This is a genomic window from Streptomyces sp. NPDC006512 (assembly GCF_040611935.1).
Taxonomy (GTDB): Bacteria; Actinomycetota; Actinomycetes; order Streptomycetales; family Streptomycetaceae; genus Streptomyces.
The window spans coordinates 1-51,634 of record NZ_JBEXPG010000068.1; the positions used below are offsets into that span (position 1 = coordinate 1).

32 protein-coding genes and 2 riboswitches are annotated in these 51,634 nt (G+C 74.9%); of the genes, 8 read left to right on the forward strand and 24 right to left on the reverse strand.

The annotated features are described in order from the left end of the window. Positions 1-389 precede the first annotated feature (389 nt). The 3 genes from ABZZ17_RS33520 (at position 390) to ABZZ17_RS33530 (ending at position 4,548) form a co-directional block, all read left to right on the forward strand. Complete coding sequence (locus ABZZ17_RS33520) at positions 390-1,853, forward strand: NCS2 family permease (RefSeq protein WP_356881890.1); 1,464 nt, start codon at positions 390-392, stop codon at positions 1,851-1,853. 77 nt (positions 1,854-1,930) lie between these two features. Beyond that, positions 1,931-3,094 (forward strand): XdhC/CoxI family protein, encoded by a 1,164-nt coding sequence (locus ABZZ17_RS33525; RefSeq protein ID WP_356881892.1) that lies wholly within the window; start codon positions 1,931-1,933, stop codon positions 3,092-3,094. Positions 3,095-3,312: 218 nt separating this feature from the next. Beyond that, entirely contained in the window at positions 3,313-4,548 is a 1,236-nt protein-coding gene (locus ABZZ17_RS33530; RefSeq protein ID WP_356881894.1) for a GNAT family N-acetyltransferase, read from the forward strand. Between the two features lie 60 nt (positions 4,549-4,608). Here ABZZ17_RS33530 and ABZZ17_RS33535 read toward each other — a convergent pair whose 3' ends face one another. Both ABZZ17_RS33535 and cobN read right to left on the reverse strand, forming a co-directional pair. After that, positions 4,609-6,825: a germacradienol/geosmin synthase gene (locus ABZZ17_RS33535; RefSeq protein WP_356881896.1), complete on the reverse strand. Its 2,217-nt coding sequence runs from the start codon at positions 6,823-6,825 to the stop codon at positions 4,609-4,611. 291 nt (positions 6,826-7,116) lie between these two features. Next, positions 7,117-10,734 carry a cobaltochelatase subunit CobN gene (gene cobN / locus ABZZ17_RS33540; protein ID WP_356881898.1) on the reverse strand — a complete coding sequence of 1,206 codons (3,618 nt, stop codon included), beginning with the start codon at positions 10,732-10,734 and terminating at the stop codon, positions 7,117-7,119. A gap of 53 nt (positions 10,735-10,787) precedes the next feature. Then, positions 10,788-10,866, reverse strand: a riboswitch (cobalamin riboswitch). 533 nt (positions 10,867-11,399) lie between these two features. Between cobN and ABZZ17_RS33545 the strand changes: the two genes are divergently transcribed. Genes ABZZ17_RS33545 through ABZZ17_RS33555 form a run of 3 tightly spaced genes read left to right on the forward strand, consistent with a single transcriptional unit; the run spans position 11,400 to position 15,305 of the window. Next, positions 11,400-13,157 (forward strand): nitrite reductase, encoded by a 1,758-nt coding sequence (locus tag ABZZ17_RS33545; RefSeq protein WP_356881900.1) that lies wholly within the window; start codon positions 11,400-11,402, stop codon positions 13,155-13,157. 16 nt (positions 13,158-13,173) lie between these two features. After that, entirely contained in the window at positions 13,174-13,821 is a 648-nt protein-coding gene (locus tag ABZZ17_RS33550) for a precorrin-8X methylmutase (RefSeq protein WP_356881902.1), read from the forward strand. Next, positions 13,818-15,305, forward strand: a complete 1,488-nt coding sequence (locus tag ABZZ17_RS33555) for a precorrin-2 C(20)-methyltransferase (protein WP_356881904.1) — start codon at positions 13,818-13,820, stop codon at positions 15,303-15,305. Before ABZZ17_RS33550 ends, ABZZ17_RS33555 begins: the two co-directional genes overlap by 4 nt. A gap of 82 nt (positions 15,306-15,387) precedes the next feature. On the opposite strand, the gene ABZZ17_RS33560 is transcribed toward ABZZ17_RS33555, so the two are convergent. From ABZZ17_RS33560 to ABZZ17_RS33580, 5 genes are all read right to left on the reverse strand, one after another. Further along, positions 15,388-15,888: a hypothetical protein gene (locus tag ABZZ17_RS33560; RefSeq protein WP_356881906.1), complete on the reverse strand. Its 501-nt coding sequence runs from the start codon at positions 15,886-15,888 to the stop codon at positions 15,388-15,390. 88 nt (positions 15,889-15,976) lie between these two features. After that, positions 15,977-16,807 carry a cobalt-precorrin-6A reductase gene (locus ABZZ17_RS33565; protein WP_356881908.1) on the reverse strand — a complete coding sequence of 277 codons (831 nt, stop codon included), beginning with the start codon at positions 16,805-16,807 and terminating at the stop codon, positions 15,977-15,979. Next, positions 16,797-17,546: a precorrin-4 C(11)-methyltransferase gene (gene cobM / locus ABZZ17_RS33570; RefSeq protein WP_356881910.1), complete on the reverse strand. Its 750-nt coding sequence runs from the start codon at positions 17,544-17,546 to the stop codon at positions 16,797-16,799. Before cobM ends, ABZZ17_RS33565 begins: the two co-directional genes overlap by 11 nt. Then, entirely contained in the window at positions 17,543-18,835 is a 1,293-nt protein-coding gene (cbiE, locus tag ABZZ17_RS33575) for a precorrin-6y C5,15-methyltransferase (decarboxylating) subunit CbiE (RefSeq protein ID WP_356881912.1), read from the reverse strand. Before cbiE ends, cobM begins: the two co-directional genes overlap by 4 nt. Further along, positions 18,832-20,049: an MFS transporter gene (locus tag ABZZ17_RS33580; RefSeq protein ID WP_356881914.1), complete on the reverse strand. Its 1,218-nt coding sequence runs from the start codon at positions 20,047-20,049 to the stop codon at positions 18,832-18,834. Before ABZZ17_RS33580 ends, cbiE begins: the two co-directional genes overlap by 4 nt. Positions 20,050-20,194: 145 nt before the next feature. Here ABZZ17_RS33580 and ABZZ17_RS33585 point away from each other — a divergent pair, with 145 nt between their 5' ends. Together ABZZ17_RS33585 and ABZZ17_RS33590 are read left to right on the forward strand one after the other, a co-directional pair. Next, on the forward strand, positions 20,195-21,157 hold the full coding sequence (locus tag ABZZ17_RS33585) for a transcriptional regulator (protein WP_356881916.1): 963 nt from the start codon (positions 20,195-20,197) through the stop codon (positions 21,155-21,157). Positions 21,158-21,307: 150 nt separating this feature from the next. Continuing rightward, positions 21,308-22,711 (forward strand): hypothetical protein, encoded by a 1,404-nt coding sequence (locus tag ABZZ17_RS33590; protein ID WP_356881917.1) that lies wholly within the window; start codon positions 21,308-21,310, stop codon positions 22,709-22,711. A 6-nt stretch (positions 22,712-22,717) separates the two neighbouring features. Here the strand turns inward: ABZZ17_RS33590 and ABZZ17_RS33595 are convergent, their stop codons facing one another. From ABZZ17_RS33595 to ABZZ17_RS33675, 17 genes are all read right to left on the reverse strand, one after another. After that, positions 22,718-23,650 (reverse strand): trypsin-like peptidase domain-containing protein, encoded by a 933-nt coding sequence (locus ABZZ17_RS33595; protein ID WP_356881919.1) that lies wholly within the window; start codon positions 23,648-23,650, stop codon positions 22,718-22,720. Between the two features lie 132 nt (positions 23,651-23,782). Continuing rightward, entirely contained in the window at positions 23,783-24,274 is a 492-nt protein-coding gene (locus ABZZ17_RS33600; RefSeq protein ID WP_356881921.1) for a DUF4430 domain-containing protein, read from the reverse strand. 62 nt (positions 24,275-24,336) lie between these two features. After that, positions 24,337-24,427: riboswitch (cobalamin riboswitch) on the reverse strand. Positions 24,428-24,481: 54 nt separating this feature from the next. Continuing rightward, the gene (locus tag ABZZ17_RS33605) at positions 24,482-26,818 is read right to left on the reverse strand and encodes an immune inhibitor A domain-containing protein (RefSeq protein WP_356881923.1); all 2,337 of its coding nucleotides are present in this window, start codon (positions 26,816-26,818) and stop codon (positions 24,482-24,484) included. Positions 26,819-26,959: 141 nt separating this feature from the next. Further along, a complete protein-coding gene (locus ABZZ17_RS33610) occupies positions 26,960-27,670 on the reverse strand; it encodes a 4'-phosphopantetheinyl transferase superfamily protein (protein ID WP_356881925.1) in 711 nt (236 codons plus the stop codon). 10 nt (positions 27,671-27,680) lie between these two features. Further along, complete coding sequence (locus tag ABZZ17_RS33615; RefSeq protein WP_356881927.1) at positions 27,681-28,952, reverse strand: MFS transporter; 1,272 nt, start codon at positions 28,950-28,952, stop codon at positions 27,681-27,683. 55 nt (positions 28,953-29,007) lie between these two features. Next, positions 29,008-29,301 carry a hypothetical protein gene (locus ABZZ17_RS33620; RefSeq protein ID WP_356881930.1) on the reverse strand — a complete coding sequence of 98 codons (294 nt, stop codon included), beginning with the start codon at positions 29,299-29,301 and terminating at the stop codon, positions 29,008-29,010. Further along, positions 29,298-30,593 (reverse strand): glutamate synthase-related protein, encoded by a 1,296-nt coding sequence (locus ABZZ17_RS33625; protein ID WP_356881932.1) that lies wholly within the window; start codon positions 30,591-30,593, stop codon positions 29,298-29,300. Before ABZZ17_RS33625 ends, ABZZ17_RS33620 begins: the two co-directional genes overlap by 4 nt. Continuing rightward, on the reverse strand, positions 30,590-31,573 hold the full coding sequence (locus ABZZ17_RS33630) for an asparagine synthetase A (protein ID WP_356881934.1): 984 nt from the start codon (positions 31,571-31,573) through the stop codon (positions 30,590-30,592). The genes ABZZ17_RS33625 and ABZZ17_RS33630 overlap by 4 nt, the downstream gene beginning before the upstream one ends. 104 nt (positions 31,574-31,677) lie before the next feature. Next, positions 31,678-33,063 carry a methylaspartate mutase gene (locus ABZZ17_RS33635; protein WP_356881937.1) on the reverse strand — a complete coding sequence of 462 codons (1,386 nt, stop codon included), beginning with the start codon at positions 33,061-33,063 and terminating at the stop codon, positions 31,678-31,680. Then, the gene (locus tag ABZZ17_RS33640; protein ID WP_356881952.1) at positions 33,060-33,488 is read right to left on the reverse strand and encodes a cobalamin-dependent protein; all 429 of its coding nucleotides are present in this window, start codon (positions 33,486-33,488) and stop codon (positions 33,060-33,062) included. The genes ABZZ17_RS33635 and ABZZ17_RS33640 overlap by 4 nt, the downstream gene beginning before the upstream one ends. A 190-nt stretch (positions 33,489-33,678) precedes the next feature. Next, complete coding sequence (locus ABZZ17_RS33645) at positions 33,679-33,885, reverse strand: MbtH family protein (RefSeq protein WP_356881938.1); 207 nt, start codon at positions 33,883-33,885, stop codon at positions 33,679-33,681. Further along, complete coding sequence (locus ABZZ17_RS33650; RefSeq protein WP_356881940.1) at positions 33,882-41,048, reverse strand: amino acid adenylation domain-containing protein; 7,167 nt, start codon at positions 41,046-41,048, stop codon at positions 33,882-33,884. Before ABZZ17_RS33650 ends, ABZZ17_RS33645 begins: the two co-directional genes overlap by 4 nt. Positions 41,049-41,334: 286 nt before the next feature. Then, positions 41,335-46,626 (reverse strand): condensation domain-containing protein, encoded by a 5,292-nt coding sequence (locus ABZZ17_RS33655; protein WP_356881942.1) that lies wholly within the window; start codon positions 46,624-46,626, stop codon positions 41,335-41,337. A gap of 13 nt (positions 46,627-46,639) precedes the next feature. After that, positions 46,640-48,463 carry a non-ribosomal peptide synthetase gene (locus ABZZ17_RS33660; protein WP_356881944.1) on the reverse strand — a complete coding sequence of 608 codons (1,824 nt, stop codon included), beginning with the start codon at positions 48,461-48,463 and terminating at the stop codon, positions 46,640-46,642. Between the two features lie 5 nt (positions 48,464-48,468). Continuing rightward, on the reverse strand, positions 48,469-49,518 hold the full coding sequence (locus ABZZ17_RS33665) for a TauD/TfdA family dioxygenase (protein ID WP_356881946.1): 1,050 nt from the start codon (positions 49,516-49,518) through the stop codon (positions 48,469-48,471). 53 nt (positions 49,519-49,571) lie between these two features. Continuing rightward, entirely contained in the window at positions 49,572-50,387 is an 816-nt protein-coding gene (locus tag ABZZ17_RS33670; RefSeq protein WP_356881948.1) for an alpha/beta fold hydrolase, read from the reverse strand. Beyond that, a partial coding sequence (locus ABZZ17_RS33675; protein WP_356881950.1) for an AMP-binding protein occupies positions 50,384-51,634 on the reverse strand: 1,251 nt, incomplete at its 5' end. The genes ABZZ17_RS33670 and ABZZ17_RS33675, both read right to left, overlap by 4 nt.

Genomic DNA, 51,634 nt, shown 5'->3' on the forward strand with positions numbered 1-51,634 from the left:
CCTCTTTCACTACACCCCTCTCTTCAGATCTCTTCCGGTCCGTAAGCCCTCACCTGAACCATCTCGGCGGGCGTGGTCGGGGGGCCGCGCGCCCCCCGGACCCCACTTCCCCCGATTTCCGGGCGGTGCGACAGGGAACGTCACACTTTCGGTCGCACCGCCCGGAGCACGAAGTACCGCACCGCTCGCGGTCCTCGCACCTGGCAGTACCCCTGCAGAAACCCCCACGTAGTACCAGCGGTCACCCCCGCACTACCCGCAGTACACGCAGTGAACATTCGCGTCGCCTCGGGCCGTCACCCCGGGTCGTGCAGCCAAACGCAGTTTCCCAAATCCCGTGTCTCCAATCTTTATGCGGGTGCCCCTTTGAACCTTGGGAGTTAGGCACCATGACCCAGTCATCAGTGGAGCCCAAGACCAGTGCGGAGGAGGCCGGCGACGGCTCTCTGAACCCCGCCGGGCGTTCTTGGCTCGACCGGTATTTCCACATAACGCACAGAGGATCCAACGTCGGCAACGAAGTTCGTGGCGGTATCACGACCTTCATGGCCATGGCGTACATCCTGCTGCTCAACCCCCTGATCCTCTCCGGCAAGGACGTCGCCGGAAACACCATGGCCCCCGCGGCCCTGATCACGGCCACCGCCTTCGCGGCGGCCCTGACCACGCTGCTCATGGGCTTCGTCGGCAAGGTGCCGCTCGCGCTCGCCGCCGGTCTCTCCGTGTCCGGCGTGCTGGCCTCGCAGGTGGCACCGCAGATGACGTGGCCGCAGGCCATGGGCATGTGCGTGATGTACGGCGTCGTGATCTGTCTCCTGGTCGTCACCGGCCTCCGAGAGATGATCATGAACGCGATCCCCCTCGCGCTCAAGCACGCGATCACCATGGGCATCGGCCTCTTCGTGGCCCTCATCGGCCTCGTGAAGGCCGGCTTCGTGGGCCGCGGTCCCGAGTTCGGCCCCCCGGTCCAGCTCGGCGCGGTCGGTGAGCTCGCCGGCTGGCCCGTCCTGCTCTTCTGCGTCACCCTGCTCGCCATCTTCATGCTGCAGGCCCGCAAGGTCCCCGGCGCGATCCTGATCGGCATCGTCGGCGGCACCGTCCTCGCCGCGATCCTGAACGCGATCGTCGACATCGACCCGAAGGCCTGGAAGAACGGCCCGCCGGAGCTCGCGGGCTCCGCGGTCTCCATGCCGGACTTCTCGCTCTTCGGCAAGGTCGAGTTCGGCGGCTGGGGCGACGTCGGCGTCATGACGATCGGCATGATCGTCTTCACCCTGGTGCTCGCCGGCTTCTTCGACGCGATGGCCACCATCATCGGCGTCGGCACCGAGGCCAAGCTCGCCGACGACAAGGGCCGCATGCCGGGCCTGTCCAAGGCCCTGTTCATCGACGGCGCCGGTGGCGCCATCGGTGGTGTCGCGGGCGGCTCCGGCCAGACCGTGTTCGTCGAGTCCGCCACCGGCGTCGGCGAGGGCGCCCGCACGGGCCTCGCCTCCGTCGTCACCGGCCTCTTCTTCGCGGCGTGCCTCTTCTTCACCCCGATCACGCAGGTCGTCCCCGGCGAGGTCGCCTCCGCCGCCCTGGTCGTCATCGGCGCGATGATGATGCAGAACGCCCGCCACGTGGACTGGTCCGACAGCGCGACCGCGATCCCGGTCTTCCTGACCGTCGTGATCATGCCGTTCACGTACCAGATCACCGCCGGTGTCGCCGCGGGTGTCATCTCCTACGTGGCCATCAAGGTCGCGCAGGGCAAGGCCCGCGAGATCGGTGCCTTCATGTGGGCGCTGACCGGCATCTTCCTGGTGTTCTTCGCCCTCAACCCGATCGAGGGCTGGCTCGGGGTCCACTGACCCGACCCGGAACGAACGACAACCGTTCCCTCCACGTATCAGATACTGGAAACCGAACCCCTCCGAGGAGGCCGCACATGCTGGACATCGCCGAAGAACTGAACCGGTGGGTCGAGCAGGGACGTGACTTCGCCGTCGCCACGGTCGTGGCGGTCGGCGGGAGCGCGCCCCGGCAGCCCGGAGCCGCGCTCGCCGTCGACGGCGAGGGCACGGCGATCGGCTCGGTTTCCGGTGGGTGCGTGGAGGGCGCGGTGTACGAGCTGTGCCAGCAGGCGCTCGAAGACGGCGAGACCGTCCAGGAGCGCTTCGGGTACAGCGACGACGATGCCTTCGCCGTGGGCCTGACCTGCGGCGGCATCATCGACATCCTGGTCACCCCGGTACCCGTCGGCTCCCCCCTGCGCCAGGTGCTGGCGACCGCGCTGGCCGCCGCCGCCCGCGGCGAGGCGGCCGCGGTGGCCCGGATCGCCGAAGGCCCCGCCGAGCTGATGGGCCGCGCCGTCACCGTCCGCGCCGACGGCTCCTACGAGGGCGGCTTCGGGGGACACCCCGAACTGGACCGCACCCTCGCCGAGGAGGCCCGCGCCATGCTGGACGCCGGCCGGACCGGCGTGCTGGAGATCGGCGCGGACGGACGGCTCTGCGGGGAGCCGCTCAAGGTGCTCGTCGAGTCCAGCGTCCCGCCCCCGCGGATGGTCGTCTTCGGCGCCATCGACTTCGCCTCCGCCCTGGTGCGGATCGGCAAGTTCCTCGGCTACCACGTGACCCTCTGCGACGCCCGGCCCGTGTTCGCCACGAAGAACCGTTTCCCCGAAGCGGACACGATCGTCGTCGACTGGCCGCACCGCTACCTGGAGGCCCAGGCCGAAGCGGGCTCCCTCGACGGCCGCACCGTCCTGTGCGTCCTCACCCACGACGCCAAGTTCGACGTCCCGCTCCTCGAACTGGCCCTCAAGCTCCCCGTCGCCTACGTCGGCGCCATGGGCTCCCGCCGCACCCACGAGGACCGCAACAAGCGGCTCCGCGAGGTCGGCGTGACCGAGCTCGAACTGGCCCGGCTGCGCTCCCCGATCGGCCTGGACCTCGGCGCCCGCTCCCCGGAGGAGACCGCGCTGTCCATCGCCGCCGAGATCGTCGCGAACCGCCGCGGCGGCACCGGGGCGGCCCTCACCGGCGCGCACATCCCGATCCACCGCGACACCTCGAACTCCGTGATCGGCAGGATCGGTTCCGTCGCCTGAAGCGAGACCTGAAGCGGACCTGGAGCGGGACCTGACAGCGAGACCCGGAGCGCCGGCCGGTCCGGCGCCGGGTCCCAGGGCACGACCCCCGCGGGTCGTGCCCTTCCGCCGTTCCCACCGGCTCCCGGGACGGGCCGGATGCGCCGAAAACCGGTCACATCCACAGATCCGGCCATTAAGGGGTGACCGGTCCGCGATGACCGATTAGTCTCCGGATCATGGTGGACATCCGCGAGGTACCCGAGGCCGACATCGACCGCGCCCAGGAGCTCGCCTACCTGGTCTTCCACGACCGCCCGGAGTCCGAAGGACGCGCACGGCACCGCGCCCTCCTCGGCCGCTGCTCGCGCATCGGCGCCTACGACGGTGACGCGCTGGTCGGTTTCATGGCCGCGCACCACTTCCGGCTCTCGGTCCCCGGCGGCGACCTCGGCTGTCCCGGCCTCACCTTCGTGTCCGTCGCGCCCACCCACCGCCGCCGGGGCGTCCTGACCGCCCTCATGGACGAACAGCTGCGCCGCGCCGCAGCGGCCCGCAGCCCCCTCGCCGCGCTCTGGGCCTCCGAGGCCGCCATCTACGGCCGCTTCGGCTACGGCGCCGCCACCCAGGGCGTCACCATCGAGATCGACTCCAGCAGGCCCCTGGCCCTGCGCATCACACCCGACCCCCGCCCCCTGCGCCTCGTGGACCCGGCCGACGCCCTCGCCGTGATCGGCCCCCGCCACGAGGCCGCCCGCGCGGTCCGGGCCGGCCGGCCGAGCCGCAGCCCGGAACGCTGGGCCGAGGAGTGGCTCTGCGAACAGGACGAGGAGGACGAGGAGTTGGGCCCGCCCCGGATCATCGTCCTCGGCGATCCGGGCGAACCCGTCGCCGGCTACGTCCTGTTCCGCACCAAACCGGAGGACGACACTGCCGGCCCCGGCCGCAGCCCGGGCCTGGTGCGCGTCGACGAACTGGAGGCCGACACCCCGGCCGTGGCCGCCGCCCTGTGGGACTGCGTCAGCTCCCTCGACCTGACCGGCCGCGTCCGCGCCTGGGGCCGGCCGGCCGACGACCCGCTCCTGCACTTCGCCGCCGACCGGGACCAGGTCAAGGTCACCGCCCAGTTCCCGGCGCTCTGGCTGCGCCTGGTCGACGTACGGGCGGCGCTGACCGCGCGGGACTGGGCCGCACCCGTGGAACTCGTGCTGGACCTGGCCGACGTGCGCAGGCCCGCGAACGCGGGGCGGTTCCGGCTCAAGGCCGGCCCGGACGGGGCGACGTACGAGCCGGCCCGGGCGGACCCGGACCTGGTCCTCGACGTACGGGAGCTGGCCGCCTGCTACCTCGGCGGGACCCGGACGACCGAGCTGGTGGCCGCCGGACTGGTCGACGAGCGGACGCCCGGCGCGGCGGCCGCCCTGGACGCGGCCCTGCGCACCGAGCCGCTGCCGCACACGGCCGACGAGTTCTGAGCCCCGGGCGGCGGGGGCGGGCGAGCGGTCCGTCCCCGCCGCCCGGGACCCGTACCGCGGTCAGGCGGGCAGCGAGATCCTGGCCGCCGACATGCCGAACCCGGGGCTCAAGACGCCCGTGGACAGCCCGTCGCCCAGCCGGTGCAGGTCCTCCGCGCGGTAACGGCGGCACTTCTCGTGCCAGTTGAGGATCCCGGCCAGCCAGTCCTGGAGCTCTCCGACGTACGCGTCGAGACCGGCCCGGGCGCCGGCGTCCAGTTTCCAGTCGTCGTACAGCAGCGGCAGCTGCGTCGCCACGATGTGCTCGAACTCCTCCGTGCGCTGCGTCATCAGCGCGTGGCAGATCCGCAGCGCCTCCGGATAGCCGATGTCGAAGAAGTTCCGGGTGACGAGGATGTAGTTGTGGACCTCGCCCTCGACCTCCACCTCCTTCTGGTAGGAGAAGACGTCGTTGATCAAGCAGGCGGCGTCGGCCGCCGCGTTCTCCAGCGATCTGATGGTCCCGGAGGCGTAGATCTCGTCGGGGATGCCCCGGCCCGCCTGCCCCAGCCGGCACAGGTACATCGTGAGGTGCGAGCCGAAGGTGTGGCGGCGCATCTCCGCGTAGTCCACCGGGTCCGGGACCCGGTTGCGGATCAGGTTCTCCATCTCCCACACCCAGCTCTCCAGCATGCTCACCAGGGTCGCGCGGAACTCGGCGCGGACCGCCGGTGCCATTCCCTCACTGGTGCGCACCCACAGGTCGGCGAGGGATCGTTCCATCGCGGTGGCCGGCACGGGCTGTTCGGCGTGGTCGACCGGGATCATCGACACGAGGCGGGCGGTGGTCGCCTGCGCCGCCGGGAGGTTCTTGGACTGGGCGAACACCACCGGGTAGTAGTCGTCCCCGTACGTCCCCCAGGTGAGCCAGCACGCGTTCAGCAGCAGCGCCTCGGGGGTGGCGTCGGGGTCGATGCCGGCGGAGCAGAGCGCGAAGTCGTAACCGCGGAGCTTGTCCTCGTTCCAGATCGCGGAGCCGGGATCGCCGGGCTGGGGGTCCAGCAGGCCCATGGCGCGGGCCCAGGCCACCGAACCCTCGCGGGCGTGGTCGAGGTGGGGGCTCAGGGAGAGCCGGAACGGCATGTAGACGTCCGGGATCACGGACGGGCCGGTGGGCTCGAAGGGGACGTGGGTGAAGGAGCGCCCGCGCAGCTCCATCGAGCGGCGGGTGAACAGCGCTCCCAGGTCGAGGGCGGTGGTGCCGAGGCCCGAGGGGAGGAAGGGCAGGGTGAGCGGGGTGGTGCGCCGGGCCTCCTTGTTCATGTAGCGGCTGGAGACCATGTGCCACTCGTGGCCGCCCGACTGCCAGTCCTGGAGCCCCTTGGTGTAGGCGAGGACGGCGGCGATCTCGGCCGGGCCCATCGCATGGTCGGCGAAGAGCTGGGGGAGCTCGGCGAGGGCGGTCTGCTCGAACTGCTGGAGGCGGGAGGTGAGCAGGTCGTTGGAGGCCTCGGCGGCCTCCTGGGTGGTGCAGCCGAGGAAGGTCTCCAACACCAGGATGGCGTTGGAGAGTTCGCCCTCGTCGGCGACCTCGCGCTGGTAGGAGAAGATGTCGTTCCTGATGTGCACGGCGTCGGAGAAGGCGTCGCGCAGCACGCCCAGCGGCCGCGAGTGCGCGACGCGGGCCGGCACCTCGGCGGAGACGTACTCGACCAGGCCGGCCGACCAGGGGGCGCCGCCCACCTTGCGCCGCATCTCGATGTATTCGAGGGGGTTCGCCACCCGGCCGATGTCGATGTTGGCCAGTTCCCACATCGACTCGTCGAGGAGGTTCTTCGTCGACAAGGAGAACCGTTCCCGCCAGTCCATCGACATGGCCGGGACGGTACGGGCCCACAGGTCGGCGAGCCCCGCCTCGACGGGGTTGGTCGCCTCGGGGAAGCCGTCGGCCAGGTCCATCGGCATGAAGGCGGCGAGCCGGTCCAGGTAGGCCTTGGCGCCGACGCGGTCCTGGGAGCGCTTGTACATCTCCAGGAAGTGGTCGTCGAAGAAGAAGACCCACACGTACCAGTCGGTGACCAGCGCCAGCGCCTCGCCGTCGCAGTCGGGGTGGGTGTAGGAGCAGAGCAGGGCGTAGTCGTGCGAGTCGAGGTCCTTCTCCTCCCAGACGCCGGAGCCCTCCAGCATCCCGAAGTCGCGCGCCCAGCGCTTGGTGTGGACCCTGGCGTCCTCCAGGTGGGGGTTCAGTCGCGCCGGATAAGGCACATAGAAATCCGGCAGTTGAAACGGCTGCGTCACGACGGGGTCGGCCTTTCGTCCATGGCTGGGGGGACGGCGGACCCGGCCCCCCGCACGAGATCAGCACTGCCCTACCCCTGGTGCCCGTGGGATAAGGGGGAGTTCACCGCTTCAGGTGACGCACGGCTCTTTCCGCGGCGGCGCGGCCCGAAGGGGGATACGAGGGGCGGCCCGCGGGGCGCGCCTTCGTCCCGCCTCCGGGAGGCGGGACGCGAAGAGGCCGTCCCCCCGCCCGGTCATCGGGCGGGGGGACGGCCTCCGTCGTGGAAACCGGGCCCCGGGCGTGCGGCGCTACTCCGCCTCACCCTCCAGGTTGCCCTCCGTGTCCAGGTAGACCTGGCGCAGGGATTCGAGGATCTGCGGGTCCGGCTTCTCCCACATGCCGCGGGACTCCGCTTCGAGGAGGCGTTCCGCGATGCCGTGCAGGGCCCACGGGTTGGCCTCCTCCAGGAAGGCGCGGTTCTCCGGGTCCAGGACGTACGTCTCCGTCAGCTTGTCGTACATCCAGTCGGCGACGACCCCGGTCGTGGCGTCGTAGCCGAACAGGTAGTCGACCGTCGCCGCGAGCTCGAAGGCGCCCTTGTAGCCGTGGCGGCGCATCGCCTCGATCCACCTCGGGTTTACCACGCGGGCACGGAAGACGCGGCTGGTCTCCTCGACCAGGGTCCGGGTCTTCACGGTCTCCGGGCGGGTGGAGTCGCCGATGTACGCCTCCGGGGCCGTGCCGCGCAGCGCGCGGACGGTGGCCACCATGCCGCCGTGGTACTGGAAGTAGTCGTCCGAGTCCGCGATGTCGTGCTCGCGGGTGTCCGTGTTCTTCGCCGCGACCGTGATCCGCTTGTAGGCGGTCTCCATTTCGGTGCGGGCCGGACGGCCCTCCAGGCCGCGGCCGTACGCGTAGCCGCCCCACACCGTGTAGACCTCCGCGAGGTCGGCGTCCGTACGCCAGTCGCGGGAGTCGATCAGCTGCAGGATGCCGGCCCCGTACGTGCCCGGGCGCGAGCCGAAGATGCGGGTCGTCGCGCGCCGCTCGTCACCGTGCTCGGCCAGGTCCGCCTGGGCGTGGGCGCGCACGAAGTTCGACTCCGCGGGCTCGTCCAGGGAGGCCGCGAGACGCACCGCGTCGTCCAGGAGGCCGATCACGTGCGGGAACGCGTCACGGAAGAACCCCGAGATGCGCAGCGTCACGTCGATGCGGGGACGGCCCAGCTCGGCGAGCGGCACCGCCTCGATGCCGGTGACCCGGCGCGAGGCCTCGTCCCACACCGGGCGGACGCCCAGCAGGGACAGCGCCTCGGCGATGTCGTCGCCCGCCGTCCGCATCGCGCTCGTGCCCCACAGCGACAGGCCGACCGACGCCGGCCATTCACCGTTGTCGGTGCGGTAGCGGTTCAGCAGCGACTCGGCCAGCGCCTGGCCCGTCTCCCACGCGAGGCGCGACGGTACGGCCTTCGGGTCCACCGAGTAGAAGTTCCGGCCGGTCGGCAGCACGTTGACCAGACCGCGCAGCGGCGAGCCCGACGGGCCGGCCGGGACGAAGGCGCCGTCCAGCGCGGCCACCACGTGCGCGATCTCGTCCGTCGTGCCCGCCAGGCGCGGGACGACCTCGCGCGCCGCGAACGACAGGACGTCGGCGACGGCCTGCGCGTGGCCCGCCGCGACCGCGGCCACCGCGTCGAGGGACCAGTGCGCGTCCTCCATCGCCTGGACCAGCGCGCGGGCCTGCTCCTCGACGGCGTCCGCCGAGGTGCGCGTCGCCGCCGACTCGTCCAGGCCCAGCGCCTCGCGCAGGCCGGGCAGGGCCGTCGTACCGCCCCAGATCTGCCGGGCGCGCAGGATCGCGAGGACCAGGTTGACGCGGGCCTCACCGGTGGGCGCGCCGCCGAGGACGTGCAGGCCGTCGCGGATCTGGGCGTCCTTGACCTCGCACAGCCAGCCGTCGACGTGGAGCAGGAAGTCGTCGAAGCCGTCGTCGTCCGGGCGCTCTTCGAGGCCGAGGTCGTGGTCGAGCTTCGCGGCCTGGATCAGGGTCCAGATCTGGGCGCGGATCGCCGGGAGCTTGGAGGGGTCCATCGCCGAGATCTGCGCGTACTCGTCGAGGTGCTGCTCCAGGCGCGCGATGTCGCCGTACGACTCCGCGCGGGCCATCGGCGGCACCAGGTGGTCGACCAGCGTGGCGTGCACGCGCCGCTTGGCCTGCGTGCCCTCGCCCGGGTCGTTGACCAGGAACGGGTAGATGAGCGGGAGGTCACCGAGCGCGGCGTCGGGGGCGCAGGACGCGGACAGGCCGGCGTTCTTGCCCGGCAGCCATTCGAGGTTGCCGTGCTTGCCCAGGTGGATCATCGCGTCGGCGCCGAAGCCGCCGTCCTGCGCACGCGCCTGGATCCAGCGGTACGCCGCCAGGTAGTGGTGCGAGGGCGGCAGGTCCGGGTCGTGGTAGATCGCGATCGGGTTCTCGCCGAAGCCGCGCGGCGGCTGGATGAGGACGAGGAGGTTCCCGCGGCGCAGGGCGGCGAGGACGATGTCGCCCTCCGGGTTCGCGGAACGGTCCACGAACATGTTGCCGGGGGCCTCGCCCCAGTGCTGCTCCACGCTCTCGCGCAGCTCGGCGGGGAGCTCGGCGAACCAGCGCCGGTAGTCGGCGGCCGGGATGCGGACCGGGTTGCGGGCCAGCTGCTCCTCCGTCAGCCAGTCCTGGTCGTGGCCGCCGGCCTCGATCAGCGCGCGGATCAACTCGTCGCCGTCACCCGAGACCAGCCCCGGGATCTCGTCGGCGGGGCCGAAGTCGTAGCCGCCCGCGATCAGGGTGCGCAGCAGCTCGACGGCGCTGGCCGGGGTGTCCAGGCCGACCGCGTTGCCGATGCGGGAGTGCTTCGTCGGGTACGCGGACAGCACGAGCGCGATCTTCTTGTCGCGGCGGTCGATGTGCCGCAGCCGGGCGTGACGCACGGCGATCCCGGCCACGCGGGCGGCCCGCTCGGGGTCCGCGACGTAGGCGGGCAGGCCGTCCTCGTCGATCTCCTTGAAGGAGAACGGGACGGTGATCAGACGGCCGTCGAACTCGGGGACGGCGACCTGCGTCGCGGCGTCGAGGGGGGACAGGCCCTCGTCGTTCTCCTCCCACGTGCCGCGGGAGCCGGTCAGGCACAGGGCCTGGAGGATCGGCACGCCGAGCGAGGCGAGCGCGCCCGCGTCCCAGGACTCGTCGTCGCCGCCCGCGGAGGCGGTGGCCGGGCGGGTGCCGCCCGCCGCGAGGACGGTCGTGACCACCGCGTCGGCGGCGGACAGCGCGGCGATCAGCTCCGGCTCGGGGGTGCGCAGGGAGGAGACGTACAGGGGCAGCACCTGCGCGTCGTGGGCCTCGACGGCCTCGCACAGGGCGTGCACGAACGCGGTGTTGCCGCTCATCTGGTGGGCGCGGTAGTACAGCACCGCGACGAGCGGGCCGGCGGTCCGCCCCGGCGTGCGCTCCAGGGGGCCCCAGGTCGGGGAGGCGGCGGGCGGCTCGAAGCCGTGGCCGGTCAGCAGGACCGTGTCGGAGAGGAACCGGGCCAGCTGGTCGAGGTTGGCGGGGCCGCCGTGCGCGAGGTAGCCGTGGGCTTCGGCGGCGATGCCGATGGGGACGGTCGAGGCCTCCATCAGCTGCGCGTCGGGGGCCTGTTCGCCGGTCAGGACGACCACCGGGCGGGTCTGGCCGGGGGCCAGCAGCAGGTCGAGGCCCTCCTGCCAGGCGCGGAGGCCGCCGAGGAGGCGCACGACGACCAGGTCGACGCCGTCGAGGAGGCCGGGGAGGTCGTCGAGGGGAAGGCGGGAGGGGTTCGCGAACCGGTACGGGACGGGGCCGTCCGCCGTGTTCGACGCGCGGGCGCTGAGCAGATCGGTGTCGGACGTCGACAGCAGCAGGATCATGCGGCGGCAGGCCTTCCTCGGGGTTTCCGCGCCCCGGGCAGTGAGGACAGCGGGAGTTCCTGACTCACCCCACGGGTTGCTCCGCGGGGTTCACAGTGGCGGGACCGCGCCGGAATCGCACCGGGCTTCCTCCCATGTCGCCGTCCTCGGCGACGACGGGCCGAACGGTCCGTCGGAAGGTCATCCTAGGCGGCGGGGTCCCCGGGCGGGAGCGGGGGTGACGTGTCGCTCCGCGGGGGGTGCGGGGGTGGGGGCTGCGGGGGTGTGCGGGGTGTGCGGGTGCGGCGCCGTTGCCGGGGCGCTGCCCCGGACCCCGCGCCTCAAACGCCGGCGGGGCTGGATTTGGCGGGTCGGGGTGGGCGAGGAGTGTGCAGGCGCCGCGATTTCGGGCTGCCGGGGGCCGGCTGGCGGGCGCTGGGTGCTGGCTGCCGGCTGCTGGGTGCTGCCCCGGACTCCGCGCCTCGTACGCAGGCGCGGCTGGGACGTGGCCGACCGGGCCGGACGTGGGGGTGGTGGGAGTGGGCTGCCGGGTGTCCGGGGGCTGTTCCGGGCACGCTTCGCGGGGGACGGGCGGGTCGGGGGTGGGCGGGATGTGGCTGGTCCGGGGCGTGGGGGTGGTGACGGACACAGGTCGGGGCGGGGAGATCGTGGGTATGCTCGCGGCCATGCCCCAGCCCCCTTCCGCCGCATCGTGGGACGAGCCCGTCATACGGGACCGCGGTGACGCATGCCCCGGCGCGCTGCGCCTGCACGCGGCGGACGACGGCCGGCTGGCGCGGGTCCGGATCCCCGGCGGGCTCCTCACCGCCCGGCAGGCCTCGGTGCTGGCGCTCGCCGCCGACCGGTTCGGGGACGGCCACCTGGAACTCACCTCGCGCGGCAACGTCCAGCTCCGCGGCCTCACCGACGACTGCGGAGCCGGGCTGGCGAAGCTGCTGGAGGCGGCCGGACTGCTGCCCGCGCCGAGCCACGAGCGGGTGCGGAACATCGTCGCCACCCCGCTGTCCGGGATCTCAGGGATCCCGGCCCTCTCGGTCGACCCCGGCACGTACGCGACCTGCGGAGACCCCGGCGCGCCCTCGGGCCCCGGCGTCTCCGCCCCCTTGACGACTCACGATGCTCCGGGCGTTTCCGGTGTCCCTGGGACCGCTGGTGGTCTGGGCGTTTCCGGTGTCCCCGGGACCTCTGATGCTCCCAGCGTCTCCGGTGCCCCCAGGACCCCCGGGCGTTCTGAGACCTCCGGGACCTCCGGGCGCTCTGCGACCCCCGGGCTCTCCGGGACCCCCGGGAGTGCTGAGTCTTCCGGGCCTCACGGGCTCTCTGGGACCCCCGGGTCTTCCCTGACCCCTGCGCCTTCCGGTACCACTGAGCCTTCCGAGACCACCGTGCCCTCCGGGACCCCCAACACCCCCAGTGCTTCCGGCAGGTCGGGTGGGGGTGGTGGGGTGCGGGCCGATGTGGTGCCGTGGGTTCGGGAGCTGGATCGGTTGTTGTGCGGGAGCAGCCGGGTGGTGGGGCTGTCCGGGCGGTTCCTGTTCGCTCTTGACGACGGGCGGGGGGACGTCGCCGCGCTCGATCCCGACGTGACCGTCCTCGCGCTGCCCGCGGGCCGGGCTCTGGTCCGGTTCGGGGCGGCCGCCGATGCCGTCGAGGTCGCCGCGCCGGACGCGCCCCGCGCCGCGTTGCTCGCCGCCGAACACTTCCTGGACGCCGTCGACTCCGCCGGCACCCGCGCCTGGCGGGTGGCCGAGCTGCCCGCCGAACACCGGCCGGCCGCCGCCGCGTTCGCCGTCCGCCTGCGAGCCGCCGGGCTCCCGGCGGCGCACGTGCCCGCGGTGGACTGGCCGTACGCCCCGCCGCCCCGTCCCTGGGGCTCCGGCACGGGCGACCAGACACCCCTGTGCGTGCTGCCGCCGCTGGGCCGGCTGAGCTCCGAGCAGTGGCGGGTCCTCGTCGAGGTCGCCGACCGGGGCGACGGACAGCTGCGGATCACCCCCTGGCGGACCGTCGTCCTGCCCCGGGCGAGCACCCGCAGGCCCGTCAACGGCGCCGCCCGCATCGAGGCCGCCGGACTGGTCCTCGGCCCCGGCGGCCCCTGGGAGTCCGTCACCGCCTGTACGGGGCGGCCCGGTTGCGCCAAGTCGCTGGCCGACGTACGCGCCGACGCGCGCGCCGTCGCGACCGCGTCGGCCGGCGCCCTCCCCGTCCACTGGTCCGGCTGCGAACGCCGGTGCGGGCACCCCCGCGGCGCCCTCTGGGTGGACCTCGTCGCCACCGGACCCGACCGGTACGAGCTCTCCGCGCCGGGGCGGCCCCCCGCCCCCGTCCCCCTCTCCGATCTGGCGTCCGCCCTCAAGACCGCACGAACCGCACGCGGCGTCCACCGCACCGGTACCAGCACTTCCCCCTCAGAACCGCAGTGATGAAGACAGTGAAGAAATGAGCGAGTACACCGTGTTCGAGTACGAGAAGGACGGCGCGGCCATCTACCGCCAGTCCTTTGCCACGATCCGCGCCGAGGCGGACCTCTCCGGGCTGCCCGCCTCGGTCGCCCAGGTCGCGGTGCGCATGATTCACGCCTGCGGCATGACCGACCTCCCCCAGGACCTCGGCTACACCCCCGAGGTGGTCCTGCGGGCCCGCGCCGCCCTGGAGGCCGGCGCGCCGATCCTGTGCGACGTGCAGATGGTCGCCAGCGGCGTCACCCGCAAGCGGCTGCCCGCCGACAACGAGGTGATCTGCACCCTCTCCGACCCGGCCGTGCCGGAACTCGCCGCGAAGATGGGCACCACCCGCAGCGCCGCCGCGCTCGAAGTCTGGCGCGACCGGGGCCTGTTGGAGGGCTCGGTGATCGCCGTCGGCAACGCGCCGACCGCCCTGTTCCGGCTGCTGGAGATGATCGAGGAGGGGGCTCCGCGCCCCGCCGCCGTCATCGGCGTGCCCGTCGGTTTCATCGGCGCCGCCGAGTCCAAGGACGCGCTCGCCGCGCACCCCTCGGGCCTCGACCACCTGATCGTGCGGGGCCGGCGGGGCGGCAGCGCCATCGCGGCCGCCGCCGTCAACGCGATCGCGAGCGTGGCCGAATGAGCGCCGGACGTCTGTACGGCGTCGGGCTCGGCCCCGGCGACCCCTCCCTGATGACCCTGCGGGCCGTCGAGGTGATCGCCGAGGCCGACGTGATCGCCTACCACAGCGCCCGCCACGGCCGTTCCATCGCCCGCTCGATCGCCGCGAAGCACCTGCGCGACGACCACGTCGAGGAGCCGCTGGTCTACCCGGTCACCACCGAGACCACCGACCACCCCGGCGGCTACCAGGGCGCGATGGAGGAGTTCTACGAGGTCTCCGCCGCCCGCCTCGCCGCGCACCTCGACGCCGGCCGCACCGTCGCCGTGCTCGCGGAGGGCGACCCGCTCTTCTACGGCTCCTACATGCACATGCACAAGCGGCTCGCGCACCGGTACGAGGCCGAGGTGATCCCCGGCGTCACCTCGGTGAGCGCCGCCGCCGCACGGCTCGGCACCCCGCTCGTCGAGGGCGAGGAGGTGCTGACCATCCTGCCCGGCACCCTGCCCGAGGAGGAGCTGACGGCCCGTCTCGCCGCCACCGACTCGGCGGTCGTGATGAAGCTCGGCCGGACCTTCCCCGCCGTCCGGCGGGCCATGGAGAACAGCGGCCGCCTCGCCGAGGCCCGCTACGTGGAGCGCGCCACGATGGAGGGCGAGCGCACCGGGGTCCTCGCGGACACCGACCCGGACAGCGTGCCGTACTTCGCCGTCGCCGTCGTGCCCAGCCGGATCGGCAACCCCGGCAGCGTGCCGTCCGGCCCCGGCGAGGTCGCCGTCGTCGGCACCGGCCCGGCCGGCCCGCTGTGGCTCACCGCCGAGACCCGGCGGGCGCTGGCCGACGCCGAGGTGCTCGTCGGCTACACGACCTACCTGGACCGGGTCCCCGCCAAGCCGGGGCAGGTCCGGCACGGCTCCGACAACAAGGTGGAGTCCGAGCGAGCCGAGTTCGCCCTCGACCTGGCCCGGCGCGGCAAGCGGGTGGCCGTCGTCTCCGGCGGCGACCCCGGGGTCTTCGCGATGGCCACCGCGGTCCTGGAGGTCGCCGGACAGCCCGAGTACGCGGACGTTCCCGTACGGGTCCTGCCGGGGGTGACCGCCGCGAACGCGGCGGCCGCCGCGGCCGGCGCCCCCCTCGGCCACGACTACGCGACCATCTCGCTGTCCGACCGGCTCAAGCCGTGGGAGGTCATCGCGGAGCGGCTGCGCGCCGCGGCCGCCGCCGACCTGGTGCTCGCCCTGTACAACCCGGGCTCCCGCACCCGCACCTGGCAGGTGGCCCAGGCCCGGGAGCTGCTGCTGGAACTGCGCCCGCCGCAGACCCCGGTGGTCGTCGCGCGGGACGTGGGCGGCCCGGAACAGTCGGTGCGGATCGTGACGCTGGACGCGCTGGAGCCGGCCGAGGTCGACATGCGGACGATCCTGCTGATCGGCTCCTCGCAGACCCGGGTCACCGAGCGGCCCGACGGGTCGCGCGTCACGTGGACCCCGCGCCGCTACCCGTGAGCCGGACCGGCGGTTGACGGTGCGGTGCGGGCGTTCCCGTACCGCACCCGCGGGCCGGGCCCGCCGTACCGTACCGGCCGGTTCAGCCCGCGCAGCCCGACAGGTCGTCGGCGCAGCCCTCGACGCTTTTGGGGTCGAGGGTCAGCAGCTGCCAGGAGATGACCCCGGCCGGCGGCGAGTCCTCCTTCGGCGCGGGCTCGATGTGCGCCGTCAGCGCGTTGCCCGCCGGGAAGTTGAGCCGGGTGACCTCACCGGCGGTGCAGGGCACGTCGAACGAGCGGTCACCGGAGCCGCCGTCCCGGGACACGACGAGACTGACCCGGGGGACCTCCTCGCTGTCGCAGGCGATGTCGAAGCGGTACGGGCGTTCCCCGCCGGTCTCCAGGTCCTTGTTCAGCCCGGCGGCGAGGAATCCGGTGCCGCGCATCGTCACCCGGCCCTCGCCGGCATTCTTCTCCAGGGTCTCGTCGGCCCGCTGGAGGGCGTCGTCGGGCTCCCACCCTTGGGGCGTCGCTTTCTCGCCGCATCCGGTGACGAGTGTCGCGGCGGCGAGGATCAGGACGAGGGAGTGACGTATCCGCATGGCCTCAGACTAGAGGGTACGGAGCGCGGTTGGGGGCTGGTGGGTGCCGGTATCGCGGCCGGTGGGAGCGGGCTGCGCGCCGTTTCGGTCAGGACTTGGCGGTGTGCGCGGAATGTTCGCTTCCCGCACCCGGGCCGGCGGCGCCGGCCACGGCGGTACCGAGCCACCTCAAGGCGTCCTCGACCGATCCGGCCTCGACGACCCCCGCGGGGACCGCGGGGCGGCGTACGACGAGGACGGGGATCCCGGCCTCGCGGGCGGCCGTCAGTTTCGGGGCGGTCGCCGAACCCCCGCTGTCCTTGGTCACCAGTACGTCGATCCGGTGCCGGGCGAGGAGTTCCCGTTCCTCCTCCAGGCCGAACGGGCCGCGCGCCAGCAGCACTTCCAGCCGCGGCGGCACCGGCCCGGCCGGGGGATCCACCGAACGCACCAGGAACCAGGTGCCGGTGAGCTCCGCGAACACGTGCAGGCCCGTGCGCCCGGTGGTCAGGAACGCCCGTCCGCCGAGCCGGGGCAGGAGCGCGGCCGCCCCGGCGAGGGAGTCCGCGAACGTCCAGTCGTCGCCGGGCCCCGGCGTCCAGCCCGGGCGGCGCAGCGCGAGCAGCGGCACCCCCGACAGGGCCGCCGCCCCGGCCGCGTTGAAGCTCATGCGCTCCGCGAACGGGTGCGTGGCGTCGATCAGGTGGGTGACGCCGTGCGCGGCGGTCCAGGCCGCCAGTCCGGCGGCCCCGCCGAACCCGCCGATCCGGGTCCCGCCCGGCGGCAGCACGGGGGCGGCGACCCGGCCCGCCAGCGAGGTCGTCACCCGGTACGCGTCCTGCCGCGCCAGTGCCTCCGCGAGGCGGCGGGCCTCCGTCGTACCGCCCAGGATCAGGACGTGCCCGAGCGGGCCCCGCTCCCGGCCCGGTTCAGCAGGCATGCCGGTCGCGCTCGGCGGAGTAGAGGTGGCTGTCGCGGAACTGCTCGGCGCCCAGCGTGCGGCCCACCAGGATCACCGCGGTGCGCACCAGGCCCGCCTCCTTCACCTGTCCGGCGATGTCGGCGAGGGTGCCGCGCAGCACCAGTTCGTCGGGTCGGCTGGCCATGGCGACCACCGCGGCCGGGCAGTCGGCCCCGTAGTGCGGCAGCAGTTCCTCGACGACGCGGTCCGCGTACCGGGTGGCCAGGTGCAGGACCAGCAGCGCACCGCTGCGGCCGAGCGTGGCCAGGTCCTCGCCGGGCGGCATCGGCGTGGCCTGCTGGGCGATCCGGGTCAGGATCACGGTCTGGCCGACGGTGGGCACGGTCAGCTCCCGCTTCAGCGCGGCCGCCGCCGCGGCGAAGGCCGGTACGCCCGGGACGACCTCGTACGGGATGCCGGCCGCGTCCAGGCGGCGCATCTGCTCGGCCACCGCGCTGAACACCGACGGGTCACCGGAGTGCAGCCGGGCCACGTCCTGGCCGGCCGCGTGGGCCCGTACGAACTCGGCGGTGATCTCGTCCAGGTTCAGCCGCGAGGTGTCCACCAGGCGGGCGCCGGCCGGGCATTCGGCGAGCAGCTCGCGCGGGACGAGACTGCCCGCGTACAGGCAGACGGGCGCGGCGGCCAGGGTCCTGGCGCCGCGCACGGTGATCAGGTCGGCCGCTCCGGGGCCCGCCCCGATGAAGTACACGGTCATGTCCGGTCCGCCTCTGCCTCGTCTGCGTTGTCCGTCTCGTCCGCCGGGGTTCCGGCGGGCTTCGTCACCGACCACTGGGTGACGGCCATGGCCTGCCGCCAGCCCGTGAAACCGCCGACCGGCACGGCGTGCGCGACGGCCAGCTTCACCAGGTCACCGCCGTGGCGGCGGTAGCGGTCGGTGAGGACCGCCTCCGACTCCAGGGTGACCGTGTTGACGACGAGCCGTCCGCCGGGGGCCAGCGCCGTCCAGGCCGCGTCGAGCAGGCCCGGGGCGGTCAGTCCGCCGCCGATGAACACCGCGTCGGGAGCGGGCAGCCCGGCCAGGGCGGCGGGCGCCGCGCCGGTGACCACGCGCAGGCCGGGGACGCCGAGGGCGGCCGCGTTGCGGGCGATGCGGGCGGCCCGCTCCGGGACGCGCTCCACCGCCACCGCCCGGCAGGACGGGTGCGTACGCATCCACTCGATGCCGATCGAACCGGAGCCGCCGCCGATGTCCCACAGCAGCTCGCCGGGGGCCGGGGCCAGCGCGCACAGGGTCGCGGCGCGCACGTGCCGCTTGGTGAGCTGTCCGTCGTGCTCGTACGCGGCGTCCGGCAGGCCGGGGGTCGCGCCCAGCCGCGGGGCCGGGTGCGCGGGATCGCGCCGGCAGTCCACGGCGACCACGTTGAGCGCGTCGCCGGGCGGGTGCGCCCACCGCCGCGCGGTGCCCCCGTACGTGTCCTCGCGTTCGGAACCGAGCTGTTCCAGCACCCACATCCGGCTCGGGCCGAAGCCGCGCTCCCGCAGCAGCGCGGCGATCTCGGCGGGGGAGCCGGGGCCCGCGCTCAGCACCAGCACCCGCCGCCCCTCGAACAGGGCGGCCGCCAGCCGGGCCACCGGCCGGCCGACCACGGTGACGACCTCGGTGTCCTCCACCGGCCAGCCCAGGCGGGCGCACGCGTAGGAAACGGAAGAGGGGTGCGGGTGGACCAGCAGCCGCTCCGGGCCCAGCTCCTCGCTGAGCGCGCGGCCGATCCCGTAGAACATGGGGTCCCCGCTGGCCAGTACGGCGATCCGGCGGCCCGCGTGCTCGGCCGTCAGCTTCGGTACCGCGGGGCGCAGCGGGCTGGGCCAGGCGACGCGCAGGCCCGGGCACGTGCCGGCGGGCAGCAGGTCCAGCTGGCGGGGCCCGCCGATCAGTACCTCGGCGCGGGACAGCGCGGACCGCGCGGCGGCGGTGAGCCCGGCCCAGCCGTCGGCGCCGAGGCCGACGACCGTGACGGGGTGGGAGGGTGCTGCGGAGCTCACTGCGCGGTACCTCGGGGAACGGGAGAAGGAGCGTGCGGGGGATGGACCCGCAGCTTACTGGGGTGCAGCCCCGGCTCCAGTGCCAGGGTGACCGCCACCGAGGCGGCGGCCAGCGCGGTGATCGCGACAGCCGGCGAGGTGTACTGGGCGAGGGTTCCGGCGAGCGCGGCGCAGACGCCCTGCATCGTCAGCATCCCGGCCGAGTGCAGCCCGAGGGCCTGGCCCTGGGTTCCCTCGGGGAGCAGGGGGACGAGGCGCTCCTGCATGAGCAGCCCGGCCGAGTAGCCGACGGAGGCGACGGTCACCGCGGCCGCCGCGACGGCCGGGCCGGGCTCCAGCGGGAACACCAGGTAGGGCACGGCGAGCAGCAGCCGCAGCGGGGCCGCCAGCCGGATCCGCAGGCGGGCGGGCAGCCAGCGCCCGGCGACGGTGTCCCCGACGAGCATGCCGGCGGCGGCGCAGCCGAAGAGGAGCCCGGCGTGCGCGGGGTCGTAGGGGACGAACAGGGACTCGCAGCCGACGATCAGGCCGTTGGGCACCCACAGGGCCAGGTAGAGGTGCCGTCGTGCCGGGTCGGAGAGCAGCAGGACGTTGACCCGCCAGGTCCGGCCCGCGGAGGGCCGCCCGCCCGCCCGGGCGGGCCGGTGGCGCAGCCCGAACCGGACGGTGAGCGCGGCGGCCAGTCCCAGCGCGGCGGCGGCCAGCAGGGCCCCGCGCGGGGAGAGGGCGGCGAGCAGCACCCCGCCGAGGGCGAAGCCGGCGATCTGCGTGACGCCGCCGCAGACGGCGAGCAGGGACCGGCCGGCGAGGTAGTCGCCGGGCGGCAGGATCTCGGTGAGCAGCCCGTACCGGACCCCGCCGGCGAGGGAGTCGGCGAGGCCCTGCCCGAGGAGCACGGCGAACACCGCCCACCAGGGCAGTCCGGGCACGGCGAGCACGGCGGTGCCCGTCGCGGCGAGGGCCGCGAGGGCGCCGAGGGCGGCCCGCGGGGGCAGCCGGTCGGCGGCGGACAGCAGCAGGGTCGCGCCGAGCACCTGGGCGAGGCAGGGTCCGAACATGGCGAGGGCGGCGAGGAGCGGGCTGCGGGTGCGGTCGTAGACGAGCACGCCGAGGGCGAGCCCGCCGACGGTGGAGGCGCCGGTACGGAGCGCGGCGGCGGCGAAGAACGGCGTGAACTCGGGGACGCGCGCGAGCGAGCGGTAGGTGCGGGGCATGCGGGGAGTCTCGGTCCGGCCCCCGGAGCCGCCTAATGTTTCGCGTACCGGCGAAACCTCCGCCCTCCCGGCACCGGGCCGCGGGGGCAGGGGTACGCGGCGGGCGCGTGCGCGGGCGCGCGGCCGGCAGGGGGAGGCGGGGCGCATGGGCTGGTGGCGGATCGACACGGACGCGCTGGCGGGGAGCCGGTTCGTGGTGTCGGCGCTCGCGGAGACCACGGCGGCGCTGATGGCGCTGCACTGGCGGACCGCGACGCATCCGGCCGAGCGGGCGTGGCTGGCGGACCGGCTCCCGCACTACCGCGCCCACCTGGCCGCCGAACCCCTGACCGGGGAACTGGTACGGGCCGCCTTCGGCCGGCTGTGGGTCGCGGGCTACCTCACCCCGCCGCCCGACGGGCGCACCTTCGAGGAGGAGCTCGCCGTGGTCCGCGCCACCCCGGACGCGGTGGTGCGTACCGACCTCCGTGCCGCCTCCGGGCTCCCCGAGGGCCTCGCCCGCGCCCGGGGGCTGGGTCCGAGGACGGCCGACCTGCTGGAGTGGGTGTGGGCGGAGGCCGTGCGCCCGGACTGGGAGCGCCGCCGCCGGGTCGCCGAGGCCGACGTCCTCGTGCGGACCCGGCACCTCGGCCAGGGCGGCTTCGCCGACGCCCTGTCCGGGATGCGGCCGGGGATGGCCTGGCTGGGCGGGGGCAGGCTGCGGATCAACCTCCAGCAGCGGCGGCCGCGGGAACTGTCGGGGGAGGCCGGGCTGGTCTTCGTCCCCGTCACCCCGGGACACGGGTGGGTCGCCTGGACCGGGACCCGCCGGCACGCGCTGGTCTACCCCTGTTCGGGGCAGCTCACCCAAGGGGCCGCGGCGGCCGCCCCGCAGGCACTGGTCCGGCTGCTGGGGCCGGTCCGGGCGAGGGTGCTGGTGCTGCTGGAGAGTCCGAAGTCCACGACGCAGCTGGTGGCGTTGACCGGGTACAGCCTCGGCGCGGTCGCGGGCCAGCTGAAGGTGCTCCTCGCCGCCGGCCTGGTCCTGCGCCGCCGTACGGGCCGCACGGTGCTCTACAGCCGCGTCGCGGCCGGCGACGTCCTCGTCGCGGCGGCCACCCCCGGCTGACTCCGCCGGGAGCGGAGGGCGCCGGTTCCACCGCACGCGCGTCGGGGCCCCGCGGACCCGTCCGAGCGCCCCTGGGCGCCCCCCGGACGCCTCCGGGCGCCCCGGGGCGGGGCCTGACCGCGCCGCCGGGACCGCCCGACAATCGGGAGCATGGACGACACTCCGGACAACCACCCAGAAGCCCGGGACGACCACGCGGTGGTCCTGGGGGCCGGTCTCGCCGGGCTGCTGGCGGCGCGGGTGCTCGCGGAGCGGTTCCCCCGGGTCACCGTGGTCGAACGGGACGAACTCCCCAAGGAGGGGCCGCGGTTCCGCCCCGGGCTGCCGCAGTCCCGGCACGCGCACGTGCTCTGGTCGCGGGGCGTCGACGTGATGGAGCGGCTGCTGCCCGGCCTCACCGCCGAACTGACGGCGGGCGGCGCCGCCCTGCTGGAATCGCCCCGGGACTTCCTGTGGCTGAGCCCGGCCGACTGGTTCCGTCCCGTACCCGGCGCCCCCGTCCTGCTGGGCAGCCGCGAGCTCATCGACTGGTGCGTGCGGCGGGCCGTACTGCGCGACGTGCGGATCAGGGTCCTGGACGGCCGTGCGGCCAGCGGTCTGCTCGCCGGGGAGGACGGCCGCTCGGTGGCCGGGGTGACCCTGCGCGGCGGCGAACCGCTGGCCGCCCGGCTCGTCGTCGACGCCACCGGCCGCACCTCCAAGGCCCCCGCCTGGCTGGCCGCCCTCGGCTACCCCTGCCCGGCCGTCACCCGCTACGACTCGCACCTCGGCTACTCCAGCCGCCTCTACGCCGCCCCGCCTGACCCGGCCCGCCGCTGGCACGGGATGTACGTCCAGGGCCGCCCGGACCTTCCGCGCGGCGGGGTGCTCGTGCCACTGGAAGGGGGCCGCTGGCTGGTGACCCTCATCGGGAACGGCGCGCACGCCCCCTCCACCAAGGACGAGGAGTTCCTCGGCTTCGCGCGGAGCCTGCGCAGCCCCGCCCTCCACGACGCCATCAGCGGGGCGACGCCCCTGTCGGACCCCGCCGGATTCCGGGGCACCGCCAACGAACGGCGCCACTACGAGCGCATGGACCGCTGGCCCGAGGGCTTCCTGGTGCTCGGTGACGCGGCCTGCCGCTTCAACCCGGTCTACGGGCACGGGATGACCGTCGCCGCCCTCGCGGCGCAGGCCCTGGACGGAGCGCTCGCCGGACTGGACTCCGAGCGGATCCCGGGCGCCGCCCGCCGCGTCCAGCGTGTCACCGCGGCCGAGGCGTCCATCGCCTGGCAGATCGCCACCAGCGAGGACATGCGCTACCCGCAGACCGAGGGCCCGCCGCCCGACCGCGCCACCAGGATCCTCCAGCGCTACATGTCCCGCGTGATGGTCGGCGCCAACACCGATCCGGCGCTGTCCGCCCGCTTCTTCGGGGTGCTTTCGCTGTCCGCCCCGCCCAACACCCTGCTCAGTCCCGGGACGATGGTCCGGGTCCTGTCGAAGTGGCGGCTGCCGACCTCCCCGACGGCCCCCGCCTACCCGCCCCACCAGCCGCCGCCGGACCCCGCGTAGACCGGGTCATCCGGCCGGGGCCGCGGCAGCGCGCTCGTACAGGGCGCGGGCGTCCTCGCCGAGGTAACTGCTGTACGAGGTCACCTCGTCCCCGCCGCCGTCGCGGCCGCCGATCACCCCGATCAGGGTCCGGTCCCCGGTCAGGACGGGGCCGCCGCTGGTCCCGTTGGGCACGTCCGCGCAGTCCAGCCGCAGCTGCGCCGGCCCGGCGGACACGGCCGTGTTGGCGCACCCGAGCGGTTCCTCCGCGTCGTTCGGGTAGCCCACCAGGCGGGCCGGGGCGGGCAGCCGGGGCCCGAAGCCGGCCGTCAGCGCCCCGGTGACCTCCTCCAGCCGCGCCCCGGGCTCCCCCGCGCGGCGCACCCGCAGGAAGGCCACGTCGTGGTCCGGGTCGGCGGACCGTACCCAGCGCGGGTCCACCTCGACGCGGGTCGGCACCCAGACGCCGTAGGGGGCCGCGCCGTCCCGGTAGCCGGGCACGAACACGAGGTTGGTGCGGAAACCGCCCTGGTGCACGCAATGGGCGGCGGTGACGATCAGGTCCCCGCCGGGGGAGTGGACCACGGACGCGGAGCAGTGGTGGTCGCCGTCCCAGTCGAGGCCGGGCGAGAAGAGCGCCCCGATCGCCGGCTCGGCGGCCACCGGCCGGGCCTCCAGCGGCTCCGAGGGCCGCCACGCGGCGGCCGGGTCCTGCCCGGTCGCCGCGAGCGCCCGCGCCGGCGGAGCCTCCGCGCGCAGGGCCTCCCGTACGTCCGCGCCCGCCCGGTCCGCGAGCCCGGGATCCTGCATGTAGCTGCCGCGCTCCGGGTCGCCGTCGGCGACGGGCCCGAGCAGCGCGCGCAACTCGCCCCGGTAGGCGAGCCCGCAGGCCACCAGGACGCAGCAGACGCCGGCCAGCAGGAGGACCCGTACGGTCCGTCGCTCCACCTTGCCCGGCATCAGGCACTCCCGCCCTCGATGATCGTCCGCCGCACCGTCCGACGGGCGCAAAGGCGACACGGGTTCCCGAATCGGAACGTGTCCGTGCTCACAGCCGCCCCCGCCCAACCGGCCGGATCCGGCGGGGACGGTCTAGAACGAGGTCCAGGTGAAGGCGACCTTGTCGCCCGTTCTGATCTTGAACTGGCAGCCGCCGACCGGGGTGGGGGTGCCGTTGACGGAGATGCTCCAGTAGGCGGAGCCGCCGCCGGAGACGTTCTTCACCGTGTCCACGGAAAAGTCGTCGAAGGACGGGTACCAGGCGCCGTCCCAGGTGAACCCGTGCACGCGCGCCGCGTCGTCGAGGGCGGCGGTCGGGGTGGGCACCGCGGTCGCCTGCTGGCCGCCGTTGGTGCCGTCGCACTTGTGGGTGCCGCCGGTGGCGGTGGTCACCTCGTGGCCCTTCGTGATGACCAGGCCCTTGAACAGCCGGCCTTCCGGACCCTGGACGGTGAGCTGGACCAGGACCGGCGTGTTGGTGCGCGGGGCCGTGGTGTGCGCGACCGCCGGGGAGGCGGCGCCGAGGGCCAGGCCGAGGGCCGCGGCCGTGACGGCGGTGCGGCGGACGAGCATGCTGCTGCGCATGGGGAAGTGCCTTTCTTCGCGCTGTAGTCCATGACAGGGGAAGGGATGCGGCGTCGCGCGGCAGGTGCTCCGACTCGCGGCCCGCCACCCCGCGAGGGGATGACGGGCCGCACACGGTTGCAGGTCAGCGCCGGATTCCCACCGGCTTCCCCTGGACGCGCACGCATTCAGTTGTCTGTGCACGGTCACTATAGGGGCGGCGTGTGGTCAACGGGACGGGCTCACCTGCAAGGTGACCCGCGCCCCTCCCGAGGTCTCCTTCAGTACCTCGATCCGCGTACCGGTGTCCGGGACCTTCACCCCGACCTGGGGCAGGTCCGCGTTCCAGTACGCTCCGTGCCGGTCGTCGAAGACCGGCACGCCCGGACAGGAGGGCACCACCAGCGGAACCCCCGCCTTGTGGAGGACGATCCGCGCGCTCGCCCGCGTCGAGAACGGCGCGTCGAACGTCTGGGCGCGGGCGTTCAGCAGGGTGCCGTCCTTGAACCGCAGCGGATCCGGCCGCGCGTCCACCGGCAGCAACAGGCCGCCACCCGGGTGGGCCTTGGTGGTGTTGTCGCTGTAGGCGGTGTCCCACAGCCAGATCAGCACGCCCTCCTGGTACGGGTAGAACTCCACCTTGTCGCCGGAGTGGCCGAAGTTGTACGGCCCCGATGCGAGCAGGCTGCCGTAGCCCGTGTACCGGCGGTTCTCGGCGAAGTAGGCGCGCGGGTGCTCCGCGATGCCCGTACGGCCCTCCGTACGCGACCACTTGAGCGCCGTCCAGCCGTTCGCTCCCTGTTCGGCGCCGTCGCGCAGGAGTTCCCGCCCGCCGTCCGCCGTGATCCGGATGTCGTCGAAGGTGACTCCGCGGCCGTGCGTGTTGGAGTCCGAGGTGACGCGCAGCCGCAGCTGTACCGTGCGGCCCGCGAAGGCGTCGAGGGGGACGGAGAGTTCGGTCCACCCGGGCGAGGTCCCGGAGATCCCCTTGTCCGGGACGGGCGCGCCGTCCACCGTGCCGCCCAACGCCGTCCAGTGGGAGCCGCCGTCCGTGGAGGCCTCCACCGTCAGGAAGTCGAAGTCCTGCTCGATGTCGTACCAGAGCCGCGAGGACAGCCGGGTGGACCCGGCGGGCACCTCGACCGTGCGGGTCAGGGTGTTGTCCATGAAGTCGCCCGTACCGCTCCACCACTGGCTCGCACCCTCGTACGGGTCCGTCAGCCCGGTCCGGGTCACCGACGGCGGCAGGTGCACCAACAGCGCCTGCGGATCCGTGGTGTTGTAGCCCGAGACGCCCAGCACGGCCCGCGTCCGGCGGCCCGCGTCGGCCTCCGTGTACTCCAGCCAGCCCAGCTGGAGCTTGCTCCACGGGTCGAGGTCCCCGGGGAACTCCCCGGTGGAGCCAGCGCCCTTGCCGAGGTAGGAGGCCGAGGACATCAGCGACCAGAAGTTGACGCTGTTGTCCCCGTCCGAGCTGTACAGGTCCGGCAGCCCCAGATCGTGCCCGAACTCGTGCGCGAACAGTCCGGCCCCGCTGTTCTCGCCGCCCGTCAGGTAGTCACCGGCCCAGATCCCGGTGTCCCCGACCGGGGTGCCGCCCGCCTTGTTGCCCTCCGGGCCGGCGCTGCCCGCCTGGTTCCAGTACGTGAACCAGCGGTGCGCCCAGACGGCGTCCTTGCCCTGCGCACCGCCGCCCCAGGTCTGGTCCTTGCCCGCGTGGACGACGACCAGGTGGTCGAGGTAGCCGTCGGGTTCGTCGAACTCGCCGTCGTGGTCGGCGTCGTAGCGGTCCCACACGTCGTACTCGGCGAGCTGCGCCTTGATCTGCGCGGGCGTACGGCCCTTCGCGCGCTCGGCGGCGTACCAGGCGTCGGTGGCGTCGCGGATCATGTCCCAGTTGGTGCGGCACTGGCCGGGTTCGGAGCAGTTGTCCGTACCGTAACGGGCTTCGTTCCAGGGCAGTTTGACCCAGTCCGAGACGGTGCCGTCCAGGTCGTAGCGGCCGGAGGACTGGAGCCGGTAGTAGGCCCGCATGCCGGCCGACTGCGGATCGGTGGAGAAGAACTGCCGCTGGTAGAAGGACCGGTCGAAGTTCTTGCGCCACAGGGTGTGGTTGTCGTCCGCGGGCGGCTTGGGGATGGTGTTGTGGCGCGGGCCGGGGGTGCCGCCGAAGCGCGGCTTGCCCTCGAACTCGGTGGTCGTGTCCACCTGGTCGCCGAACTCGGCGAGGATGACGAAGACCTTGTCCTTGCGTTCCCGGGCCAGTTCGACGTACCGGTTCCCGACCTTGGCCGTACGGGGGAGGGTGCCGTCCGCCTCGGCCCGCAGTCCGGCGGCCGGGGCGGAGCCGCCGGAGGGGCCGGCCGCGATGCCTTCGAGGGCCTGGCGGCGCAGTGCCTGGCGTTGCAGTTCGAGAGGGGCGGGCGGCGGGGCGGCGGCGTGCTCGGCCCGGGGCCCGTCGGCCGCGGCCGGGGCGCGTGGCGGCGGGGCGGCCAGGGCGGGGGTGGACAGGAGGGCGAGGCCGGCGAGGGATATCGCCGCTCCCGCCGCGACAAGTCTGCGCAACGGAGTTGACCTTTCGGGGAGTTCGGGGAAATCGGGGAGTCCGGCAGTGCGAGGCCGAAGCCCGGAGCGCAGGTAATATTTCACATGTGACAGGTCACGGATAGGGGTGGGGCCGGCCGGTCCGAGCCGAGCGGCGTGCGATCAGCGGCGCAGGGCCACCGCCGCGTAGTGCCCCTCCGGTACCCGTACGTCCGTCAGGGACCAGCCGGGCGGCCCGGCCGGGACCGGACCCGAACCCACGTAGTCCGCCGCCGGGTCCTCCGACAGGCCCACCCCCAGCCCCTTGAGGTAGGCCTCCTTGCGCGTCCACACCCGGGTGAAGGCCAGGGACCGCTCCGCGGCCGGGAGCGCGGCGAGCTCCGCCGCCTCCCTCGGGTGCAGCACGTCGGCCGTCTCCGCGATCACGCCCGGGGCCACGAGTTCCTCCACGTCCACCCCGACGGGGGCGTCCGCGAAGGCCAGCAGGCTGAGTCCGGTGCAGTGCGACAGCGAGAAGTGCAGTGCGCCGCCCGGCAGTACGGGCCGCCCGTGCGGCTCGTCGCAGTGCGCGCACGGCGCCCGCTCTATGGTCACCTCGCGCGGTCCCAGGCCCAGGTAGGCGCCGAGCAGCCGGCGCAGGGCGACGTGCGCGCAGACGTAGCCGTCCCGGTCGGCGGCCCGCACGAACTCGGCGGCCCGCGCGAGTTCCTGGGCGTCCAGCGTCCCGGGAGCGTGCCGGGCCGCGTGCCCGCGGTAGGCGCTGGTGTCCACGAGCCACAGCTGCGGACTCGCGGGCACCACCACGGCCCGGGCGGGGCCGGGACCGGTCAGCCGCCGCGGAACGAGCGTCCCGCCGAGGGCGGTCGCAGCCATGGCGTCCCCCTCACACCGAGGCCGTGACGGCCGGTTCCACCGCGGCCGGCTCCTCGCCGTGCACGGGGTGGCGCAGGGCCAGCACCGCCGCGACCGGGGAGACGAACGCGATGGCCCCGCACACCAGCCAGGTCGTCTGGATGCCGAGGACCAGCGAAAGGGAGCTGAAGACGGCGATGGAGATCGGGGCGGTTCCGATCCCGGCGAGCGAGAGGGTGGACATCGCGGCGCCCATCCGGTCCTCCGGGGCGGACTGCTGGTAGAGGGTCACGATCGCCGGGCCGTTGAGACCCGACAGCAGGCCGACGCCGGCCGCGACGACCGTGAGCGACAGCACCGACGGCATCAGCGCCATCACCACGATCCCGGCGGCGAGCCCGGCCCCGGTCACGACGAGCCGTACGAACATCGGGATGCGGTGCGCGAGCGCCGCGCCGAGCGCGCTGGAGCCCAGGGCGCCCACGCTGAACGCCGCGAGGACGACACCGACCGCGCCCACGCCCCAGCCGCGCTCGGAGACCAGCAGCGGCAGGGCCACCTCGGCCGGCCAGCTGAACGCCAGGTCGAGGCAGAGGGCGGCGACGAACATCCAGCGCAGCCGCGGGTGCCGGGCCAGCAACCGGAACCCGTCCCCGGACCGCTTGACCAGCGAGACCCCGGGCTCCGGCTCGGGGCGGACGAACCCGTGGGTGACGTGCAGCAGGCACCCCAGCCAGACCGCGCCGGTGACCGCGCCGGCCAGCAGGGCCACCCACAGCTCCCCGACGGTGATCAGGAAGGCGCCGGCGGGGGCACCCAGGATGGGGGCCACGCGGAGCACCATGGCGTACAGGGAGTTGGCGCGGGCCAACTGGTCGCCCCGGGCGAACATGGGCAGCAGGACGCCCGACGCCGGTCCGGCCAGCCCCAGCAGGACCCCCTCGACCAGGGCGATCACCACCAGGGGCCACAGCTGCTGGGTGCCGGCCGTGACCACGGCCCCGACGGCCAGCAGCACCACCCGGGCCGCGGTGGTGCGCAACAGGACGAAGCGCGGGCCGAGGGTGTCGGCGACGGCCCCGCCGAAGATCAGCATGAGGGCGCGGGGCACGGTCGCGGCGAGCATCAGCAGGGTGACGGCGCGGGTCCCGCCGATTTCGACGGCCGTCCAGTTCATGGCGATCAGCAGGGCGAAGCTGCCGAGCTGGACGGCGGCCTGGCCGCCGACGAGGGAGCCGACCCGGCCCCACTGGACCCGCTCGGGGGCGGGGGGCCGGACGGGCTGCGGTACGGGGGTGTCCATGGAGCACCTTTTCTGAGAGGCGGGGTCAGGGCGGGGTGGGGCGGGGCGGGAGCGGTCAGGGCCGGGGCCTGGCCGCCAGGGCGCGGGTCACGGCGCGGCGGGCGGCGCGGGTCAGGTCGGCGGCCCGGGGCGCCCGGCCGGGCGTACGCAGCTCCAGGTGCCCGCCGAGGTGGCCGAGCCCGGCTTCGGCGAGGGCCCGGCGGGCGGCGGGGCCCGCCACCCGCCCGGCCGGCCCGGACCGCACGGTGACGCCGGGGAGTTCCCCGAACCGGAACCGGGCCCGTACGGGGCCGCCGCGCCGGCCGGGTGCGACGGCGGAGGCCCGGGCGCGGGCCGGCCGCGCGCTCACGCCGGTTCTCCGACCGGGAGCGGGGCCGCCGGGGCGGGTTCGCCGGGCGACCACAGGTCCTGCGGGGTCAGGTCGGCGGGCCGGTACTGGCCGACGGCGCTGATCAGCAGCCGGGCCTCCAGCGCGAGGGCCTCGACCAGCCGGACCAGCCCCGCCCGCGGATCCTCGTCCACGGCGAGCAGGGCGGCCCGGCCCAGACCCACCGCGGTCGCCCCCAGGGCCAGGGCCCGCACCGCGCGGCCGCCCTCCCACATGCGGCCCGAGGCCAGCAGGGCCGCGCCCGGCGGGCGTTCGATGCGCCGCAGGCACTCCCCGAGCGGCAGACCGGCCCCGTCCAGGAACACCCGCGGCGCCCAGCCGGTGCCGCCCTCGGCGCCGTCGACGGTGACCGCGTCGGCGCCCGCCGCCCAGGCCGTCGCGGCGGCGCGGGCGACGTCCCGCCCCGGGTGGAACTTCACCCAGGTCCGGGCCAGCGGGAAGTTGTTCCGCATGAACCGCAGCTGCTGGCGCAGGATCTCCTCGGTGAAGGTCCCCGGGGTCGCGCACCGCAGCTGCCGCCCGGCGGGCTCGCCCAGCAGGTCCCGTACGGCGAACCGGCCGGCCAGCCGCTCGGCTTCGGCCGCGCCGACCACCGTCATGCCGCCGAGCCCGGGCTTCGCGCCCTGGCCGGTCTTCAGCTCGAAGCCGAGCCGCCCGGAGTCCCGCAGGGCGCGGGAGCCCGGGTCGCTGTAGAGCAGGTTCCACACCTCGGAGTCGGCGTCCTCGGTGGACTGCTGCACCACCACCCCGCCGACCCCGTCCGCGAGGTCCTCCGCGTACGCCGCCACCCGCTCCAGCAGCGCCGACCGGCTGCCGTAGCCGTGCACCGGCACCATGTTCTCGCCGATCACCAGCGGAATGCCGAGCCGCGCGGCCTGCCGGGCGGCTGCCGTGCCGAGGTCCCCGCTGCCGGCCCGGGTGGAGCCGAACGCCGAGAGGTAGAGGGGGAGTTCGGAGGCGAAGCCGCCGACCGGGGTGCGCAGGTCCACGTCCTCGTACGAGGGCTCCCGGCCCAGGTCGATCAGCTTCTCCAGCCGCCTCGGCATGAACACCGGCGGGGCCAGGCGCAGCGCGTCCAGCCAGTCCCCGGCGCCCGGTCCGCCCGGTCCGCCGGGTCCGCCCGGTTCGGGGGCGGCGCCGAACAGCCGCGTCCCGTACCCGTCGGCGGCGGGGAACACCTCGGCCGTCCCCGAGCGCGCCCGGGCCCGTACGGCCTCCTCCGGGAACCCGGCCGCATCCAGTGCGCCGCTCACGGGGCGATCACCCCCGGCAGCTTCGGGTAGGCGCTGACCTGCCACAGGGCGTCCAGCCCGGTCAGGAAGCGAACGAGGCGCTGGAGGCCCATCCCGAAGCCGGCGCTGGCCTCGATGCCCTCGCGGGCCAGCTCCAGGTACCAGGCGTACTTGGCCGGGTTCTCCCCGCTCTCCCGCATCCGGGTCACGATCGCCGCGTAGTCGCTCTCCCGCTCGCTGCCGCTGACCAGTTCGCCGTACCCGCCGTGCGCGATCAGGTCGAAGTTCCGCAGGACCCCGGGCCGTTCGGGGTCCTCCCGGTCGTAGAACCCGCGCGATCCCTTCGGGTAGTCGTTGACGAAGAACGGCCGGTCGGCCTCCAGGGACAGCACCCGTTCGCCCGCCCAGTCGATCTCCGCGTCCGGGCTCTGGCCGTGGCCCCGGCCCAGCAGCCGCGCCACCGCCTCCGCGTGGGTCAGGGAGTCGAACTTGCCCTGTCGGAGCTCGGCGAACTCCAGCTCGTCGCGCCCGAGTTCGCGCAGCACCTGGGGAACCGCCGACCAGACGTGTTCCACCACGTGCGTCAGCAGCCCGGCCGCGACCTCCTGCGCGTCACGGCGGGTCCCGCCCGCCAGCTCCACGTCGATCTGGTGGAACTCCACCAGGTGCCGGCCCGTGGCCGCCGTCTCCGGCGGCTCCACCCGGACGTTCGGAGCGATGTAGAACAGCCGGGGGAAGCCCTTCAGCGAGGCCTGCTTGTAGAGGATCGCGCTGGTCATCAGCTTGTACGGCTGCCCGTAGTAGTCCACGTCGAGCGCCTTCGCGCCGCGCCCGCCCGGATCGGTGACGGGGCCGATCAGCGGCGGCAGCAACTCCACGAAGTCCTCGCCGCGCAGGAACTCCCGCGCCGCGTACAGCACTTCCTGCTGCACCAGCATCGCGGAACGCAGCTGCGGGGAACGCAGGTGCTCACCGAGCGGGGGAGGGGTCCGAAGCTCCATGTCGACTCCTGTCGGTCTGTGGGTGGTCGGCCGGCCGGTCAGCCGGTCGTTCGGTCGTGTGCCGTGCGGGCCGCGGGCCCGAGGCGCGGCCCGGTGGGGACCGTTCACCGCGCGCCGTCGCCTCCGCCCGGCGCGCCGTACGCGTCGTAGCGCCGGGACACCCCGTGCAGGGCGGCGAGCAGCCCGTCCGAGGTCAGGGCCGCCGCCCGGCCGGCACCGGACGCCCGCGCGCCCGCCGCCGGGAAGGACACGGCCGGCATGGCGCCGGTCTCGGACCAGCGCAGCCGGCCGTCCGCGTCGACGAAGCTCCGCGAGCGGCCCGCGTTGTCGGGGTGCAGGCAGTACGGAACGTCCAGGACGCCCCGCGCGAACGCGGCCCGCAGCGCCCGTCCGAGGTCCTCGTCGAGCTCCAGTACCGCCTCCACGAACGCCCGGGCCTCCCGGTACACCTCGCTGTCGGCCCCGTCCCGCTCCGCCCCGCCCGGACCGGCGGGAGAGGGGGCGTCCGGGCGTTCGCACAGGGCGGCCGCCGCCGCGGCCGTCTCCAGCGCCCGTACGTTCTCCAGCACCGTCGGGATCCGGTGCGCCTCGGCGGCCGTCTTCACGATCAGCCGCTGCGCCCCGGACCGTACGGCCAGGCGCGCCGAGGCCTCCAGCAGCCGGGTGGCGCCCCGCGCGGTGTGCGGGAACACCCCCATGTACGTGTAGAGCACCACGTGCCGGTCCACCGCGGCGGGCAGGAACTCCCCGGCCAGCCGGCGCAGCGCCCGTACGGCCTCCGCGTCCTGAGCGGGGTCGGTCTGCTGGGCGTAGCTGAGGGAGACGCTGCGGATGCCGTGGCGGACGAAGAACATGCCCTCCAGCAGGCTCAGCGCCACCAGCAGCCCGGGCGGGCAGAGCTGGCCGAGCATGCAGCCGCCGAAGCTCTCCAGGTGCGGTGTCCGGGGCGCGGGTACGAGCGAGGCCAGCAGTTCGCAGCAGCGGGCCCAGTTCTCCACGGACTCGGCGAGCGGGGTGCGTCCGTAGGGCAGGCAGTACGAGACCGGTCCGCCCTCGGTGGCGTCGAGCCCGGCGGCGGCCAGGGCCCGCAGGATCGCCTCGGGCCGGGAGGAGCCGTGCCGGACCTGTACGGGGAAGCCCGGGCCGGCGACCCCGTCCAGCAGGGAGCGGGTGAGCGCGGCGGGATGGGTGGCGATCGGGTAGCCGTTGAGGGCGGTGCCCTCGGCCACCGCGGCGCGGGCGGCGGCCGTGTCGCCGACGCGGGTGTAGCTGTCGATGGTGAGGGTGCCGACGGTGGTGGCGACGGCGGCCTTGGTGCGCTCCAGTCCGGCCCGCATCCGGCGCGGGTCGCCGAACCCCATCCGGGGCTGGACGACGAGCCGTCCGGCGGCGGCGGCGCGGGCCACGAAGCCCCCGAAGGAGGTGTCGGGTTCCGGGCCGCCCGGCTCCCGCTGCACCCCGGGGACCAGCAGGGCGGCGCCGCCGGTCATGCCACGGCCCGCGAGGCGGACCGGCCGGCGGCGAGCGCCGTGAGGTAGTCCCGCAGGGCGGCCACGTTCCCGTCGTCGAAGACGGCGTCGCATCCGGCGTCGAGGAGCCGGGCGCGCTGCTCGGGGTCGGCCACCCCGGCGACGCCCAGCTTGCCGCCGATGACGACGGGCAGGGTCAGGCCGGCCCGGCGCACGGACCGGACGGCGCCGAGCCCGTCACGGTAGCCGTGGCCGTTGACGCTGCTGATGACCACGAGGTCCGGCCGGGCCGGGCCCTCGGCCGCGCAGGCCCCGGTGAGCAGGTCGTCCGGTACGCACGGCCCCAGGTTGTGGACCCGGTGCCCGAGCTCCTCCAGGAAGAGCTGGAGGTAGACGAGGTTCCAGGTGTGGGAATCCGATGCCGTGCCGCTCAGCAGGATGTCCATATTCCGTCGTCGCATGCCGAGAAATATAGAAAGCGGCGGACCGCCCGAGGGGAAGTTGCGGCGGCAGTATCAGGGAATTAGGGCTGTCCCGGAATGTGAAAAACAGGGAAACACGGAAACGAGAAGGCCGTGCCCCGCGGTGCGGGGCACGGCCTTCTCCAGAGGCGCCGGCGGCTTTCCGGAATTCCGGTCAGGAGTACTGGGCGACCAGGCTCCGGGGCCGGATGTCGGTCCAGTGCGCCTCCACGTACGCGAGCGCGTCCGCCCGCGTCCCCTCGCCCCACACCACGTCCCAGCCGCCCGGGACCTTCGCGAACACCGGCCACAGGGCGTGCTGCCCCTCGGCGTTGACCACGACGCGGAAGGTGCCCTCGGTGTCGTCGAAAGGATTGGTCATGACAGACTCCTCAATTTCTCGGAAAGGATACGGCCGATCATCGCGAGCGGTTCCGGCTCGCCCATTCTGGTGTGCGGAACACCGATGAGGTGGTTTTCCACCCGGCCTTCCACGTACGGAATCCAGTGTCGGGCCAGGGTGTTCTCCGTTTCCCCGTCCTCCAGCGCCGCCAGGAACAGCAGATCCGTGGCGACCGGGCGCGGGGCGTACAGGTTCATGATTTCGGCGTGGTCGATCGAGGCGCCGATCACCGACCGGATCTCGGCGTCGGAGAACGCGCCGAGCACCGGGTCCTTCAGCCGGACCAGCCCGATCAGCGCGTCCACGTCGAACGGGGCGTCCTCGGGGCCGTCCAGGGCGTCGCCGACGAGCATGTCCCGTTTCTGGGCGGGCGTCATCCGGCGCCGCTCGGGCTCCGTCGGCAGCAGGTGCACGTCCATCATGGCCAGCAGTTCGGTGCGTTCGCCGAGCTCGGCGAGCCGGACCGCCAGCGCGTGGGCCACGGTGCCGCCGAAGGACCAGCCGAGGAAGCGGTACGGGCCGTGCGGCTGGACCCCGCGGATCAGCGGGAGGTAGTCCTCGACCATCTCCTCCACCGTCTCCGGGGAGTGCCCGAGCTCGCTCAGTGCCCGCGCCTGGATCGCGTACAGCGGCTGGTCCGGCCCGAGGTGGCGGGCCAGCCCGGCGTACGGCCAGCCGACGCCCGTCCCCGGATGCAGGCAGAACAACGGCCGCTGCGCACCCCGGGTGCCGAGCGGCAGCAGCACCCCCATCGGGTCGAAGCCGGTGGGTTCGTCGCCCAGCAGGCCGGCCACCGTCGGGGTCCGGAACAGGTCGCGCACCCCGGCCTCCAGGCCGAGCACGGTCCGCATCCGGCTGACCAGGCGCACCCCCAGCAGCGAATGACCGCCCAGGGCGAAGAAGTTGTCGTCGATGCCGACCCGCTCCAGGCCCAGCACCTCGGCGAACAGCGAGCACAGCACCTCCTCGCGCGGGGTGCGGGCCGCCCGCCCGCCGCCCCGTGCGGCGGGCGCGGGCGCCGGCAGGGCCGCCCGGTCGGGCTTGCCGTTGACGGTGAGCGGGATCGCGTCGAGCAGTACCGCCGCGGAGGGCACCATGTGCTCGGGGAGTTCGTCCGCCGCCCAGCGCAGCAGCCCGGACCCGGTCAGGGTGTGCCCGGCGCGCGGCACGGCGTACGCGACGAGCCGTTTGCCGCCGGGGCCGTCCTCGCGGACGGTGACGGCGACCTGCCCGACGCCCGCGTGCCGGGCGAGGGTCTCCTCGATCTCGCCGGGCTCGATCCGGAAGCCGCGCAGTTTCACCTGGCCGTCGGCCCGCCCGATGAACCGGAGTTCACCGTCGGGCGTCCAGTGCGCGAGGTCGCCCGTGCGGTACATGCGGCTGCCGTCCGCCGCGAACGGGTCCGGCAGGAACCGTTCGGCCGTCAGGCCCGGCCGGCCGAGGTAGCCGCGCGCCACCTGGGTGCCGGACAGGTACAGCTCGCCGGGCACCCCGACGGGCACCGGGCGCAGCCGCCGGTCCAGGACGTGGGCGCGGGTGTTGTCGAGGGCCGCGCCCAGGTACACGCCGCGGACCTCCCGTTCGGTGAGCGGGAAGCGCTGCTGGTGCGAGGCGAAGGTGGTCTCCGTCGGCCCGTACGAGTGGACGAGCACCGTGTCGGGGCAGTGGTCCAGCACCCGCTGGAGCGCGCTGGGGGAGGCCACGTCCCCGCCGGTCCACACCTCGTCGAGGAGCTTGAGGGTGTCCAGGCCCTCGTCGGCCATGATGTGGAACAGGCCCATGGTGAAGTACGCGGCGCTGACCTCGTGGGTGCGGATCGCGTGGTCCAGCTCCGCGACGTCGGTGCCGTCCCCGGGAGCGATCACCAGCTGGCCGCCGTTCAGCAGCGGCACCCACAGTTCGTAGGTGGAGGCGTCGAAGCCGATCGCCGAATGGACCAGCATCCGACGGTGGTTGGCCAGGTCCCAGCAGCGGTCGGTGACCAGGTCCACCACGTTGCGGTGCGTGACGCCGACGCCCTTGGGGCGGCCCGTGGAGCCGGAGGTGAACATCACGTACATCAGGGAGTCCTCGCCGACGACGACGCCCGGATCGGTCACCGGATAGCCCGGCACCGGAGTGTCCACCGACAACACCCGCACACCGGCGTCGAGTTGTGCGCGGACCGCGGGCAGCTCCGCCTGGGCCTCGCCCACGAGCAGCACCCGCGCACCCACGTCCTCCATGATCATGCCGACGCGGGCCTCCGGCAGCCGCGGATCCAGCGGCACGTACGCCGCCCCGCACTTGAGCACCGCCAGCGCCGCCACCAGCAGGTACGGGGTGCGCTCCAGCAGCAGCCCCACCGCCGCCTCCCGGCCCACACCCGCCTCGATCAGCCGGTGCGCCAGCGCGTTGGCCCGCGCGTCCAGCTCGGCGTAGGACAGGGTCTCCTCGCCGTAGGAGACGGCGGTCCGCCGCGGCGTACGGCCGGCCTGGACCGCGAACCTCTCGTGCGCCAGCCCACGGACGGCCCGAGGCGCGGCCGTGTCGTTGTACCGGACGACCAGCCGGTGCTCCTCCTCGTCCGACAGGAGCCGCACGTCCCCGATCCGCTGCCCGGGATCGTCCGCCACGGCCCGCAGCGTCCGCGCCACGTGCGCGGCCAGCACGGCCGCCGTGGCCCCGTCGTACAGGTCCGTCGCGTACTCCAGTACGCCCTCCAGCCCGCCCGGAGCGCCGCCCGGCGTCCCGTCGGGATCGCGCAGCTCGTGCAGGGAGAGCGTGAGGTCGAACTTGGTGAACCCGGAGTCCGTGCCCACCGCCGACCCGGCCAGCGCCGACGGGCGCGGCGCCGCGGTCTCGGCGGGATGGACCTGCACGACCGCCTGGACCAGGGGGTGGTGGGCGGTGGACCGCACCGGGTTCAGCTGCTCCACGACCAGGTCGAACGGCAGCTCCTGGTGGGCGTAGGCGGCGTGGGCGGTGTCCCGGACCCGGCCGAGCAGCTCGGTGAACGTCGGATCGCCGGAGGTGTCGCAGCGCAGCGCGAGGGTGTTGACGAAGAAGCCGACCAGGTCGTTCAGGGCCTCGTCGTCACGGCCCGCGACGACGGTGCCCAGCGGCAGGTCGGTGCCGGCGCCGTGCCGGGTGAGGGTGGCCGCGAAGGCCGCCTGCACCACCGTGAACAGGGTGGTCCCGTGCTCCAGGGCCAGGCGCTCCAGCCGGGCGTGCGTGGCGGCGTCCACGGCCAGGGGGGTCGCGGCGCCCCGGTGGGAGGCCTCGGCGGGCCGGGTCCGGGCGCCGGTGAGTTCCAGGACGGGCGGGGCGTCGGCAAGGGCCTCCTTCCAGAACGCGACGTGCCCGGCGGCGGCCCCGCCGTCCAGTACGGCCCGCTCCCACAGGGTGTAGTCGGCGTACTGGACGGGCAGCGGCTCCCAGTCGGGCGCGGTTCCGGCCAGCCGGGCCTCGTAGGCGGCGGCCAGGTCCGCGAGCAGGGGGCCGGCGGACCAGCCGTCCGCGGCGATGTGGTGGACCAGCACGACGAGCGCCCGCTCCGCCCCGCAGGTGATCAGCGCGGCCCGGAAGGGCAGTTCGGCGGCGAGGTCGAAGACGTGCCCGGCGGCCTCGCCGACCGCTGCCGCCAGTGCGCCCTCCGGCGCGGTCACCCGCTCCAGGACCGGCCGTACCTCCTCCAGCACCCGCTGGTACGGCTGCCCCTCCACCGCCGGGTACACGGTGCGCAGCACCTCGTGCCGCTCCGCGACGTCGGCCAGCGCCGCACCCAGCGCCCCCGGGTCCAGGGGCCGGTCCGGGCGCAGCACGAACGGAATGTTGTAGGAGGGGCCGGGCCCCTCCAGCTGGTCCACGAACCACAGCCGGCGCTGCGCGTACGACAGCGGGATCCGCTCCGGGCGCAGTCCGGGCGGTACGGCGGCCAGCGCGGGCCGCCCGGGGAGCGGCGGCGGGACGTGGCCGGTCTCCGCGTCTGGGCCGGTCCGCGCGCCCCGCCCGGCTCGCGCGGCCTGCCCGCCCTGCCCGGCCTGCGCGGCTTCCACGCCCTCCGCGTCGGGCCCGGCCGGCGCCTCGCCGAAGAGCCGGAGCGCGAGACCGGCGGGCGTCGGGTCCAGGAACAGGTCCCGGATCCGCGCCTCGACCCCGAGGGTGGCCCGGATCCGGTTCACCAGGCGGATGCCCATCATCGAATGGCCGCCCTCCGAGAAGAAGTTGGCGTCCGGAGCCACCGGCCCGTCGAGACCGATCACCTCCCCGAACAGGGCGCACAGCAGCTGCTCGGCGGGGGAGTCCGAGGCCGTGACCCCGCCCGCCTCCGGGTCCGGCCGCTCGCGGAGCCCGGCGAGGCGCCGGGCCTCGTCGGCGGTGAGCAGCGGGCGGGCGCCCGGCCGGGCCCCGGGGTCGGCGGCCGCCCGCGCGAGGGCCCGTACGAACAGGTCGAGCAGCAGCTGCGCGGTCTCCGGCTCGAACAGGTCCACCGCGTACTGCCACCACACCTCCAGCCCGCCGTCCGCGAGCTCCACGCAGGAGGCGCTGAGGTCGAACTTGGCCACCTCCAGGCCCGGTTCGGCGAACTCTCCCGACAGCGGACCGCCGTCCGGGGGCCGGGAGCCGGCCGCTTCCCCGGCGGTCAGCATCACCTGGAAGAACGGGTTCACGGCCAGCGCCCGCTCCGGCCGCAGGTGCTCCACCAGCAGGTCGAACGGCAGCTCCTGGTGCGCGTACGCCGCCAGGTCCGTCTCCCGCGCCCGGTCCACGAGCTCCGCGTACGAGGCGTCGCCCGAGACGTCGGTGCGCAGGACCAGGGTGTTGACGAAGAACCCGACCAGGTCGTTCAGGGCCTCGTCGGCCCGGCCGGCCACCGGGGTGCCGATGGGGACGTCCGTCCCGGCGCCGGCCGCCGCCAGGGCGAGCGCCAGGGCGGGCTGGACCACCATGAGCAGGCTGGCGCCCCGCTCCTCGGCCAGCGCGGCGAGCCGGCGGTGCGCGTCCGGGTCCAGGCGGGCGACGAGCGTCGCGCCCGCGCCGCTGGGCTCGGCGGGCCGGGGGCGGTCCGTCGGCAGGTCCAGTACGCCCGGCATGCCGGCCAGGGCGGTCCGCCAGTGCTCCACCAGCGCGTCGGGCCGCTCCAGCAGTTCCCGCTGCCACAGGGTGTAGTCGGCGTACTGCACCGGCAGCGGCTCCCAGCCGGGTGCGGACCCCGCCAGCCTCGACGCGTACGCCCGGGCCAGATCGCGCAGCAGCGGCCCCACCGACCAGCCGTCGGTCGCGATGTGATGGGTCAGCAGCACCAGTGTCGCCGAACCGTCACCCGGCACGAACAGCGCTGCTCGCAGCGGGAGTTGGTTGGCCGGGTCGAAGGGCGACGCCGTGAACCGGGCCACCAGCGCGGCCACCGCCTCCGGGGCGCACTCCCGGACGGCCGGCTCCACGGGCGGCGCGGCCAGCACGTGCTGGTAGGGCTCGGAGTCCACGGCCGGATACACCGTGCGCAGCACCTCGTGCCGCTCCACGACGTCCGCGAGGGCCGCGGCCAGTGCGCCCCGGTCCGGGACGGCGTCCAGGCGCAGCACGACCGGCAGGTTGTAGGTGGCCGAAGGGCCCTCCAGCGAGGCCAGGAACCAGAGCCGCCGCTGGGCGTACGACAGCGGCACGCGCTCCCCGGCGGGCAGCGGCACCCCGTCGAACACCACGGGTGCGGAGGGGAGTCCGCCGTCGGGGGCGGCCCGCAGCGACCTGCGGTCGATCTTCCCGGAGGAGGTCCGGGGCAGCGCCTCCACCAGCGTCACCGAGCCCGGTACGGCCGCCGCCGGGAGCCGCTCCCGCACCCGGGCGCGGAGCTCCGGCGCCTCCACCCCGGCGTCGGCGACCACGTACGCGGCCAGCAGCCGCACCCCGTCCGCCGTCTCCCGGGCCACCACGGCCGCCTCGCGCACCCCGGGGTGCGCGGTCAGCACCGACTCCACGGACGCCGGGTCCACCCGGTGCCCGTTGATCTTCACCTCGTCGTCGGCCCGCCCCCGGAACCCGAGCTGTCCGTCCGGCCGTACGTGGACCAGGTCACCGGTGCGGTACGCGCGCTCCGTGCCCAGCGCCGTGAACCGGGCGGAGGTCAGCTCGGGCCGGCCGAGGTACCCGTCGGCGAGGGCGCCGCCCAGCAGCCACAGCTCCCCGTCCACCACGGCCGCCCGCACCCCGGGCAGCGGTACGCCGATCGGCACCGGGCCGCCCGCGTACCGGGACAGGTCGGCGACGGTCGCCACGACGGTGGCCTCGGTCGGCCCGTAGGTGTTCAGCAGCCGCACCCGCCCGGGGTCCACCACCGCGCACCACTGCGCGACCCGCTCGGGCAGCGCGGCCTCACCGCCGATGACCACCGTACGGATGCCGGCGGGCAGTTCGGCGGTCCCGGAGGCGAGGGCGTGCGCCAGCTCGTGCCAGTACGCGGTCGGCAGGTCGAGGACCGTCACCCCGTGCGCGGCGCAGCCGGCCAGGAGTCCGGGGACGTCGAGCATGTCCTCGTCGCGCAGTACGAGGGTCGCGCCGGAGCCGAGCGCCAGGAAGACCTCCTCGACGCTCGCGTCGAAGTGCAGCGGGGCGAACTGGAGCACCCGGTCCCCGGGGGTGATCCCGTACCGGACCGCCGCCCCCGCCACGAAGTGGGCCAGGGCCCCGTGCCCGACGACCACGCCGTTCGGGGTGCCCGTCGAACCGGAGGTGTAGATCACGTAGCCGGTGCCCTCGGGGGCGGCCGCACCGGGGACGAGGAACTCCCCGTCCGCCAGGGGGACTTCACGGCCGGCGCAGTCGGCGAGGATCGCCGCGTTCCGGGCGGCCGGCGCCCCGGGGTCGAGGGGAAGGTAGGCGGCGCCGGTCCGCAGCGCGGCCAGCAGCCCCACGACCGCGTCGACGCCCCGCGGCCGGTGCACGGCGACCAGCCGCCCCGGACCGGCGCCGCCGGCCGTCAGCTCGTCGGCGCGCACGGCCACCGCCAGGGCCAGCTGCCCGTAAGTCATCCGGCGCTCGCCGTGCACCAGCGCGGTCCGCTCGGCGTCCTGGGCGGCGATCCGGTCGAGCACGCCGGGTGCCGGACTGATCGCCGGGCCGCCGTCCAGGACGGCGGAGGCGGTGGGGGCGGTCGAGGGCATCGCGGGGCCTCCAGGCGAGGGGACGGGAGCGGAGCGGACTCCGTGCCCCCACGCTAGGCAGCCCCGTACCCTCCGGCGGGCAGTCCCTCCGGCAGCTCCGACCGGGGCGGCTGCCGCCCCCGACTGCCGCCGGACGCTCCGCGCGTTCCGGTGGCCGGGGTGTCGCGGCCCCGCTCCCGGGTTCGGCCCCCCGGCCGTGCCCACGGACGGCCGGGGCCCCCGCTGGAGTGGCGGGGGCCGGGGGTCGTGCGCAGGGACGGCCGGGGTGGGCCTGCCGTCGGCGGGGTCAGCCGGGGACGCGGCTGCCCGCCTGGGTGCGGCGGCGCAGGAGCGGGGCCGGGGCCGGGGCGGGGGGTGCCGCCGACAGGAGGGCCGCCAGGCGGGCCGGAGTGGGGTGGCGGAACACCTCGCGGAGGGTGAGCTCGCGGCCCAGCTCCGCCCGGACCCGGTTCACCAGGCGTACCGCCAGCAGCGAATGCCCCCCGGACTTGAAGAAGTTGTCGTCCGGGCCGACCTGGCGCTCCAGGACCTCCGCGAACAGCCGCAGCAGCGCGGCCGTGTGAGAAGCCCCGGGGGCGGCGGAGGCCGCGCCCCCGCCGGACTCCCCGGACGCGCCCGGCGGTGCGGGGGCGGGCGGCGCGGCCGGGACGTGCACCGTCGAGGGGACCGCGTACTCCGGCAGCCGGTCCGCCGACCAGGTCTGGAGCTCCGGCTCCGTCACCGGGCCGCCCGTCGGGGTGACCTCCGCGAGGATCCGTCCGTCGGCCACCCGCGCCCGCGCCGAGCCGACCCGCGGGTGCTCCGCGAGGACCGCCTCCACCCGGGCCAGGTCGATCGGGTAGCCCCCGACGAGCGGACGTACGGGCCGCCGGTCCGCCGGGGCCGCGAGCGCAGACACCCGCCGGTCCGGACCGGCCGCGAACAGTTCCAGAGCCGCCACCAGCAGCGCCGCCAGCCGGCCCGCGCCCGACGGTTCGTACAGATCGGTGGCGTACTCCAGGACCCCGGACAGCCCGCCCCCGTCCCGCTCGGTCAGGGCGAAGGTGAGGTCCGACTTCGCGGTCCGCGCGGCGAAGGTCCGTTCCGTGCCCGCGAGGGGGCCCGCCGACGGCCCGGCCGGCGCCGGGTTCACCTGGAGCATCACCTGCACCAGCGGGTGGTGCGCCGAGGACCGGTGCGGGTTGACCGCCTCCACCAGCAGGTCGAACGGCAGGTCCTGGTGCGCGTAGGCCACCAGGTCCGACTCCCGGACCCGGTCCACGAGCTCCCCGAACACCGGATCGCCCGACACGTCGGTGCGCAGGACCAGGGTGTTGACGAAGAAGCCGACCAGACCCGACAGGGCGTCGTCGCCGCGCCCCGCGACCGTCGTGCCGATCGCGAGGTCGCCGCCCGCCCCCGCCCGGGCCAGTGCCGCCGCCAGCGCGGCCTGCACCACCATGAACAGGGTGGCCCCCCGGGCGTGCGCGATCCGCAACAGCCGCCGGTGGGTGTCCGCGTCCACCGTGAAGCCGGTGACCGCCCCGCTCCCCGACGGCACGGCCGGCCGGGGCCGCTGCGTCGGCAGGTCGATCAGCGGCGGCAGCCCCGCCAGCGCGGCCCGCCAGTGCCCGGTGGCCCCGGCGGCGGCCTCGCCGTCCAGCGCCGCCCGCTCCCACAGGGTGTAGTCGGCGTACTGGACCGGCAGCGGCTCCCAGCCGGGCGCGGTTCCGGCCAGCCGGGCCTCGTAGGCGGCGGCCAGGTCCGCGAGCAGCGGACCGGTGGACCAGCCGTCCGCGGCGATGTGGTGCAGGAGCAGCACCAGGGTCTGCGGGCCGTCGCCCTCGGGCAGGAACAGCCGGGCCCGCAACGGCAGGTCCCGGGTCAGGTCGAAGACCTCCGCGGCCGCCGCGTCCACGGCCGCGGCCACGTCCGCCGGACGCGCCAGCTCCAGCTGGGGGCGCGCCCCCTCCAGGACCCGCTGGTACGGCTGCCCGCCCTCGGCCCCGTACACGGTGCGCAGCACCTCGTGCCGGGCGGCGACGTCGGCGAGCGCCCCGGCCAGCGCCGCCGGATCCAGGGGCTGCGCCAACTCCCGTACCAGCGCGATGTTGTAGGCGGGGGAAGGCCCCTCCAGCTGGTCCAGGAACCACAGCCGGCGCTGCGCGTACGACAGTGGCAGCCGCTCCGGCCGGTCCGCCACGGCGACCGGTGCCGGCCGCGCCGGCCCGCCGCCGGTCGCGTCCAGGCGGCGGCGCAGGGCCGCCGGGGTGGGCGCCAGGAACAGGTCGCGGATCCCCGCCTCCACCCCGAGCACCGCCCGGATCCGGTTCACGAGCCGGCTCGCGAGCAGCGAATGCCCGCCCGATTTGAAGAAGTTGGCGTCGGCGGAGACCCGTTCGCGGCCCAGGACCTCCGCGAACAGCCCGCACAGGATCTCCTCCCGCGGGGAGGACACCGCCCGCTGCCCCCGGACGCCGCCCCGCACCGCCCCGGCGGCGGCCGCCCGCTCCTGCCGCTCCAGTTCCGCGCGCCGGCGCTCCAGGCCCTGCCGTTCCGGTCCGCGCACCAGCTCCAGCTCGCCCAGTCGTGCCCGAGACCGCCGTCCGAAGGCGCGCAGTGCCCGTACGAACACCTCCAGTAGCAGCCGGGCCGTGTCCTCGTCGAAGAGGTCGCCCGCGTACTGCACCAGGACGTCCATCCCGCCCGGCCCGCCGTCCGAGCCCCGCCGCTCCGCGCAGTGGAAGGCCAGGTCGAACCGGGCCGCGCCCAGGTCGGTGCTGCCCGCCCGCCCGGGGATCCCGTCGAGCCGCACCCGCTCCCGCTCCGCATGACCGACCGTCAGCATCACCTGGAAGAACGGGTGTTCACCGAGGGCCCGCCCTGGTCCGGCCAACCGCTCCACCAGCAGGTCGAAGGGCAGGTCCTGGTGGTCGAAGGCCGCCAGGTCCGCGTCCCGGACCCGGTCCACCAGTTCCGCGGCCGTCGGATCGCCCGACAGGTCGGCGCGCAGCACCAGCGTGTTGACGAAGCAGCCCACGAGGTCGTGCAGGTCCTCGTCGGACCGGCCCGCGGCCGGCGTCCCGATCGCCAGGTCCTCACCGGCCCCCGTGGCGGACAGGGCCGCCGCCAGCGCCGATCGGACCACCATGAACAGGCTGGCCCGCCGCTCCCGCGCCAGGGCGGCCAGCGCCCGGTGCGCGTCCTCCTCCAGCACCGCCGACACCGTCGCGGCCCGCCCCGACGGCTCGGCCGGACGCGGCCGGTCGGCGGGCAGTACGGTCCGCCCCGGCATCCCCTCCAGCGCCGCCCGCCAGTGCGCGAGCAGGGCGCCCGGATCGGCGAGCAGGTCCCGCTGCCACAGCGCGTAGTCGGCGTACTGAACCGGCAGCGCCCGCCAGGACGGGGCCCGTCTCGCCCGCCGCGCCGCGTACGCCTCGCCCAGGTCCCGCAGCAGCGGCGCGAGGGACCAGCCGTCGGTGGCGATGTGGTGGACCAGCAGCACCAGCACCGAGGTGCCGTCCCCCGGTCGCAGCAGCCTGGCTCGCACCGGCACCCGCGCCGCCAGGTCGAAGGTCTCCCGGCCGAAGCCCGCCACGAGCCCCTCCAGTGCCCCCGGCGCGCAGTCGGCCACCTCCAGCAGCTCCCCGGGCACCTCCAGCACCCGCTGGTACGGCTCCCCGCCCTCCTCCCCGTACACCGTCCGCAGCACCTCGTGCCGGGCCAGTACGTCACCCAGCGCGGCCGCCAGCGCCGCCGCCTCGGGAACCCCTTCCAGCCGCAGCACCAGCGGGGCGTTGTAGGCCGCCGACGGGCCCTCGATGCGGCCCAGCAGCCACAGCGAACGCTGCGCGGCGGACAGCGGGAGCCGCCCCGGCCGCTCCCCGGCCGGTACGGACCTCAGCGCGGGCCGGGAGCCGGCCGCGCCGCCGCGCCCGGCCAGCCGCCGGTGCAGTGCGGCCGGGGTCGGCGCCAGGAACAGGTCCCGGATGCCGAGCTCCAGGCCGAGCGCGCCCCGGATCCGGTTGACGAGTTTGCTCGCGAGCAGCGAATGCCCGCCGCTGCGGAAGAAGTTGGCGTCGGCCTCGACGTGCTCCCGGCCGAGGACCTCCGCGAACAGCCCGCACAGGATCTCCTCCCGCGGCGCCAGGACCTCCCGCCGCACTCGGGCACCGGCCGGCGCCGCGGGCAGCGCGGCGGTGGTGTGCCGCCGCCCGGCCAGGGCCTTCGTCTCCTCGCCGGTCACCAGCTCCAGCGCGCCGAGCCGCACGTCCGGAGCCCGCCCGAAGGCGCGCAGCGCCCGTACGAACACCTCCAGCAGCAGCCGGGCCGTGTCCTCGTCGAAGAGGTCGGCCGCGTACTGGAGGACGACGTCCATCCCGTCCGGCCCGCCGTCCGGGGCGTGCCGCTCCCCGCAGTACCAGGTCAGGTCGAACTTGGCCGTGTCCAGGCCGACATCGGCGATCCGGCCGGTGAGACCGCCCCCCAGGTCCACCGGGGCGGCGCCCGCGGCGCCCGCGTCCACGGTCAGCATCGTCTGGAAGAACGGGTGGTGGCCCAGCGCCCGCTCCGGGCTCAGCTTCTCCACGAGCAGGTCGAAGGGGAGTTCCTGGTGCTCGTACGCGGCCAGGTCCGCGTCCCGGACCCGGTCCACCAGCTCCGCGGCCGTCGGGCCGCCCGACAGGTCCGTACGCAGTGCGAGGGAGTTGACGAAGAAGCCGACGAGCTCGTACAGGTCCTCCTCGGGGCGCCCCGCGACGGGGGCGCCGATCACCACGTCCTCGCCCGCCCCCGCCGCCGACAGGGCCGCGGCGAGCGCCGCCCGCACCACCATCGTGGGGCTGGCCCGCCGGGCGCGGGCCAGGGCGAGGAGCGCGCCGTGCGCCCCGGCGTCGAGCCGTGCCGTCAGCGAGGCGCCGCGCCCCGACGGTTCGGCGGGGCGGGGCCGGTCGGCGGGCAGCGCCAGGACGGGTGGCGCTCCCTCCAGCACGCCTCGCCAGTAGGCCAGTTGTTCTCCGGCGAGGCCGTCCGGGTCGTCGGGGTCGCCGAGCAGCTCGTGCTGCCACTGGCTGTAGTCCGCGTACTGGACGGGCAGCGCCTCCCAGTCGGGGGACCGCCCGGCCAGCCGCGCCCGGTGGGCCCGCGCGAGGTCCCGCAGCAGCGGGCGCACGGACCAGCCGTCGGTCGCCACGTGATGGACCAGCAGCACCAGCACGCAGGTTCCGTCGTCCGCGCGGAACAGCCGGGCGCGCAAAGGCGGTTCGGCGGTGATGTCGAACGGTTCACGGGCGAAGGCGGCCACCCGCGCGTCCCGTTCGCCGGACGCGCAGTCCTCGACGGCCAGCCGGGGCACGGCGGCCGCGTCCAGCACCCGCTGGTACGGCTCCCCGTCGGCGCCGGCCGGCAGGACGGTGCGCAGCACCTCGTGCCGCTCCACCACGTCGGTCAGGGCCCCGGCCAGCAGCCCGGCGTCCGGCCCGGCGTCCGGTCCGGCGTCCAGGTGCAGGACCACCGGGGCGTTGTAGGAGGCGGACGGGCCGTGCAGCCGGCCCAGGAACCACAGCCGGCGCTGCGCGTACGACAACGGGATCTCGGTCATGTCCTCGGCGTCCTCAACGGTCCTGGCTCGCGGTGGCCGCGACGAGCGTGTCGATGTGGGCGGCCAGGTCCCGCAGGCGCGGGTTGGCGTAGACGGCCTTCACGGGCAGGGCGACGCCGAGTTCGGCGCGGACCCGCGAGACCAGCTTGATCGCGAGCAGGGAATGGCCCCCGAGCTTGAAGAAGTTGTCGTCGGGGCCGATCCGGGAGGCGCCGAGGACGGCGGCCCAGACCCCCGCGATCAGCCGCTGCGAGGCGCTCAGCCCCTCGGCGGCCTCCGGGGCCGGGCCGGCGGCGGCCGGCGCGGGCAGCGCCGTACGGTCGATCTTGCCGTTGACGGTGGTCGGGAACCGGTCCAGGGCCACGAACAGCCCCGGGACCATGTACCCCGGCAGGACCGACTCCAGGTGGGCGCGCAGCGCACCCTCGGCGACGGCGGGGCCTGCCGGGCGGTGGTAGGCCACCAGACCCGGCGCCCCGTGCACCTCCGGGCACAGGACGACCGCCGCCTCGGCGACCCCCGGGGCGGCGGCCACCGCCGCCTCCACCTCCCGGAGTTCGATCCGGTGCCCGCGCACCTTGACCTGCCCGTCGGCCCGGCCCAGGTAGGCCAGCCGACCGCCGGGCAGCAGCCGGACCAGGTCACCCGTGCGGTACATGCGACCGCCCCCGGCGCCCTGGCCGCAGGCCGCCGCGTCGGCCACGAACCGTTCCGCCGTCAGCGCCGGCCGGCCCCGGTAGCCGCGGCCCACGCGCGGCCCCGCCAGGTACAGTTCGCCGCTGCCGCCCTCGGCCACCGGGTTCAGCGCCGCGTCCAGGACCCGTGTCCGCAGCCCCGGCAGCACCCGCCCGATGTGCGGTTCGGCGCCGGCGTCGATCCAGCCCGCCGTGGCGTCCACGGTGCACTCGGTCGGCCCGTACAGGTTGACCGTACGCAGCACCCCGCGCGCCCCCAGGGCGCCGAGCCGCCGCCACAGCGCGGGGCTGACGGCCTCCCCGCCGACCAGCAGGGTCAGCGGGCGCGGCCCGCCGTCCGCGCTGAGCAGGTCCAGCAGCGGGTCGGCGTGCGAGGGGGTGATGTCCAGGTCGGTCAGGGCCTGTTCGTCGACGAACCGGGCCAGCAGGGCCGGGTCCGCGCGGGTCTCCTCGTCGATCATCACCAGGGTGTCGCCCCGGCACAGCCGCACCCACTGCTGGACGGAGGCGTCGAAGGACGGCGAGGCGTTCCAGCCGACGCGGCCGCCCCCGGTCACGGCGATGCCGGTGTCCTCCAGCTCGGCCAGCAGCGCCGAGACGGCCGCCCGGCCGATCTCGACGCCCTTGGGACGGCCGGTGGACCCGGAGGTGTAGATGACGTAGGCGAGCGTGTCGGCGCCCACGGCGACGGGCGCGTACGGCGGGTCCTCGCCCTCCGGCGCGGTCAGCCAGGTCACCGCCAGATGGGGCACGCCCTCGGCCACCGGCCCGTCCGTCCCGCCGGCGGTGACCACCAGGTCGGCGCCCGCGTCCTCCACGAGGTGGCGCCGCCGCCCGGCGGGCAGCTTCGGGTCCACCGGCAGGTACGCGGCCCCCGCGGTCAGGGTGCCGATCAGCGCCACCACCAGGTCCGCGCCGCGCGGCAGGGCCAGCGCCACCACGCGTTCGGGGCCGATGCCGCGCGCGGCCAGCCGGCCGGCGAACCGCATCGCCCGCGCGCGCAGCTCCCCGAAGGTCAGCTCGTCGCCGCCCGCGACGACGGCGGTCCGCCCGGCGGGGGCCTGGGCGAGCCGCTCCAGCAGGTCGGGAACGGATCCGGGGGCCCCGTGGACACGGGGACGCTCGGGAAGTACGGCGGTCACGGCGCTCACTCCCCGGTGAAGACGGTGGTGGACGGCCGGGTGGCGGGCGCGCAGTCGGCCAGCGCGACCGGCTCGCCCATGGCGACGAGGATCTTCCGGTCGCCCCGGTAGGCCTCCCGGCCGTGGGCGCACAGGATGTTGTCGACGATCATCAGGTCGCCCCGCTGCCACGTCTCCCGTACGGTGACCCGGTCGTAGACGGCGTTGACCGCGTCGACCTCGGCGTCCGTGAGCCGGGAGCCGTCGCCCAGGTAGGTGTTGAACGGCAGCCCGTCCTCCCCGTACGTGTCCAGGAGCACCTCGCGGACGTCCGGGTCGAGGGTGCGGCTGTTCCAGAAGGCGAAGTGGTTGAACCAGGTCCGCTCGCCCGTCACCGGGTGGGTGACGATCGCCGACCGGCGCTGCCGGGTGATCATCGAGTCGTCCTCGTCGGTCCACTCGTAGCCGATCGTGTTCTCCTCGCAGTACGCCTGCGCCACCGCCCTGTCCTCGGTCGCGAACGTCTTGTACCAGGGCAGCCCGGCCAGTTCCGAGTAGTTCCGCACGAGCAGCCAGCCGGCCCGCTCGAACCGTTCGACCAGCTCCGGCGGCAGCAGGCGCAGGGCCTCGCGCATGTCGCCGACGGTGGTGGCGCCGCCCTCCTCGGGGGCGGTCACGCAGCCGAACAGCAGCACGCCGGGGAAGTCGAGGGTGTAGCTGTTCTCGTTGTGCAGCCGGATCGGCTGGACGGCGGGCAGGTCGGTGGAGGAGAACACGCCCTCGCCGAAGTCGGTGCGCGGCGTGGCCTTCTCCTTGTACCCGGCGCGCCGCTCGATCAGGGCGTCCCGGGCGGCGGCGAAGGAGGCCGCGTCCTCGACGGGCAGCCCGCGCAGCAGGACCGCCCCGCTGCGCAGCAACTCGGCCTGGATCGCGGCACGGTGTTCCGTCAGCCAGTCGACGGAGGCGGCCAGGCCGAGCCCGGCCGGGGTGTGGACGACGACGGGCTTGCCCGGCTCGCGGACCGGGCTGATGCCGGAGCGGGAAGCGGCGGGGGCTTCGGTGTGCGTGGTGGTCATGGGACGTCCCTTGGGATGCGGAGGCGATGTCGTCGGGGGGAGGGCGGTACGGGTCAGGCGGTGGCGGGGGCGTGCCCGCCGACCACCGGGGCCAGCACCGCGAAGAACTCGGGGAGCCGCTCCTGGAAGTAGAAGTGGCCGCCCGGCAGCACGTACGAGGAGAAACCCCGGTCGGTGATCCGCGACCAGTGCTCCAGGGAGGCCGCCGGGGCGACCGGGTCGGCGTCCCCGCCGATCACCGTCACCGGGCACTCCACCCGGGCGTCGGACTCCTCGCACCGGTACACGTCGTCGATGGCGAAGTCGGCCCGGATCGAGGGCAGGACGATCTCGCGGAGCTCCGGCTCGTCGAGGATGCCGTCGTCCGTGCCGCCGCGCTCCTTGATGGCGGCCACCAGCGCGTCGTCGTCCAGCAGCTCCGGGTGGACGGCGCACGGGTTGGCCAGGAACGGGGCCCGGCAGGCCGACACGACCAGGGCCCGCGGCGTGCGGCCGGCTGCCTGGAGGCGGCGTACGACCTCGAAGGCGACGAGCGAGCCCATGCTGTGCCCCAGTACCACCAGGTCGTCGGCGGCCCCGGCGGGCAGCGCCTCCACCACCGGACCGGCCAGGTCGGCCACGTCCCGCGGCAGGTCCTCGGCGAACCGGGCCCCGCGGCCCGGGTACTGGCCGATCAGGAGCCGGACGTCCCGGGGCAGGTGGTCGCGCCATTGCGCGTAGGCGTGGGCGTTGCCGCCGGCGTGCGGCAGCACCAGCAGCGAGGTGCGCTGCGGGCCCTCGCCCGGCAGGTCCCAGACCACGTCGTCGGGCGCGGGGGTGAAGTCGGGCTGCCGGTCGTGGCTCGTGTCGTGGCCCGTGTCGTGGCTCATGAGGAACTCCGTTCCTGGTCGGGGGTGCGGCGGCGCAGGGCGGGTCTGGCGCGCCGGGGCACGGCGGGCCCGGCCGGCAGCCGGGTACCGATGTGCTGGGCGAGGGTGGCGGGGGTGGGGTGCTGGAAGACGTCGCGGAGGGTGAGGGTGATGCCGAGGGTGGTGCCGATGCGGTGGGTGAGACGGGCGGCGAGGAGCGAATGCCCGCCGTGGTCGAAGAAGTCGTCGTCGATGGTCAGCGGTGACGGAGTCCCCAGGGCCTCGCTGAAATAGGTGCGCACCGTCTCCTCCAGGGGGGTGCGCGGTTCCCGGCCGCCGGGGGTGGTCACCGCCCGGGGCGACGGCAGGGCGGCCTTGTCGATCTTCCCGTTGGGGGTCAGCGGCAGCCGGTCCAGCAGGACGACGAACGCCGGGACCATGTGGTCGGGCAGGAGGGTCCGCAGCCAGAGGCGGACGTCTTGCGGGGAGAGACCGGGCTCGGTGGTGACCAGGTACGCGGTCAGCTGGGGCGTGTTGTGGTGGTCCGGGTGCGTGGCGAGGGTGGCTTGGGTGATGTGGGGGTGGGTGGTGAGGGTGGTTTCGATTTCGGTGGGTTCGATGCGGAAACCGCGGATTTTTATCTGGGTGTCGGTGCGGCCGGTGTAGTGGAGGTTGCCGTGGGTGTCCCAGTGGGCTTGGTCGCCGGTGCGGTAGAGGCGGGTGCCGGGGGGTCCGTAGGGGTGGGGGATGAAGTGGGTTGCGGTGGTGGTGGGTTGGGCGAGGTAGCCGTGGGCGAGTCCGTCGCCGGAGAGGTAGAGCTCACCGGTGGTGCCGGGGGGTGTGGGATTGAGGTGGGCGTCCAGGACGTAGGCGTGCTTGTTCGTCAGGGGGCGGCCGATGGAGAGGGGGCCTTGGGCTTCGGGGGTGCGTTCGACGGTGTGGGTGGTGGTGAAGCCCATGGATTCGGCGGGGCCGTAGCCGTTGGTGACGGTGAGGTGGGGGTGGAGTTGCTGGAGGCGGTGGACGTGGGTGGGGGAGGCCGGCTCACCGCCGGTGTAGACGATGCGGGTGGTGGCGAAGGTCTCCGGGTGCTCGTCGGTGAGGTAGTTGAAGAGGCTGGAGGAGAGCTGGAGCATCGTGACGCGGTGTTGCTGGGTGAGGGCCGCGATCAGGGCCGGTTCGGGTCGTTGTCCGGGTTGGAGGATGGTGCTTCCGCCGTGGAGCAGTGCTCCCCAGAATTCGAGGCTGAAGGCGTCCCAGGAGACGGG

Coding starts and splice junctions, on each gene's coding strand:
- ABZZ17_RS33520 (WP_356881890.1), top strand. CDS start 390: ATGACCCAGTCATCAGTGGAGCCCAAGACCAGTGCGGAGGAGGCCGGC.
- ABZZ17_RS33525 (WP_356881892.1), top strand. CDS start 1,931: ATGCTGGACATCGCCGAAGAACTGAACCGGTGGGTCGAGCAGGGACGT.
- ABZZ17_RS33530 (WP_356881894.1), top strand. CDS start 3,313: ATGGTGGACATCCGCGAGGTACCCGAGGCCGACATCGACCGCGCCCAG.
- cobN (WP_356881898.1), bottom strand. CDS start 10,734: ATGATCCTGCTGCTGTCGACGTCCGACACCGATCTGCTCAGCGCCCGC.
- ABZZ17_RS33545 (WP_356881900.1), top strand. CDS start 11,400: ATGCCCCAGCCCCCTTCCGCCGCATCGTGGGACGAGCCCGTCATACGG.
- ABZZ17_RS33550 (WP_356881902.1), top strand. CDS start 13,174: ATGAGCGAGTACACCGTGTTCGAGTACGAGAAGGACGGCGCGGCCATC.
- ABZZ17_RS33555 (WP_356881904.1), top strand. CDS start 13,818: ATGAGCGCCGGACGTCTGTACGGCGTCGGGCTCGGCCCCGGCGACCCC.
- ABZZ17_RS33560 (WP_356881906.1), bottom strand. CDS start 15,888: ATGCGGATACGTCACTCCCTCGTCCTGATCCTCGCCGCCGCGACACTC.
- ABZZ17_RS33565 (WP_356881908.1), bottom strand. CDS start 16,807: ATGCCTGCTGAACCGGGCCGGGAGCGGGGCCCGCTCGGGCACGTCCTG.
- cobM (WP_356881910.1), bottom strand. CDS start 17,546: ATGACCGTGTACTTCATCGGGGCGGGCCCCGGAGCGGCCGACCTGATC.
- ABZZ17_RS33580 (WP_356881914.1), bottom strand. CDS start 20,049: ATGCCCCGCACCTACCGCTCGCTCGCGCGCGTCCCCGAGTTCACGCCG.
- ABZZ17_RS33585 (WP_356881916.1), top strand. CDS start 20,195: ATGGGCTGGTGGCGGATCGACACGGACGCGCTGGCGGGGAGCCGGTTC.
- ABZZ17_RS33590 (WP_356881917.1), top strand. CDS start 21,308: ATGGACGACACTCCGGACAACCACCCAGAAGCCCGGGACGACCACGCG.
- ABZZ17_RS33595 (WP_356881919.1), bottom strand. CDS start 23,650: ATGCCGGGCAAGGTGGAGCGACGGACCGTACGGGTCCTCCTGCTGGCC.
- ABZZ17_RS33600 (WP_356881921.1), bottom strand. CDS start 24,274: ATGCGCAGCAGCATGCTCGTCCGCCGCACCGCCGTCACGGCCGCGGCC.
- ABZZ17_RS33610 (WP_356881925.1), bottom strand. CDS start 27,670: ATGGCTGCGACCGCCCTCGGCGGGACGCTCGTTCCGCGGCGGCTGACC.
- ABZZ17_RS33615 (WP_356881927.1), bottom strand. CDS start 28,952: ATGGACACCCCCGTACCGCAGCCCGTCCGGCCCCCCGCCCCCGAGCGG.
- ABZZ17_RS33630 (WP_356881934.1), bottom strand. CDS start 31,573: ATGGAGCTTCGGACCCCTCCCCCGCTCGGTGAGCACCTGCGTTCCCCG.
- ABZZ17_RS33635 (WP_356881937.1), bottom strand. CDS start 33,063: ATGACCGGCGGCGCCGCCCTGCTGGTCCCCGGGGTGCAGCGGGAGCCG.
- ABZZ17_RS33640 (WP_356881952.1), bottom strand. CDS start 33,488: ATGGACATCCTGCTGAGCGGCACGGCATCGGATTCCCACACCTGGAAC.
- ABZZ17_RS33645 (WP_356881938.1), bottom strand. CDS start 33,885: ATGACCAATCCTTTCGACGACACCGAGGGCACCTTCCGCGTCGTGGTC.
- ABZZ17_RS33650 (WP_356881940.1), bottom strand. CDS start 41,048: ATGCCCTCGACCGCCCCCACCGCCTCCGCCGTCCTGGACGGCGGCCCG.
- ABZZ17_RS33655 (WP_356881942.1), bottom strand. CDS start 46,626: ATGACCGAGATCCCGTTGTCGTACGCGCAGCGCCGGCTGTGGTTCCTG.
- ABZZ17_RS33665 (WP_356881946.1), bottom strand. CDS start 49,518: ATGACCACCACGCACACCGAAGCCCCCGCCGCTTCCCGCTCCGGCATC.
- ABZZ17_RS33670 (WP_356881948.1), bottom strand. CDS start 50,387: ATGAGCCACGACACGGGCCACGACACGAGCCACGACCGGCAGCCCGAC.